We start from the raw sequence: 56,864 nt of genomic DNA, 5'->3' as shown, positions 1-56,864 counted from the left end.
ACAATCCCAAAAACCTGAAATTCGTCGAGGTCGACGCAGCCCAGGCGCCCCGGGCGCTCGACGATGTCGATGCGGCGGTCATCAACACCAACTATGCGACACAGGCCGGTCTCGATCCGGTCAAGGATCCGATCCTGCGCGAGGATCCGAAAGGGCCATACGTCAATCTGATTGCGGTTCGCTCCGCCGACAAGGACAAGCCGTGGGTCAAGATCCTGGTCGACAGCTACCACACGCCCGAGATCAAGGAATTCGTCCAGACCAAGTTCAAGGGCGCGGTGCTGCCCGGCTGGTAGTTGCCGCTCCAATTGCTGAGGGATGATGATGCGTATTCTGATGACGGCGGTTGCCGCGGTAACGCTCCTGGTCGGCACCGCGAGGGCCGAGACGGTCCGCGTTGGCGTCACGGCCGGACCACACGCCGAGATCCTCGAAGTCGTCAAGAAGGTGGCTGCGGGCCATGGGTTCGACATCAGGGTGGTCGAATTCACGGACTACGTGATCCCGAACCAGGCGCTCGCGCTCGGGGATCTCGCGGCCAATTCGTTCCAGCACGAGCCTTATTTGAAGAACCAGATATCGAAGACCGGCTGGAAGATCGTCAAGGTCGCCAACACGATTGCGTCGCCGCAGGGTGTCTACTCGTTGAAATACAAGAAGCTGGCCGATCTTCCGGATGGCGGGCGGGTGGCGATCGCCAACGATCCTTCCAATGGCGCGCGCGGCCTGATGATCCTTGCGCTGCACGGCGTGATCAAGCTCAGGGACCCCAACAACGTCGCGTCGACCATTGCCGACATCACTGACAATCCGAAGCATCTGCGCTTCGTCGAGCTTGATGCCGCGCAGTTGCCGCGTTCCCTGCAAGATGTCGATCTGGTCTCGATCAACAACAATTATGCGGTTCAGGCCGGGCTCAATCCCGCCGCCGATGCAATTGCCCGCGAGGCGGCCGATGGCCCGTGGGTCAACATCGTTGCCGTGCGCGAGGCGGACAAGGACAAGCCCTGGGTCAAGCAGCTGATCGATGCCTACCATTCCGAGGAGGTCAAGGCATTCCTCGAGAAACGCTTCAAGGGCACCTACATCGCAACCTGGTGACGGGAGTTGATCGCCCATCGCCAGGAGGTTTCCAGGCCGATCTATTCGGCGGCTTCGGTGCGCGCTGCCGTCGAGGCGCGGCGGAAGCCGACGCCGGGATGCGTGGCGTCAAGATAGGGTCCGCGTCCGGGGAACAGCTTCTCGCGGAGCGTGCCTTCGCGATAGGCTGTCTTGTAGACTCCGCGTGACTGCAATTCCGGCACGACGAGGTCGACGAATGACGTCAGTGATTCCGGCGCGACGAGGCGGAACAGGTTGAAGCCGTCGACGTCGGTTTCGTCGGCCCAGGCGATCAGCTCATCGGCCACGTCCTGGGGTGAGCCGACCACGAATGGCGAGCGTGCGCCGATCCGGCTCAGCGTCGCGAGATCACCGACCTTGACCGGCCGCTCGCTCCGCAACGTGAAATTCTCGACCATCGACTGGATCGCGTTGCTCTCGACATATTGTACCGCCTGATCGGGACGATAGTTCGAGAAGTCGATGCCGGTCCAGCCCGAGAGCAGAGCCAGCTGGCCGGCTTGATCGACATACCCTGCGTACTCCTCGAGCAGATCGTTGGCCTCCGCGCGCGTCGGGGCAACGATCACGGTCGCGCCGGCGAACAGGCGGATATCATAGAGATCTCGTCCGAACGCCTTGGCCGCTTCCCTGATCTCGCGTACGGCACGGGCCAGAATGGGCCTGGTCTGGCCGTTGAGGAAGATCGCCTCCGCGTGCCTCGCCGCGAAGGCGCGGCCGCGCTTCGAGGTTCCCGCCTGATACAGCAACGGTGTGCGTTGTGGCGAGGGTTCGGCGAGGTGGATGCCGTCGACCTGGTAATGAAGTCCCTGGTGCCGCACATTGTGGATCCTTGCCGGATCCGTGAACACGCGCGCTGTCCGGTCACGGCGAACGGCGCCGTCCTCCCAGCTGCCTTCCCATAGCTTATAGCTCGCAATGAGAAACTCCTCGGCCGCCTCGTAGCGTTCATCATGCGCGCGGTTGGCCTCAAGGCCCATTCCGCGGGCGCCGCTGTCGAGATAGCCGGTGACGATGTTCCAGCCGATCCGCCCGCGAGTGAGATGATCGAGCGTCGAGAAGCGGCGGGCGAACTGGTAGGGATGCTCGTAGGTGAGGTTGGATGTGATGCCGAAGCCGAGATGCTTCGTTGCGTAAGCCATGGCGGAGACGAGCAGGGTCGGCTCGGCGTTCGGCAATTGAACGGCGTGACGCAGCGCAGTGTCAGGACTGCTGCCGTAGACGTCATAGATACCAAAGACGTCGGCGAGGAAGATGCCGTCGAGCAGGCCGCGTTCGGCGGTTCTGGCGTAGTCGACCCAATGGTCGAGCGAGTTGTAGTTGAGTGAAGTGTCGCGCGGATGCGACCAGAGACCGGCCCAGTTGTGGCTCGGCGCCATCATGTTGAACGCGTTGAAGCGAAGTTCCTTTGGTCTGGTCATTGCGCAATTTCGCTAATTGAGGACTGAGAGGTGATTTATCACGTCAGCTGCGCGGTTTTATTTTCTATATGGAAAGGCAGGATCAAAATCGTGCTTTGTCTTCGATCCGGCGCAGCAGAGATTCGTTTGTTCGACGTCGTCGTGCTGTTCGAAATGACGGTATGCACGACATTGCGTACTGATTTGCAGGCGCGATCGGCAGATGACTCATCAGCTCCACTGAGCCGTTCAAACCGGCGGAGCAGTGAAACAAATGTTACGCGACAGGCGCCGCGGCTGAAAAATTAGCGACGCCATCAGACGCGCCGCCAGCACGCTCATCGCTATTTTCTCCGATGTCTCGACAGTCGCGGACGCTGCTGCGCATCATTCTTTGCCTTTTGATGCTGGGTCCACGGATTTCAGGAGAATTTCGAGATGCCGATCGAAACCAAGAATGTCGAGACGCTCGCCTTGCATGGCGGATCGTACCGGTCTGACCCGGCGACCGGCGCCGTCGCCGTTCCGATCTACCAAACGACGTCCTTTCAATTCGAGAATACCGATCACGCATCGCGGCTGTTCGCCCTGGAGGCGATCGGACAGATCTACACCAGGATCAAGAATCCGACGGCTGACGCGTTCGAGGAGCGCCTGGCCGCGCTGGAAGGCGGCGTTGGCGCGCTGGCCGTGGCGTCGGGCCAGTCGGCGACGGCCTACGCGATCTTCAACATCGCGCAAGCCGGCGACAATATCGTCTCATCGACCGATCTGTACGGCGGCACCTGGACGCTGCTGTCGCAGACGCTGAAGCAGTTCGGCATCGAGGTTCGCTTCGTCGATCCGGCCGATCCGGAAAACTTCCGCCGGGCGACCGATGCGAAGACCCGGGCCTATTTCGCCGAGACGCTGCCGAACCCCAAGCTCAACGTCTTCCCGATCAGGGAAGTCGCGGATATCGGCCGTTCGCTCGGCGTGCCGCTGATTCTCGACAACACCGCCGTCCCGCTCATTGCGCGCCCGTTCGAGCACGGCGCAGCGATCGTCGTCTATTCCGCGACAAAGTATATCGGCGGCCACGGCACGTCGATTGGCGGAGCGATCATCGACGGCGGCAATTTCGACTGGGCGGCGCACGCCGAGCGCTTCCCGCTGCTGACGCAGCCGGACGATGCCTATCACGGCGCGATCTGGACCGAGGCAGCCAAGCCGCTGGGTCCGATTGCCTACATCCTGCGCGCGCGCGTGAAGCTGCTGCGCGATCTCGGTGCCGCGGTCGCTCCCCAGAACGCATTTCAGTTCATCCAGGGACTTGAGACCTTGCCCCTGCGGCTGCGTCAGCACAACGAGAACGCGATCAAGGTCGCGAATTTCCTGGCACGACATCCCGCCGTTTCGCACGTGATCTTCCCCGGACTGCAGAGCGGGGAGGACCGGCGCCGCGCCGATCTCTATCTGAAGGGCGGCTATGGCGGGCTGGTCGGCTTCGAGCTGAAGGGGGGCGTCGAGACCGGCCGTCGTTTCATCGATGCGCTGAAACTGTTCTATCACGTCGCCAATATCGGCGATGCGCGCTCGCTGGCGATCCACCCGGCGTCGACCACCCATCAGCAGCTGAGCGCCGCGGAACAGCTCGCGGCAGGCGTGACGCCCGGCTACATCAGGCTTTCGGTCGGCATCGAACATCCCGACGACATCCTCGCCGACCTCACCCAGGCATTGGCCGAGGCTGAGGCGGGAAGCAGCGGCCGCAAGGCGGCCTGATCGATTCCTGAAGACGGAGTTGAAACCGAGACCATGAAGACATTGTTGCGCCTGGCGCAGGCGGCTGGCGTGCTGCTTGCCATGACTGCGGCCGCCGTTGCGGACGAACCTCTCAAGATCGCGACCAGCGCCGGCCCGGTCGGTCAGCTGGCTGGCTTTGCCGCCAAGCTCGCCAGGGATAAGGGGCAGGACGTCAAGATCGTCGAGCTGTCGGACTGGGTCGCGTTGAACGAGGCGGTGAACAGCGGCGACGTCGACGCCAACCTGTTCCAGCACGCCACCTATCTCGCGATCCAGAACAAGCAGCGCGGCTTCGACCTGGTCCAGGTCGACAAGGTCGGCGTGATCGCGCCCGTCGGGCTGTTCTCGAAGAAGATCAAGTCGCTCGAGGAGATCAAGTCCGGCGACAGCGTTGCGATCCCGAACGAGCCGCTCAACGGCGCGCGTGGCTTGATCCTGCTCGAACGCGCCGGACTGATCAAGCTGGCGCCGGGCAAGGGTTTTTCGGTCAATCGGTTTGATATCATCGAAAATCCCAAGAACCTGAAGATCGTCGAGCTCGATCCGGCGCAGACCTACCGGTCGCTCGATGACGTCACGCTTGCGCTCGTCAACATCACCTATCTGATACCGGCCGGCGGTGATCCAAAATCGGCGCTGGTGATCGACCGCACGGTCGATGACGGTCTCGTGCTGCGCTTTACCGCGCGGCCGGACAAGAAGGACGATCCGCGCCTGAAGGCCTTCATCCAGGTCTTCAATTCACCCGAGGTCAAGCACTTCATCGAGGAGAAGCTGCCGGCGTTCATTCCGGCCGGCTTCGGCAGCTAGAGCTTTCCCGAGCGAAGTGGACGCCGGTTCGCGGCAGGAAAGCGCGTCAAAACTGGAATCTGGAGCTCCGTTCCGATTCCATCGGAACGGGGTTCTAGACGCGCGCGAGGGATGCGAGTCGCCGCCTCTCGTCGGAGTGAACCAGCAGAGCGGCAAGCTCGGCGCATTGGTTGCGGATGTCGGGAATTGCGCTGATTTCCCAGAACGCGGCGCGCGTGAGCGGGCCGACGGCATACAGGCGGCGCGATGGGACGCCGTCGTGACCGATGATCGCGCAATTGCGATCGGTTTCGATGCCGATGCGGAGCGGATCGACGCGCGCCAGGCCAAGCTCGAGCAGGCTGCGCACCGCGGGATTGGCGGTTGCGCGCGGATCCTTGACAATGCCGGTGCAGTCGACGATGGCGCCGACATGCATGCGACGGAGCCTGCTCTCGCCGCGCCGCCGGTAACTGACGATCGCGCCTGTCCGGTCGGGCTCGGCCGAGATCAGCTTTGCGGCCATCGGGGTGAGCCGGCCTCCATAGATCGCTTCAGTGATCCGGACCTCCACTTGCGGCGCCATCCGATGCCGATGCACGTCCCACCAGGCGCGTGCGTGCTCGAGGAACCGGCGCTTGGACGAAAGCGGGAGCTCTCGCCACAGTCGCTGGGTATGGGGGCGAAGCCCATCGATCACGCTGCGCCAATCGCCGCCCGCTGCGATGTGCCGGTCGATGCGGCCGCGAAGCCAGCGAAGCAGGCTGCCGATTCCGGAGCCGAAGGGGACGTCCGCCTCCTCGATGTGCACGGCGTCGACCCGGCGGTGCGGTTTCGCGAGAAGGCCTCGGCGCGACATCGCAACGATCGGCCCGCGATGTCCGTCGCGCAGCAACGACAGCACGTAATCGACCATCGTCAGGCCCGTGCCGAGGATCAGGACGGTCGCGTCGTCGGCGATCGCAGCGGCAGACGGTGCTGCCCAGGGATCGGCATGTCCCGGACTGTTCGCGCGTGGATCGTGTCCGGTTGCGAGAACGACGATGTCGCCGATCAGCTGCCGGCCGTCGTCGAGGCTGGCGGTGACGTCGCCTCGCCGTTCGCGGATCGCGATGCATCTGCCGTGCACGATCGACAGGCGTTGGATGTTGGCCTGATCGGACGCCTGTTGCTCGAGCAGACTGGCAATGTAGTCACCAAAGATGCGCCGCGGCACGAAGCAATAGGGATCAGGGCAGAGCGGCGCGTCCGCCCCGCGCGAGATCAGCCAGTGCCAGAAATGGTCCGGCTGGTCGGGCAGCGCACTCATATTCGCGACCCGTACATTGAGCAGATGATCCGGATTGCCGGTATGATAGGCGATGCCGCGCCCGATGTCGGGACGCTGCTCGATCAGGCTGACACGGACATCGTCCGTCGGTTGACGCAGTAGCTGGTGCGCCAGCAGGACGCCGCTTGCGCCGCCGCCGACGATGATGACGTGACGCGCTCGAGGAGCTGTCATGCTATCGCTCTGTGCGTGATCCTGCCGCACGACATGTGCGGCGTGGGCAGACTGACGTCGGCGTGGCGATGGATCACATCTGCTGCGGTCTCGCCTGGGCATGCGTCGCGCCAACGAGCGGTCAGCCGTGAGGACCAAACAGAAAGAGTTCGTGCATGTCCTTGCCGTCGGGGTTGGCGGCGCGGGCCAGCCGCCGCTGCCATCTCTTCAGCCGGCGGGCCGCGCGACGAAGGACGTGGAGCCAAGAGGATGTCCGCACCCAGAGCCTCCTTCGCATTCCGAGCCGTTCGATGAACGATAACACGCTCCTGTTCGGGACGCGCGCGAAACTCGGCGGCGCCGCGAACTTTGCAATCAGACGCGCATGGCGAGGCGATTTGCAGCAGAGAGATGCTCTCGCGACGCGGCGCCAGGAAAATTCATTCCGGGCAATGTTGCCCGATCGCCGGGCTTATGGAATTGTCCGACCGGATGGTCAATAAATAGCGGTTCGGAGGCGGGGCTGTGGTCCCGGAACCTTGCGACTATTGACTGACATCTCTGGACGATGGCCGAACGGCCGCCTGGTGAAACGGACAAGACATGGCCCGATCGCGCGCCAAGGACTATGACGACAAGCGCCTCTCGATGCTGCATCGCTCGGCCGAGCTGTTTGCCGCATCGGGATATGTCGGCACGTCGATGAACACCATCGCCGATGCCTGCGGGGTTTCGAAGGCGCTGCTCTATCACTATTATCCCGACAAGGAAGCGATCCTGTTCGATATCCTGTCGTCGCACCTCGCGAAGCTGGTGGCGGCGGTCCGCAAGGCGAGCGCACAGGCCGGCGATCCGGTCGCGCGCTTCAGGACGATCGTTGCGACCCTGCTCGAGCTCTACCGGCATGCCGACGCCGAACATCAGGTCCAGATCTCAAGTCTCAAGCTGTTGCCGAAGGACAAGCAGCAGCCGCTGCTCGCAAGCGAGCGGATCCTGGTCGGGATCATGTCGGACGCACTCGCCGCCGCCGTGCCGGCGGCGAAGCACAAGCGCCTGCTCAAGCCGCTGACGATGAGCGTCTTCGGCATGCTGAACTGGCATTACATGTGGTTTCGCGAGGGCGGGCCGATGACCCGCGCCGAATATGCCGGTTTCGTCGCGCAGCTCGTGCTGGCCGGCGCCGACGATGCCGCGGCCGGCGCCACCCGGCCGCGCGGCAGGGCGAAATCGGCCGGCCGCGGCCGACAGGCCGAGTTGCTCTGACGCGCCTCTTAACCCCGCATCGCGTTCATGGTCAGCAGCTCGTAGGTCGCCGCGGTTTCGCCGGTGCCGGTCGTGATCTCGACGTCCCAGCGTACCTCGCCATATTGCTTGTTGCGCGGCATCTTCTCCTTCGCCGTCAGCCGCACCTGGATCTGTTCGCCGGGCTGGACGGGTTTGACGAAGCGCAGCGAGTCGAGGCCGTAATTCGCCAGCACCGGCCCGTAGTCGGGATCGACGAACAGGCCGGCCGCAAACGACAGCAGCAGATAGCCATGCGCGACGCGGCCCGGGAAGAAGGGATGCCCCTTGGTCGCTTCCTCGTCCATATGGGCGTAGAAGGTGTCGCCCGTGAAATGCGCGAAGTGCTCGATGTCGTCGAGCGTGACCTGCCGCGACTTCGAGACCAGCGTGCGGCCGATCTCGAGATCGTCATAGTGATAGCGGAACGGATGCAGGTCGCCTTCGAGCATCGGGCTGCCCTTGAACCAGCGGCCGGTGACGCCGCTCAGCATCGCCGGCGATCCCTGCAATGCGGTGCGCTGCATGTAGTGCTGGAGGCTGCGGACGCCGCCCAGTTCCTCGCCGCCGCCGGCCCGGCCGGGGCCGCCGTGAACCATCTGCGGCATCGGCGAACCGTGTCCGGTGTGCTCGCTCGCGCAGTCGCGGTCGATGATCGCGACGCGGCCGTGAAAACTGCCGATGCCAAATGTCAGTTCGGTCGCAGCCGGGATGTCGTGCGTGTAGATGGATGCGACGAGGCTCCCGCCGCCGCGATTGGTCAGCGCGATCGCTTGCTCCAGACCGTCGTAACCCATAACGGTGCTGACAGGGCCGAACGCCTCGATCGCGTGGACTGCGGATGCGGCGAGCGGCTTGGCGCAATGCAGCAGCAGCGGCGGAACGAAGGCGCCGCGCTTCGCATCGGCATCGAGCAGCGCGAAGTTGCCGGGATCGCCGGCCACCAGTTCGGCTTCGGCGCGAAGCTTCGCGACATGGGCAAGCACATCGCTGCGCTGGCCGAGCCCGACAAGCGGCCCCATCCTGACCTTGTCGTTTTCGGGATTGCCGATCGTGACCTTGGCCAGACGGTCGCGCAGCGCCGTGATCACGGCATCGAGCTGTGCCGACGGCACCAGCGCGCGACGGATCGCGGTGCATTTCTGGCCGGCCTTGACCGTCATCTCCTTCGCCACTTCCTTGACGAAGAGGTCGAACTCCGGACTTCCCGGCACGGCGTCCGGAGCGAGGATTGCGGCGTTCAGCGAATCCCGTTCGGCGATGAACCTGACCGCTTCGCGCGCGATGACCGGATGCCGCTGCAGTTTTTGCGACGTGTCGGCCGAGCCTGTGAAGGACACGACGTCCTGGCAGGTCAGATGGTCGAACAAGTCGCCGGTCGATCCGACGATGAATTGCAGCACGCCTTCGGGCAGCGCGCCGGATTCGGTGATGATCCGAACCAGCTCGTGGGCGACATAGGAGGTGACCGTCGCGGGCTTGGTCACGACGGGCACGCCGGCCAGCAGCGCCGGCGCCAGCTTCTCCAGCATGCCCCAGCACGGGAAGTTGAATGCGTTGATGTGCACTGCGACGCCGTGCAGCGGCGTCACGATATGCTGACCGGCGAATGCGCCAGCCTTGGAGAGCCCTTCGACCTTGCCATCGAGCAGGAATTTGCTGTTCGGGAGCTCGCGGCGGCCCTTGCCGGCATAGGCGAACAACGTGCCGATGCCGCCGTCGACGTCGATCATTGCGTCGGTGCGGGTTGCGCCTGCGTGGAATGACAGTTTGTAGAGCCGGTCCTTGTGCTGGGTCAGATAGTCGGCCAGCGCCTTCAGTAGGCCCGCGCGCTGATGGAACGTCAGCTTTCTGAGATGTTTGCCGCCGATCGCGCGGCCATAGGCGAGGATCTCGCGCATGTCGAGATCGCTCCTGGTGGTGACCGCCACCACATCGCCGGTGACGGCACTGTGAATCTCGGCTGCCGGTTCGCCCGGGCCGGACCATTTTCCGCGCACGAAGCTGTCGAGCTTCATGACGTTGCCCGCCGTCCGTGCACCACTGGATTGAGGCTGTGTCATCGCAATTGGACCTTCTGACTTGTGATCAATGATGCGTCTCGCCTTGACGGCGGAATGTTCAATCCGAACGTTCAAGCTTTGGCTCGTCCGACAAAGCGCGTCGCGCGCTTTTCAAGAAAGGCGTTGAGCGTCACGACGCGATATCCGGTGCGGATATCGGTCAACACCAAATCGCTGACCATGATGACCTCCCGTTGCGGCTTCTGGTGGCCGAAGGTTGCGTGACGTGCGCTTGGATTACTATTGACCGTCCGGTCAGTCAATTATAATCCGCGTAACGGCTTGGGATGACGACACCGGGCAATATCGAGCGAGCACGATTTCGGTCTCGGTTGCGATTTCAGATCCGGCAATAGCGTCAGGATGATCCGGCGAGCATCGCCTGTCTGCAGCAAAAGTGCCGACGCGTAAGCATGGTCCCGTGCACTCGAGCGGTGTCATGCTGCCACAAATCGGCCCCATATCACCGGCGACCCCCCGCCGCCATGAGGATTGGCCGATGACGATGCAGTCGCCGGATATCGCCGGGTTTCGGTTCTCGACCGCGGATTTCGGCGAGCGCGACCGCTTGCCGATCTTTCGCGAGCAGATCGGGCGGATGATCGTGAAGCTCGATCCGGAGCCACTGAGCGTCGGCGCGTTCCATGCCGAAGCCAAGTGCGCGAGCTGCCTGGGCTCGGGATCGTGTCCTGGGCGTGCAGCAACCTCAAGATCGCACGGCCGCGCGAGCTGTTCGACGGCAATGACGACCTTGTGCTGACGATCATCACGAGCGGCAACGCCCGCGCGTCGCAGCGCGGCCGCGACATCGAGCTGGGCACGGGGCAGGCCGTGCTGGAGTCGAGCGCGGAGGGGGCAACATGGTGGTCCCGGTCTCGCCGAGCCGTTTCGTCGGTCTCAGGCTCCCGCGCAAGGCGCTGGCACTGCTGGTCCGCGATCCCGAGGACATGCTGAACCGGTCGTTGCCCGCGAACACCGAGGCGATGCGTCTGCTGGCGCTCTACATCAGGGAGCTTGACGACAGCTACCAGCTCGCGACGCCCAAGCTGCGCGGCGCCGTCGTCCGGCATCTGGTCGATCTCGGGCGACGTCGCAAACAGCGCTCTCCGCCAGCCTGTGTGCTGTCGCGCACACAACATCGCCGCCCAATCACGTCCGCTGCGGGCGATTTCAGACGTCAATGCACGACAACGTGTTTCACATTGTTGCCCGATGTCGCATATGTCCAATCCCCCGTCGCCTCAGTCCGAGCCTGCCGATCGTCTCGCGCTTAAAAGGCAGCCCCCGGTGATCGTTGCAATCGGCGGATTCGTCGACTGCGATGCATTGAGGCGACTTGAGACCATCGAGGAGAATGTGATGAAGTTTGCACTTCGAGGATATTTTCTTGCGCTCGGCGCGAGCCTGGCCTTGTCCGGCGCCGCCATGGCACAGGATATCAGTGTTGCCGTGGTCGGGCCGATGACCGGCTCCGAGGCGAGCTTCGGCCAGCAGTTCAAGAACGGTGCTGATCTCGCGATTGCCGATATCAATGCGGCGGGTGGCGTGCTTGGCAAGAAGCTGAAGCTGGAGGTCGGCGACGATGCCTGCGATCCGAAGCAGGCGGTGTCGGTTGCTGAGAAGATGGCAGGCGCGAGGATTCCGTTCGTCGTTGGGCATTTCTGCTCATCGACCTCGATCCCTGCGTCGGACGCCTATGCAGAGGGCAATGTGCTGCAGATCACGCCGGGCTCGACCAATCCGCAATTCACCGAGCGCGGGTTGTGGAACACGTTCCGTGTCTGCGGCCGGGATGACCAGCAGGGCACGGTTGCGGCCGCCTACATTATCAAGAACTACAAGACCAAGAACGTCGCGATCATCCACGACAAGACGACCTACGGCAAAGGCCTTGCCGACGAAACGAAGAACGCCATCAACGCCGCGGGCGTGAAGGAAAAGCTCTATGAGGCCTATACCAAGGGCGACAAGGATTTTGCCGCTCTGGTATCCCGCTTCAAGAAGGAGTCGATCGATTTCGTCTATGTCGCCGGCTATTATGCCGAGGCTGCGTTGATCCTGCGCCAGATGCGCGAGCAGGGCGTCAATGCTGTGCTGATGGGCGGCGACGCCCTGGTCGACAAGCAGTTCGCCGCGATCGCAGGTCCGCTTGCCGAAGGCTCGCTGTTCACCTTCTCGCCCGACCCGCGCAAGAAGGCGACCGCGGCCGCGACCTTGAATAAGTTCAAGGACAAGGGCATCGATCCCGACGGCTACACGCTCTACAGCTATGCCGCGTTCCAGATCTGGAGCCAGGCCGCGGCCCGCGCCCAGACCACGGACGCAAAAAAGGTCGCTGCGGCCATCAAGGCCGGAAGCTGGGATACCGTGCTCGGCAAGATCAGCTACACGCCGAAGGGTGACATCACCCTGATCGACTACGTCGTGTACCGCCGCGACAAGGACGGCAACTACGCCGAACTGCCGGCCGGCCAATGATCGCCAGAGCGTTTTCGAGCGAAGCGGATACCGGTTCGCGTGAAGAAAACGCGTCAAAGCAAAATCAAGAGCCTCTGTTCCGATGCAATCGGAACGGAGGCAACCCTGGCTAGGCTGAATCGTTTCCCGCTGCGCCCGTGACCGGCGCATCCGGTCACACGTTCCGGGCAAAGCGTGCAGCGCCGGGGATCGGCGTGAGCCATGCGACGGCGCGATCGGTATAGATCTCGGCTTGCGGCTGCAATCCCTCCATGCTGTCGAGCGTACCGGCTTTCACCACGACCTTGCCGGGCATCAATGCGGTCTTCGCCAGCAGCGGGGACCCGCAGTGCCCGCAGAAATGACGATGGACCGGATGGCCGCTGTCGCCCTTGTCGACGAACACCACCGTCTCGCCCGACTGCTGGTAGTCGGCTTCGCGGATCACGAGGTTGAATGAAAACAGGCTGCCGCTTTGCCGCTGGCAATGTGTGCAATGACATATAGCGATGCTCCGCGGTTCGCGCTTGAGCGTGTAACGGACCGCGCCGCACAGGCAGCCGCCGTTCCGTTCCTGCGTGCTGGTTTCTCCCATTCGATGACGCCGTCGCCGCGACAAGGACGCCGCCTCAGGCGTCGCCAATCACGGCTTCGATGAATGTGGTGGCCGACTCCCTCAACTGCTTGCGGCTGTATCCGGCGCGCTCCATCACGGCGAGCCCGCGCGTGAACGTCACGATGACGCGCGCCAGCCGGTTTGCATCGGCCGTGCTGCGCCTGTTCGGCGCCGCGCTGATGGCTTTGCCGACCAGTTGCTCGAGCCGGGTGAGCACGTCCAGCACGCGCTGACGCACATCCGCGCTCGAAATGGCAGCGTCCAGCGCGGTGCGCGTCGTCAGGCAGCCCCGCTGCGGCGTGCCGTTCGTCATGTTGACGATGATCATGTCAAAGAAGTCCCTCAGTCTCGCCGAGGTATCGCCCTGCGCCAGCGCGCTGCCGGCCGCGTCCAGGAATTGCGCGGCATACTGATCGAAGGCGCGCAGGAAGATCGCTTCCTTGTCGCCATAGGCGTTGTAGAGGCTGCCGCGCTGGACGCCGGTCGCGGCCGCGAGATCCTGCATGGTCGCATCGTGCAGGCCCTTGCGCCAGAACACGTCTAGCGCGGTTGCGATCATCTCGTCCTCGTCGAACTGACGCACGCCCACCATTCGATCCACTCCATCGGGTCATTGTTGACACAATCGTCAATATTGACAATGATGTCAAGAATGAAGCCGAGGAGATCCGGATGATTACCGCAATCACGACGTTCAAGCTGCCGAAGCCGATCACGCGCGAGGAAGCCCGCAGCATCTTCCTGAGTACCGCGCCGATCTATCGCGGCATTCAGGGGCTGTTCCGAAAGACCTATTTGCTGTCCGAGGGCGGGATGACGGCCGGCGGTATCTATTTCTGGAACTCGAGAGTGGAGGCGGAAGCGCTGTACACCGATGCGTGGCGCGCCCGCGCACGGGAGAAATATGGCGCCGATCCGATCGTCACCTATTTCGAGAGTCCTGTGGTGGTCGACAACCTTGCCCAGCAGATTGTTGCCGACGATTAGCAACGAAGCGGCGGTGGCGGATGCGCATCACAGCGCATTGAGCGCCTTGCGCGACGGAGCGAGCGGCAGCCATTCCGGAATCTGCCGCCTGGCGAGCCAGTACGGACGCCAGATCGCGCGCCAGGTCGGGCGGTCGAGAGGCGCGGTGCCCCATCTGCGTTGCTCGACCTCCATCCACAACAGGCCGTGGCTATGCAGCCATTGGCGCGCTGCCCACCAGACCTCGCGCGGCATCTCGGCGTTCCGGATACCGGTGAGCTCGGCGATACCTGGCAACGGACCCTCAAAACGCGCCGCAACTCTCAGGGTGGCGACGCGTTGCCCGCTCCGCCTGACGCTCCACAGCCGCGAGCGATTGTGGGCGAGGCTGGGACCGTAGGTGCGCAGGCAATTCTGCATCGCTTCCGCCTCCTCCGAAATATCCGTGGTCGAGCTCAGCGGGATGAAGTCGTAACCGTCAACGCGGCCCGGCCGCAGCCACATATCCGCGATCTTCTCCGAGCCGAGGCTGACATGCAGCGCGATCATCGTGCGCCACGCATCGGCGGCCGCGAGCGCCGAGCCGATCTGCATGCTCGGCGTCCACCTCCGGTCGATCAGCGTATGTCCCAGCGTCGCCGGCTGCGTGGAGAACCACGCCCACAGGCCGATGAGCCGCAATCGCGCAGGATCGGTGCGCGGCGGCGCCCGGACCAGCTCGCGCGCGATCCAGACCGCCGGTCCATGTGCGAGCTCGGCAACCGCCGCGACGGATTTCAGCCAGATCGGCGCGAGCTTCGGTGACGGCGGCAGGTGGTTCGCGATCTGCCGGCGAAACAGCTCGTCATCGGGCAGTCCCGTGATCGGAGCGGTGAATGCTTCCGGCGGCAATCTGCGCAGCCACAGCGGAATGCCCGCCGCGGCCGCGGCGTCCGCGAGCGAGCGGCCGTCGATGACGCATGCGCGTGCGCGCGCCGAAGCGATCCCGGCTCGCGGGACCGCCAGCGCGAACAACAGCGCAGGAAAGCTCGCGGCAAGGTCCGCAAGACGCGTGTGCCGCATGGCCAGCGCGCGGACCCTTCCCTGAACGTGTGGATGATACCTCCGCAGCTGATGTTCGAGCAGCACGGAGCGTGTGGCCTCGCGACGAGAGGTCACCTGAAGCGTCGAGGTCATGACAAAAGTTCCGCAAGCGCGGAGCCGAAGGCCCGCGGCAGATTCGATTGCGTGTGGGTGTTGCGATTTCACCCGGGATCCGATTCCGGGACGCGCGTCAAATATCGCGCGGCGAACCCGGGAAGCGCACAGACCTGAACATCGTCGCCTCCTGCGTTGAAGTTGCGGAGCGCTCCCATAGCCTATTTCCCGCCGATAGGCAACGTGAAGCTGTGCATTGCATTTTAGCGATGTGGTGCCTGCGCGATGAGAGACCACACCGCGGCGTCGGCCGCCAAGGTCCCTTCACGATCCTGGTCAACGACGCTAGTCTGATGAGGCGCTAACAAGAAACGCAGGCGGGAGGCCATAATGACCCAACAACAATCCTCCGATCCAGGCTCCCCGGCACTGCCACGTCGCAGGCTCGGCCGCACCGGGCTCGATGTCTCCATTCTCGGCTTCGGCACGGCACCGCTCGGCGACCTGTTCGCGCGGCTCGACGACACTGCTGCGATCGCAGCAGCGGAGCGGGCGTTTGCGCTGGGCGTCAACCTGCTGGATTCCTCGCCGCTCTACGGCCATGGCCTCGCCGAACACCGCAGCGGCACCGCGCTGCGCCGCGTGGCGCGCGACGACGTCGTCGTCTGCACCAAGGTCGGGCGCTGGATGGACCCGTTCCACGGCCGCGGCGACGGCTCCAATTTCGCCGGCGGCGCGCCGCATCGCGCGGTGTTCGACTATTCCTATGACGGCACCATGCGCTCGGTGGAGCAGTCGCTGCTGCGGCTCGGCACCGATCGCATCGATTTGCTGCTGATCCACGACGTCGACGTCTGGACCCACGGAGCTGACGCGATCGAGACGCGGTTTCGCGAGGCGATGGAGGGCGCGTATGTCGCGCTCGACAAGTTGCGTTCCGAGCGCCTGGTCAAGGGCATCGGGATCGGCGTCAACGAGGCCGAGATGTGCGTGCGCTTCGCCAAGGCCGGAACGTTCGACACTGTGCTGCTTGCCGGCCGCTACTCGCTGCTCGAGCAACCCGCACTCGCCGAATTCCTGCCGCTGGCGCAAGCAAAGGGCATCGGCATGATGCTCGGTGGCGTCTTCAACTCCGGCATCCTGGCGACCGGCGCGGTTGCCGGCGCCAAGTACAATTACAAGGATGCGCCGCCGGACGTGATGCGGAAGGTGGCGGCGATTGATCGCGTCTGCCGCGCCCACAACGTGGCGCTGCCGACCGCGGCGCTGCATTTCGCGCTCGGCCATCCGGCGGTGGCAAGCCTCGTGCTCGGCGCGCAGACGCCGCAGGAGGTCGAGCGCAACGTCGCCGCGTTGTCGTCGCCCGTGCCTGCCGCGCTGTGGCGCGACCTGAAGAATGAGGGGCTGCTCGACCAGCATGCGCCGGTGCCGGCATGATGCGGATCGACGCCCATCACCATGTCTGGACCCTGGCGCGCGCGGATTACGGCTGGCTGACGCCCGAGCGCGGGCCGATCTACCGCGACTTCGGCCTGGCCGATCTCGCGCCGCATCTCGCCGCGGCTGGGATTGAAGGCACCATCCTGGTGCAGGCCGCACCGACTGAAGCGGAGACCGTATTCCTACTCGATATCGCCAAAGGGACCGAGCAGGTGCGCGGCGTGGTCGGCTGGGTCGACTTCGACGCTGCCGATGCCGCGGCGCGGATCGACGCGTTTGCCGGGCGCGAGCTCCTGGTCGGTCTGCGGCCGATGGTGCAGGACATCGCCGATGACGACTGGCTGCTGCGCCCCGAACTGGCGGCGCCGCTCGAGGCCATGGCGCGGCATGACCTGGTCTTCGACGCGCTGGTGCTGCCGCGCCATTTGCCGCGGCTCATTCAGGTGGTCGATCGCCATCCGGACCTGCAATTCGTGCTCGACCATTTCGGCAAGCCGCACCTTGCGACCGGCGACATCGCGGCCTGGAAGGACGACATCGCAAGCCTCGCCACACGATCCAACGTGGTCTGCAAACTCTCGGGTCTTGCGACCGACGCGGCACCGAACTGGCAGGTTGCCGATCTCAGCGAGGCCGTCGATCATGCACTGGCATGTTTCGGGCCGCAGCGGATGCTGTGGGGCAGCGACTGGCCCGTCGTCAACCTCGCCGGCGGCTATGCGTACTGGTTCGCAGCCGCGGAGTGCCTACTTGCTGATTTGTCAAGTGAAGCAAGAGCTGCGATTTTCGGCGGCAATTCGGCGCGGGTTTATTTGTCAAGCCGCGGACGGCCAACATCCCGGAAATAGATTGCAGCCCGCGCCCAATTTGATCCACAGCGCGCCTTGATGAATCAATCCGGGATGGTTCATAAGCGACCTCCGCGCCATCGGTGATCCGGCGGCGCAACGGAATTTCAGAGAGACAGGCGTGGCAAAGATTCATCATCAGATTGCGCAGGAGCTGGGGGTTCGCGACGAACAGGTCGAGGCGGCGGTGACGCTGCTCGACGGCGGCGCCACGGTGCCGTTCATCGCGCGATACCGCAAGGAGCTCACCGGCGCGCTTGATGATGCCCAGCTGCGCACGCTGGAAGAGCGGCTGACGTATTTGCGCGAGCTCGAGGAGCGCCGTACCGCGGTGCTCAATTCGATCCGCGAGCAGGGCAAGCTCGACGCCGCGCTCGAGGCTCAGATCATGGCCGCCGACAGCAAGGGCCGGCTCGAGGACATCTATCTGCCGTACAAGCCGAAGCGTCGCACCAAGGCCGAGATCGCCAAGGAGGCCGGCCTCGAGCCGCTCGCCGATCAGCTTCTGACGCAGCCCGAGAGCGATCCGAACGAGGCCGCGACGCCCTTCGTCAATGCCGAGAAGCAGGTCGCCGACGTCGCCGCGGCGCTCGACGGCGCGCGCGCGATCCTGGTCGAGCGCTTCGCCGAGGATGCCGACCTGATCGGCGCGCTGCGTGAGGAGATGTGGTCGAACGGCATCATGGCCTCGACCGTCCGCACCGGGAAGAAGACCGAAGGCGAGAAGTTCAAGGACTATTTCGATTTCTCCGAGCCGCTGCCGAAGTTGCCGTCGCATCGCATCCTGGCGCTGTTCCGCGGCGAGAAGGAAGAGATCCTCGACCTCGCCATCAAGCCGGAGGCGCAGGAGCCGGTCGTAGGCCAGCCCGGCCTCTACGAGCTCAAGATCATGAACCGCTTTGCGATCTCCAACCAGGGCCGCAAGGGCGACAAATGGCTGACCGAGACGGTGCGCTGGGCCTGGCGCACCAAAATCCAGATCCACCTCAACATCGATTTGCGGCTGCGGCTGTGGACGGCGGCCGAGACCGAGGCGGTGCGCGTGTTCGCCTCGAATCTGCGCGACCTCTTGCTCGCGGCGCCGGCCGGCGCGCGCGCCACCATGGGGCTCGATCCCGGGTATCGCACCGGCGTCAAGGTCGCGGTGATCGATGCGACCGGCAAGGTGGTGGCGCATACGGCGATTTTCCCGCACGAGCCGCAGCGGCGCTGGGATGAGGCGCTCGCCATTCTCGGCAAGCTCGCGATCGAGCATGGCGTCGAGCTGATTGCGATCGGCAACGGCACCGCCTCGCGCGAGACCGACAAGCTCGCCGCCGAGCTCGTGAAGCGGCTGCCCGAGCGCAAGATGACCAAGATCGTGGTCTCCGAAGCCGGCGCATCGGTCTACTCGGCCTCGGCCTTCGCCTCGAACGAATTGCCCGACCTCGACGTCACCATTCGCGGCGCGGTCTCGATCGCGCGGCGCCTGCAGGATCCCTTGGCCGAGCTGGTCAAGATCGATCCGAAGGCGATTGGCGTCGGCCAATACCAGCACGATCTCGGCGAGGCCAAGCTCGCCCGCTCGCTCGATGCCGTGGTGGAAGACTGCGTGAACGCGGTCGGCGTCGATGCCAATACCGCCTCGGTGCCGCTGCTCGCGCGGGTGTCGGGCATCGGCCAGGGACTGGCGCAAAGTATCGTGCAGCACCGCGATGCCAACGGCCCGTTCAAGTCGCGCAAGGCGCTGAAGGAGGTGCCGCGGCTCGGCCCGAAGGCGTTCGAGCAGTGCGCCGGCTTCCTGCGTATCAGCAATGGCGAGGATCCGCTCGATTCATCCGGCGTGCATCCGGAAGCCTATCCGGTAGTGCGCCGCATCCTCGAGGCGACCAAGAGCGACATCAAGGCGCTGATCGGCAATGCCGACGTGGTGCGGGGTCTCAAGCCGCAATCCTTCGTCGACGATACGTTCGGATTGCCGACCGTCACCGACATTCTGCGCGAGCTGGAAAAGCCCGGCCGCGATCCGCGTCCGGCGTTCAAGGCGGCGGTGTTCAAGGAAGGCGTCGAGGAGGTCAAGGACCTAAAGAAGGGCATGATCCTCGAGGGCACCGTGACCAACGTCGCCGCATTCGGCGCCTTCGTCGATATCGGCGTGCACCAGGATGGGCTGGTGCACATCTCGGCGATGTCGCGGAATTTCATCAAGGACCCGCGCGAGGTGGTGAAGCCCGGCGACATCGTCAAGGTCAAGGTGCTGGACGTCGAGGTCGCGCGCAAGCGCATCGCGCTGACGCTGCGGCTTGACGACGAGATCGGGCCGAAGAAGGACAATGCGGCGCCGTCGCGCGATTTCTCCCGCGGCTCCGGCAAGATGACGTCGTCGGCTCCGCGCCGGCCGCAGGAGCAGTCCGGCGGCGGCGCGCTCGCCGACGCGCTGCGCCGCGCGGCCGAGAAGAACGGACGCGGCAAGCCGACCTGAGCCGCGGAGGAGGGCGGCGAGCCGAGTTCGCCGCCTTGTTCGAAATCGACCACCTGACGCTTCTGGCTGAGTTGCCTAAGCTGTCCCCGTCATCCTGAGGTGCAAGCTCTTGCGAGCCTCGAAGGATGCACGGCCCCATTTCTGGCCGATTCATCCTTCGAGGCCCGCTCCGCGGGCACCTCAGGATGACGGGGCCGAAGGGGGCCGTCCCGGCTACAGCTCTCCGGCAGCAAACCTCGCCAGCGCATCCGCGACGCCCTTGCCGTAGGCCGGGTCGGCCTTGCTGCAATTCGCGACGTGCCGTTCCTGGATGTGCTTCGACGCGTTGCCGACCTGACGGGCGGTGTTGTCGAACAGGGCCTGCTTTTGCGCGGCATTCATCTTGCGGAACAGGTCGCCCGGCTGCTGCCAGTGGTCGTCATCCACGCGATGATCCCAATGCGCGGCCGCGCCTGACAATTCGAGTGGCGGCTCGTTCAGCTGCGGCTGATCGGTCCACTCGCCATGGCTGTTCGGCCAGTAGGTCAGCGTGGCGCCCAGATTGCCGTCGGTGCGCATCGCACCGTCGCGGTGATAGCTGTGGAATGGGCATTTCGGCGCGTTGACCGGGATCTGGTGGTGGTTGACGCCGAGCCGGTAGCGCTGCGCGTCGCCATAGGAGAACAGGCGGGCCTGCAGCATCTTGTCAGGTGAATAGCCGATGCCGGGCACGACATTCGCCGGCGTGAACGCCGCCTGCTCGACCTCGGCGAAGAAGTTCTCCGGATTGCGGTTGAGCTCGAAATACCCGACCTCGATCAGCGGATAATCCGCCTTGGGCCACACCTTGGTCAGATCGAACGGATTGAACGGGAATGCCTTGGCCTGTGCATCCGTCATCACTTGGATAAACAGCGTCCAGCGCGGGAAGTCGCCGCGCTCGATGCTCTGGAACAGGTCGCGCTGGTGGCTCTCGCGGTCCTTGCCGACCAGCGCCTCGGCCTCGGCATCGGTCAGGTTCTGAACGCCCTGCCGGGTGCGGAAATGGAATTTCACCCAGACGCGCTCATTGTCGGCATTGATCATGCTGTAGGTGTGGCTGCCGAAGCCGTGCTGGTGACGGAAGCTTTTCGGGATGCCGCGCTCGCTCATGACGATGGTGACCTGGTGCAGCGCTTCCGGCAGCAGCGTCCAGAAATCCCAGTTCATGTCGGGGTCGCGCACCCCCGTGCGCGGATGCCGCTTGATGGCGTGGTTGAGGTCGATGAAGCGCAAGGGGTCGCGGAAGAAGAACACCGGCGTGTTGTTGCCGACCACGTCCCAATTGCCTTCATCGGTGTAGAATTTCAGCGCGAAACCGCGAATGTCGCGCTCGGCGTCCGCCGCGCCGCGCTCGCCGGCGACCGTCGAGAACCGCGCGAACATCGGCGTCTGCTTGCCGATCTCCGAGAACATGCTGGCCTTGGTGTAGCGCGTGATGTCGTGGGTGACGGTGAAGGTGCCGTGCGCGCCGGCGCCCTTGGCATGCATCCGCCGCTCCGGGATCACCTCGCGGTGAAAATGCGCCAGCTTCTCGATCAGCCAGACATCCTGCAGCAATGCGGGTCCGCGCGGCCCCGCCGTCAGGATGTTCACATTATCGGCAACGGGGGCGCCGGAGGCGTGGGTCAGAAACGGTCTTTTGGTCTCGTCGCTCATCGAAAGCTCCTTGCTGAAGGTCAGCACTTCGCCGTCCCGGCGCCCGCAGGGAGGCCAGGCGAAAGGTGATTGCATCGCGGGTTGGATGACGGCCGCGGGGAGGGCAGAGTCCGGTGATTGACAAATTGTGAAGCGGGTCTGCGATCCCTCGACGCCGTCGTTGTTCTCCGACAGCTGCAGGATTAAGAACCGCGGCCGATCGATTCAACGAGCGCTATCCGCCGATTCCAGCCAAATGTCCGTCGATCCCGGCCAACGCAATCGTGGCCGCCGGTCCGGGCAACTGCCGCTCGGCATGCCGGCGCGCGAATTCTAAATCCGGTGTCAGAATCTGGCGCATTTGTCAGTTGAAGTCGGGCATCGGCTTGCGTCTTCTGATCATGCTCGCGTGCGGCGATACGAATTCGCCGCGGTCCCAATCAGGGAGGGTTTTATGAAGAACAGGCTTCTCACGTGTCTCACGGCAGCGACGCTCGCTGTCAGCGTTGCGCTTGCACCCGCTGCCCTCGCCAGAGGCGGCGGTGGTGGCGGCGGACATGGCGGCGGCGGCGGCGGCTTCGGTGGCGGCCACGGCGGCGCTATGGGTGCCATGGGTGGTGGCATGCACGGTGGCGGCTTTGGCGGCGGCATGCATGGCGGTGGTTTCGGCGGCGGAATGCGTGGTGGTGGCGCGGCGTTCGCCGCCATGGGCGGCGGCGGGCATTTCGCAGGCGGGCGCGTTGGTGGTCCCCGCTTCGTCGGTGCACCGGCAATCGGCCCGCGCTTTGCCGGCGCCGGATTCCGCGGTTCGCGCTTCTTCCATCATGGCGGCTTCTTACGCCATCACCGCTTCCATCGCTTCGCGTTCATCGGTGCGCCCTATCTCTATGCCGGCTATGACTACGGCTGCTACCGCAGGGTATGGACGGCTTACGGTCTGCAATGGGTCAATGTGTGCGGGGACTATTGGTGATCGCCCAACCAACCGCACCGTTGTCGCGGTCGTCGCCAGACGTTCCATCCTGCCCCGGAATGGGATAGTCTGGCGGCGATCGTCGCGGGGCTGCCGCTCGGAGAGTTTGAGAACTCGGAGAGTTCGACACAGCTCGGAGAGTTCAGGAATATGACCGGTGCTCACCGCCGCATTCTCGTCGTCGAGGACGACCCGGAAACCGCGGATCAGCTCGTCGAGGAGCTCACCACCAGCGGTTATGATGTGGATCTGGCGGCGAACGGCCGCGAGGCGCTGAGCCAGGGTGCGGCGCGCGACTATGCCGTGATCACCATCGATCGCATGCTGCCCGACATCGACGGCATCACGGTGATGCGTCAGATGCGCGACGGCGGCATCGCAGTGCCGTTCCTGATCATCAGCGCGCTCGGCGAAGTCGACGACCGGGTGCGTGGCTTGCGCGCCGGCGGCGACGACTATCTTGTCAAGCCGTTCTCCTTTGTCGAACTGCTGGCGCGGCTGGAGGCCCTTGGCCGCCGCAGCGAGACCGTTGCAAAGGAGACCATCCTGCGGGTCGGCGATCTCGCGATCGATCTGATTTCGCGGACGGCGAGCCGCCGCGGCCGCAGGATTCCGCTGCTGCCGAAGGAATTCCAGCTGCTCGAATACCTGGCGCGCAATGAGGGCCGCGTGGTGTCGCGCGCCATGCTGCTGCGGCATGTGTGGGACCTGCACTTCGATCCCTCGACCAACATCATCGACGTCTATGTCGGACGTTTGCGCCGCAAGGTCGACGACCAGCAAGCCTATCCGCTGATCCACACGATCCGCGGCATCGGGTACTGCCTCCGTGCTCCTGGCTAAGACCCTCAAGTCGTCGACGTTCCGCCTGGCGTTGATCGCCATCGGTGTCTTCGGCCTGATCGTCTCCGCGATCTTCGCCTATGTCTACTGGTCGACGTTGTCCTATGTGCGCGACAGATCCGACCGCGCGATCAGGACCGAGCAGGCGAGCCTCGATGATGCCTATGCGCGGTCCGGCCGCGATGGCCTGACCGCGTTGATCGCGCAACGCGTCGCGGACAAGGGCTTTGCCGATCATGTGTATTTGTTGGTCGGTCCCGGATCGACCGTGCTGGCGGGAAATCTCAGACAGTGGCCGGCGGGCGCTGCCGAGAAGGGATGGGCTGAATTTCGTGCCTCCCTGCCACAGCTTTCCTCGGGCCCCTCCCTGCTGCGAGGCGTGACGGAAACCCTGTCAAACGGCGATCGGCTGCTGGTCGGCCATGACATCAGCGATCTCGACGGCTTCATGGCGCAGATCAGGGCCGCCGGCATTGCCGTCGTCGTGCTGATCATCGGGCTTGCGGCTGCTGCCAGCATCGGCGTCACGCGGCGAACCGTCGGCCGGATCGAGTCGATCAATGCGACCAGTCGCGCTATCATGCTCTCCGGCCTCGACCAGCGTATCCCGCTTCGCGGCAGCCATGACGAATGGGATCGCGTCGCCGAGAATCTCAATCTGATGCTGGACCGGATCCAGACCTTGATGGGAGACGTCAAGCAGGTCAGCGAAAATATCGCCCACGACCTGCGCACGCCGCTGACCCGGATGCGCGGCCGGCTCGAGAAGGCCTATCACGCCCCGCGGAGCGGCGAGGGGGATGCTGCGTTGATCGGCGACACCATCGCCGATCTCGACGCGGTGCTCGGGATGTTCGCGTCGATCACGCGGATTTCCGAGATCGAGACGCGAGCCCGCAAGGGTGCGTTTCGCACCGTCAATCTCGTCGAGATCGCCGCCGAGGTGGTCGAGCTCTACGATGCCGCGGCTGAGGAGGTTACCACCCGGCTCGACCTTGCCGGCGATCGGGCGGTGCTGGTTACCGGGGACCGCGACCTGCTGTTCGATGCGATTGCCAATCTCGTCGACAACGCCATCAAGCATGGCCGCGCGGGTGGGCGGGTGACGGTGACCTGCGACAACGATGAGCGAGGCGCGGTGATTTCGATCGCCGATGACGGCCCCGGGATACCCGCCGAGCAGCACGACCGCGTCTTCAAGCGGTTCTACCGGCTCGAGCAGAGCCGCTACACGCCGGGCAACGGCCTCGGCCTCAGCCTGGTCGCGGCGGTCGCGAGCCTGCACGGCGCACGGATCGAATTGCGCGACAATGCGCCGGGATTGTTGTGCAGGCTGGTCTTTCCCGCCGCGGAAACGTAGGGATGGCCGAGGGCGTCTGTGGTTCTACCCCTGGGTGCCGATGCACGGCTCACACCTCAGTCAACACACGTCGTCGTCGTGGCGAAAGCCTAGGACCCATTACCCCGAATGACAATTGTGATGCTGCGCTGGGGCCACGATCTCGTTTACATTCAGATTCGGTGGTTATGGGTTTCGCCAGGACGACGATGTGGTAAGAGCAGGTCAAAACCTCCCCGCCATCTCCACCAGCCGCCGGTGCGCCGCCTCGCGGGCGGCGCGGATCGGCTCGGTGGGCCCGGTGGTAGGGCCGATCGGTACGAAGCGCACGTCGCTGATGCCGATGAAGCGCAGCGCCTCGCGCAGATAGGGCGTTGCCATGTCGATGCGGCCGCGGTTCATGCCGGTGACGAAGTCGCTGCCGCTTGCGAGGATCACGATCGTCGGGCGGTCCTTGAGCAGCGGCAGGTAGCCCTGCGCCGGATCGAAGCGGAAGGCCAGCCCCGGCTGGATGATGACGTCGAGCCATTGCTTGAGCTTGTAGGGAATGCCGAAATTCCACATCGGCGTCGAGATCAGCACGCGATCGGCCAGCGACAGCCGCAGCGCGAGGCGCTCGGCGATTACGAAGGCGTCGTGCTGCGAATTGGTGAAGCTCTTGCCGCCGATCCGGGCGTATTTGGCCTCGAGCAGATACCCATCGAATTCCGGTAGCGGCTCGCGCCAGAGGTTCATCGCGTCTATCTCCCAGTCCGGTCGCGCCCGACGGAAGCGATCGAGAAAGGCACGTGCGCCGGCCGCCGATTCCGAGTCGGGGCGCGGTGAGCAGTTAAGGTGCAGCAGCTTCGGCACCGCGCCTCCCTAGCCAAGTGCCTTGATCACGGTGTCGGCGTTGGTCACGACGGAGACGTTCTGGAGCGCGAAATTGATCGCGGCGTTGTGCCAGTCGGCATTCATGGTCGAGCAGCAATCCTCCGGCACGATCATGAAATAGCCTTTGTCGGCGCCGGTGCGCGCGGTGTGCTCGACCGACATGTTGGTCCAGGCTCCGGTATTGATGATCATGTCGCGGCCGGTCGCCTTCAGGATGGTCTCGAGCCGGGTGCCCTCCCAGGCGCTCATCCGCATCTTCTCGACCACGAAGTCGCCCGGGCGCGGTTCGAGCCCCGAGACCGGTGCCGCGCCCCAGCTGCCGCGCACCATCGCCTTGCTGTCGACCAACCCCTCGAACAGCGGCGCATTGAGCGTGACGCCGGGCGCGCCCGGCTCGACGACGAACCAGACATGGATGATGGAGACGCCGCGCGCTCGCGCAGCCTCGGCCACGCGGCGCACATTCTCGACGACATGCTGCTGGCGGGCGTGTGCGGGCGCACCGGACTCGGCGAACGCGCCGCCGTCCATGATGACGTCATTCTGCATGTCCTGGATGATCATCGCGCAGCGTTGCGGATCGAGCTGCATCTCGCCGGCGGCGAGATTCGGCGCAGGCGTCGACGAGGCGGCGCCGGCGCCGCCGCGCTTGCCGCTCATATAGGGCTCGTGGCGCGGGCCGACCTTGGTCGGGATCGCATAGACCGAATGGGCCGCGGTCAGATAGAGCGTGCGGAAGTCGGCGCCGCCCCAGGCGAGGTTGGCGACGAGCTCGGGCAGGCGGACCTTGCCGAGCAGGTCGCCGGCGGGCGAATAGACCCAGACGCCGCCGGGCGCGGTGACCCAGACATTGCCGCGCTGGTCGCACTTCATGCCGTCGGGCAGGCCGGGCTCGAGCTCGGAGCGGATGCCGGAGGCGAACACGCGCGGATTGCCGAGCGAGCCGTCGGCATTGACGTCGAAGGCGCGGATCAGCGCCTGCACGGTGTCGTTGACATAGAGGATGCGCTCGTCGGGCGAGAAGCACAGCCCGTTCGGCTGCTCGAACAGGTAGCGGTCGACCAGCAGTTTCGGCGCGCCGCCGCCGGGCGGCACGCGGTAGACGCCCTGGAAGCCGAGCTGGCGCGGCCGTTCGACGCCATAGACCGGCATGCGGCCGTACCAAGGATCGGAGAAATAGATCGCGCCGGAGGAATGCACACAGACATCGTTCGGACTGTTGAGCTCCTGGTTCTCGTAATGCGAAGCCAGCACCTCGCGCCGCCCGTCGGGCCGCTCGCGGATCAGCGAAGACGTCGCGTGCTCGCAGACGATCAGATTGAGCTCCGCGTCATAGGTCATGCCGTTGCATTTGTTCGATGGCCGCCTGACCTCGACGACACCGCGCCGCGCATCCCAGCGCCGGCGCACATCGCCCGGCATGTCGGAGAACAGCAGGAAATGATCGGCCGGATGCCAGATCGGTCCCTCCGTGAAATCGAAGCCGGTCCCAACCTGGCCGACCGGCGCGTAGGGATCGATCAGGTCTTCGAACTCGCTGCGCAGCGTGACATGCGTCATCGCCTCGATCCTCTACGCCGGGAACCAGTTGCGCTGCGGCAGGCTCTGCACGACAGGCCCGGGTACCTGGTCATGCAGGCGGCCGACCACCATGCCGCCCTCGATCTTGGCCGGGCGATCGTGCACAGGAAGCAGATAGCGGGAGCTCGAGAGCAGCTTCTTGATCGCTGCCTTCTCGGCGCGCTTGCTGGTGCCGTGGTTGCCCGTGGTGCGCGGCTCGGCGTCGTGGATCTCGTTAAAGGGATTCACGATCTGGTCGTTGAAATCATAGATCACGTCGCCGCAGATCGTCGCAATCCCGTCGGCGGTGTGGACATGGATGTTCATCGAGCCTTCGGTATGGGCGTTGGCAGCGTCGCAATAGACGCCCGGCATCAGCTCGACCGGGCCGGTGATTTCGAGGTCGAGAAAGCGCAGCGCGCTCTTGGTGTGCAGGCGGTCGATCAGGTGCTTGATGTCCGGCGCCGGATACTGCGGGTGCATCAGGCCCGAGACGGAGTATTCCAGCTCCTTGCGGTTCAGCACGACGGTCGTGTTCATCGGGAACAGGTCGTCCTTGCCGGCATGGTCGATGTGCAGGTGGGTGTGACAGACGAAGCGGACGTCGCCCATCCGCACGCCGTGGCGGGCGAGCTGGTTCTCGATCATGTTTTCGTGGAACTGGAGCCCGCGCATGCCGAGCATCTCCATGATCTGGTTGGAGCGATAGCCGGTGTCGACCAGCACGGGATAGGGGCCGCCGAGGATCAGGAAGCCGAGCGTCAGCACGCGGCGGGTGCGGCCGCAATTGTGCCCGAGCACGAGGAAGCTCGATTCCAGCTCGATATCGCCATAGTCCAGAATCTTGATCTCTAGCGGCATCTGTCTCCCTCCCAATTCGTGTTCGTTGTTATGTTCGACCCCGCGGTGCGGCTATGGCTGTAGCCGATAGACCCGCGCCGCCGTCGTGCTGAAGATCGCATCGCGCTGTTCGGGGCTCAGCCGTTCGGCTGCCGCCTTGAAAGCGGCGACGAGATCGCGATAGCTGGTCCACAGCTTCTCGATCGGAAAGTTCGAGCCGAACAGGCAGCGGTCGGCGCCGAAGATCGCGACGGTATCGGTCACCACGCCGGCGATATGCGCGGCATCGTTGCGATGGATGAAGGTGCCGAGCCCGGACAGCTTCGACACCACATTCGGACATCGCGCGAGCCGCGTCATCCCGCTGCGCCAGGTGGCGCGGCCCTGCGGCGACAGGTCCTCCAGCATGCCGGCATGCTGCAGGATGAAGGTCACGTCAGGGCAAGCCTCCACGAGGCCGGCCGCATCGGCCATCTGCGGCGCGAACACCTGCAGGTCAAAACTCCAGCCGTAGTCGGCGAGGTGGCCGACATTGCGCCGGATCACGGGATCATTGCAGAGATCGGCACGCGCGGCGAAGCGGTACAGCGGGTTCTCGTGCCAGTGCAGCTGCATGCGCACGCCGTGCACCAGCGGATAGCGCTTCAATCGATCGAGTTGCGGGCGGACGTCGGCGACGGAGAAATCGGCATAGGCGACGAGGGCGTGCGGCCAGCCGTGCTGGTCCGCGGTCTGCTGCACCCAGGCGGCTTCGTCCTCGAATTGGCCGTTCGGCCAGTTGGTCTGGACATAGACCGAGCGGTTGACGCCGGTGCCCTTGAGGTCGCCGAGATACTCCTCGATCGGATAGTCGCGGCGGATCGGCTCATAGGGGCCGAAGATGCGCGGCTGCATCGGGCCGGACAGCCAGGCGAGATCGGCCTGCCGCCAGATGTGATGATGTCCGTCGACAATGCCAGTCACGCGGCTCTCCTTGTTCCAAGCGACAGCAGATGCGCGACAACAGCCGCGCTGGATCCGCCGTCCACGAGATCGTCGACAAAGCGCTGGATCGCGATCAGCGCCTCGGTTTGCGGCGTGAAGCCGGGCGAGGTTGCGAGCGGCGTCAGCCAGCTGACGCGCCAGGCCCGCCGCGACAGTTTTGCCACGGCATCGCGCAGCGCAGCCGGATCGCCGCGTTCCAGGCCGTCGGAGACGATCACGACCGCGGCGCCGCGGGCATATCCGCCGAATCGCGGCACGGCGAGGAACGCCTGCAGCGCATCGCCGATCCTTGTGCCGCCGTCCCAGTCGCTGACCAGGAAGGAGGCCGCGTTCAGCGCCTGCTCGCGCCGCTTCAGCCGCAGCGCCGGCGTGACTCGGGTCAGTCTTGTGCCGAAGGTGAAGACCTCGACATTGCCGGCCGCCTGCACCAGCACATGCGCGAGCTTCATGTTCTCCTCGGTGCGCGCCTTCATCGAGCCGGAGACGTCGATCAGGAACAGGATCTTGCGCGGGCGTTGGCGGCGTCGCGTCCGCCCGAGCCGCAGCACCTCGCCGTCATTGCGGACGCTGTCGCGCAGCGTGCGGCGCAGATCGGCGAACGGACCACTGCGTGCGCGACGGCGCCGGTGGCCGCGCCGTCGCGGCAGCCGCCGTGCCGCTTCGCGCGACAGTTTTCGCAGCGGATCGCTGGTCGCGGTCTGGGCAAAGCGGCGCTCGACCAATGCCTCGGCGCGCGCCGCGGCGAGGCCGGACTCATTGGCCTCGTCGGCAAGCGGCGGCTCGTCCTCGCCGCGGCCTTCCTCCTGCAGGCGAACGGCCTCTTCGTCCTCACCCTCGGCCTGCTCGATCGCCTCGGCGCCGCGGAAGTGGATGTCGAACAGCCGGTCATACGTCGCCCGGCGCTGGGGCGGCGGCGCCAATGTCGCGAGCCCGGCCAGGCGGATGTGCTCCAGGCTGCGCGGACCGAGCAGCTCGATTGCCGCGAGGAAGCTCGTCGTCTGCTCCGGCGCAACCGAAAAGCCGTTGGCGCGCAGCAGCGCGACGAACGAAACAAATATCCGCGCGGCGCGCGGCAGCTGCAGGTCGTCGTTCACGCGGCCGCCTCCGCGATGATCGCATCGAGCCGGGGCGAAATGAAATGCAGATCCTCCTCGTCCTTCAGCGCGACGCCGATCGAGCGTTTGAACGCGTCCGGCCAGCGCGCGCCGCCCTTGTTGAGCAGGGTCGCGGCCTCGGCCCAGTCGACCGCCTCGGCGATCCCGGGCGCCTTGCTCAGCGGCTCGCGGCGCAGCCGGCCGACGGCGGCGACCACCGCGCGGGCGGTGGCCTCGGCGACGCTGGACGCCCGCATCATCACGATGCGCGCCTCGCGCTCGGCATTCGGATAATCGATCCAGTGATAGACGCAGCGCCGCCGCAGCGCCTCGTGCAGATCGCGCGTCCGGTTCGACGTCAGCACCACGACCGGATGCTCTGCAGCGCGCACCGTGCCGCGCTCGGGGATCGAGATCTGGAAGTCGGAGAGGAATTCGAGCAGGAAGGCCTCGAACTCCTGATCGGCGCGGTCGATTTCGTCGATCAGAAGCACCGTCGCGTCGGGCGCGCGCAGCGCGGCCAGCATCGGGCGCTCGATCAGGAAGGCGTCGCCATAGATATCGATGCTCTCCTCGCCGGCCTGCCGGATCGCCAGCATCTGGCGCGGATAGTTCCACTCGTAGAGGGCAGCGGCGGCGTCGATGCCTTCGTAGCATTGCAGGCGGATCAGCCTGCGGCCGAGCACGGCGGCGATCGCTTTTGCAGCTTCGGTCTTGCCGACACCCGGCGCGCCCTCGAGTAACAGCGGCTTGCCCAGCGCAAGCGAGAGATAGGAGGCGGTCGCGATGCCGTCGTCGGCGAGATAATAGGCCGCGCGCAGCGCCTTCTCCAGCGCCTCTGGGCTGTCGATGCCGACGATGTTGCTGCGGACCGGCATGGAGAAACCTCAGCGCCGTGGCTGCGGACGCGCGCCGCCTTGCGCCCTGATGGCGCGCAACACCTTTTCCGGCGTGATCGGGAGATCGTCGATCCGCACCCCGACCGCGTTGAAGATTGCGTTGGCGACCGCAGGCAGCACGGGATTGGCGCACATCTCGCCCGGTCCCTTGGCGCCGAACGGACCGTCGGGCGCCGGGCGTTCCAGCACCGCGATGTCGTGCGGGCAGATGTCGCCCGGACCCGGCATCAGATATTCGACGAAGTCGCGCGGACCGTGCACCGGCTCCGGATAATAAGGCTCCGGCGTCTCGTAGAGCGCGTGGCTGACGCCCATCCAGGCGCCGCCAACTAGCTGCTGCTCGACCAGCCGTGGATTGAGCGCGCGGCCGAGTTCATAGGCGGAGTCCATCCGGACCATGTCGACCTCGCCGGTCTCGTCGTCGACCTCGACCTCGGCGACCAGGCAGGCATGCGCGTAGCATGTCGCCGGCGACATCTCGCCGGTCTCGGGGTCGACGTCGGACAGCGGCACCAGGAAGATACCGCGGCCGGAGATCGTCTTGCCCTGCTTGAACTGCGCGGCGATGGCGACGTCCTTGGTGGAGATCGAGCGATGCGGCGCGCCCTTGACGTGGATATTGCCGCGGCCGTCGGTCTCGAGGTCGGCGGCATTCACCTCCAGTTCCTCGGCGGCGGCCTCCATCATCACACCGCGTGCCTCGCGCGCAGCCGCCATTACGGCGTTGCCGACGCGATGCGTGCCGCGCGAGGCGAACGAGCCCATGCAGTGCGGGCCGGTGTCGGAATCCGCGGTGTCGACATAGACGTCCTCGACCGGCACGCCGAGCGTCTCGGCGCAGATCTGCCGCGTCACCGACTTCATGCCCTGGCCGAGGTCGATCGAGGACAGCGCCACGGTGAACTTGCCGCTCGGGTTGGAATGCACCAGCGCCTGGCTGGGATCGCCGCCGAGGTTCATGCCGATGGGATAGTTGACCGACGCGATGCCGCGTCCGCGATGCCGGGTCATGGTCAGCGCCTCCTGGTGCCGAAGACGGAAGAGAAGCGGGTGGCGCCGTGCGACGGCGCGCCCGGCCGCGGCGGCGGAGACGACGGTGGCGGCGAAGAGGGCGGCGGTGGCGGCGGCTCGCGGGTCGCGGCCGGCGCGCGGTCATACGTCGTGCGCTGCTGGGATGGTGAGGCCGGCGGTGCATGCGGCTCGCGCGGGGTCGGCGTCACGGCGGCTCGCGCGCCGCCACCATCCTTGCGCGACGACATCCGCTTGAAGTCTTCGCGGAGCGGCCACTTGGCCTTCTCCGCTGCGACCTGCACGCATTCGATCAGCGCGGTGTTCTTGGCCTCGCGGCGGTGCGCCTTCATGTCGCCGTCGCGATACGCATTGAGGATCCGGAACTCCATCGGGTCCATGCCGACGAGATGGGCGAGCTTGTCCATCTGGCATTCGATGGCGAAATCCATCGCGGTGACGCCGAAGCCGCGCATCGCGGTCGCCGGCGTGCGATTGGTGAAGACGCAGTAGACGTCGCCATGAACGTTCGGGATCGTGTAGGGGCCGGGCAGATGGGCGGCGCATTTCACCGCTGCATAGCTCGACAGCCGCGTATAGGCGCCGCTGTCGAAGTAGGCGCGCACCTTGCGGGCGACGATGCGGCCGTCGCGCATCACGCCGTCCTTGATGTAGATGCGCTCGGCGCCGCGCGGCGGCCCGTACTGCATCTCCTCCTCGCGCCCGAACACATAGCGCACCGGGCGACCGGTCAGCATCGCGCCGAGGATGCAGAGCGGCTCGGTCAGCGTATCGACCTTGCCGCCGAACCCGCCGCCCACGGTGCCGCCGATGAAGTGGAAGGTATTGGAAGGCACGTCGAGGATCTTCGCGCAGGTGTCCACCGAGAAGAACAGCGCCTGCGTCGAGGTGTAGACGATGTAGCGGCCGTTGGTGTCGGGAGCTGCGATCGAGCCGTTGGTTTCGGTCGGCGCGTGCTCGATCGGCGACATCTGGTAGCGCTGTTCCAGCACATGGTCGGCCGTCGCGAGTGCGCGGTCGGCATCGCCGAAGCGCAGCTGCTGGTGATCATAGGTCTCGTGATAGGTGAAGGTGTTCTTGGGATAGACCTCGTTGACCACGGGCGCGCCCGCCTTCAGCGCCTCCTCGACGTCGAACACCGCCGGCAGCGGCTCATAGTCGATCTTGACCTTTGCGATGGCCTCATAGGCCTCGCGCGGGCTGTCGGCGACGATCGCGACGATGGGTTCGCCCTTGTAGCGCACCTTGTCGACCGCGAGCGAGGGCTCGTCGTCCTTGCCGAAATTGATCAGGCTGAGCAGCGTGTTCAGGTTGCGCGGCACGTCGGAGGCGCGGATCGCACGCCGGACCCCCTGCGACCGCTCGGCCTCCGAGGTGTCGATGCGGCGGAGTCTTGCATGGGGATGCGCGCTGCGCACCACCTTCAGATGCAGCATGCCCTGCAGCTTGTGGTCATCGAAATAGGGCGAGGTGCCGGTGACATGGCCGAGCATATCCTGGCGCTGCGTGCCTTTGCCGATCTCCTTCAGATTGTCGTCGCGCTCGTCGGCGAAGATGTCCTTGCGCAATTCCAGCATGGCACTATTCCCTTACGCACGCGCCCGGCCGCCGGAAGCGGCTGATAGCACGGCGTTGATGATCGGCTCGTAGCCGGTGCAGCGGCAGATGTTGCCGGAGATCGCCTCGACCACTTCGGCGCGGCTCGGCTGCGGATTGCGGTCGAGCAGCGCCTTCGCGGCCATCAGCATGCCGGGCGTGCAGTAGCCGCACTGCGCGGCGAAATTGTCGGCGAAGGCGCGCTGCAGCGGGTGCAGATTGGGGCCGTCCTTGACGCCGTCGAGCGTCTCGACCGAGCGGCCGGCGACCGTTTCGGCGAGCGTCAGGCAGGAGAGATGCAGCTCGCCGTCGATCAGCACGCTGCAGGTGCCGCAGCCGCCCTGGCCGCAGCCGAACTTCGGCGTCATGTCGCCGATCAGTTCGCGGAGCGCGACCAGAAGGTTGGTGCCGCCGTCGACGAAGATCGCGACGTCACGGCCGTTATGCTGGAATTGAAGGGCAGTCTTGGCCATCACGAATTATTCCTGACCGGACAACAGACGGCGGAGATGCACGCCGACGATCTCGCGGCGATACCAGGCGCTGGCGAGCGCATTGTCGCCGGGTGACGTTCCCTCAACGGCTGCCGCAGCAGCTGCGCTGATGGTGGAGGCGTCGAGCGCGCGGCCTTCGAGCGCGCGCTCGACGGCACGGGCGCGGATCGGCGTCGGCGCCATCGAGCCAAGCGCGACGCGGGCGCCGACGATGCGGCTGCCGTTAACGGGCAGGTGCGCCGCGAGCGTGATCACCGCGCCGCCGTTGGGCTTGATGCGCGCGATCTTGCGGTAGCGGAAGGCCTCAATGCTGCCGGGCCTGGCAAAGGAGATCGCCAGCACCAGCGATCCGGCCTGCCGGTCGCGCGATTGCAGGAACTCCTCGATCGGAATCTCGCGCCCGCCGAGGCCGCCCTGGACGGACACCGTGGCATCAAGCGCGAGCATCGCGACCGTGAAGTCGCCATACGGCACCGGCGCGAACAGATTGCCCCCGACGGTGCCCATGTTGCGCACCGCCGGCCCGCCGATCGAGCGCGCCGGGGCGTGCAGGAAGGCGAGGTCGCGTTCGGCCAGGACGCGGGCGAAGGTGACGCCGGCGCCGAGCGTGATGCGCGAGCCGGTGGCATCGATCCGTGTCATCGCTTGGTCGCTGGCGCGCACGATGGTCGAGATCGAGATGTCGCCCTCGTTCAGCGCCCGCATCACCAGCGTGCCGCCGCCGAGATAGCGGGCGCTGCGATCCGAGGACAGCGCCGCCGCGGCGTCATGGGTGCTGGTGAAGGTCTTCACCGTGACTGGCATGATGGTGCTCTCCGCTTACGCGGCCTCCTTCAGATGCCGGCGGATGGCGTTGAAGCCGGCCTGGTAGATGTCTTCCGAAACCATCCGCGTGATGCGCTCGCTGTCCTCGGTTCGCGTCGTGAAGCGCGACTCCCAGTGCCAGAAGGTGCGGTCACCATCGGTGACCGGCAGCAGACGGACATGCGCCACGTAGTTGAACATCGGGATCGGCGTATCGAGCAGGCAGTAGCTGAACGATTGCTCAAGATCGGACAGCGCCAGCAGTTGCTCGCGCAGCTCGGCGCCGTCCTTCAGCTTGAAGCGCCTGACGCAGCCGATCTTGTCGGACGGCTGGGCGCGCTCGATGCCGCTGCTCGCGACCGCCGGATGCCAGCGGTCATGACCGTTGAAATCGCGCAGCACGGCCCACACCGCATCGGTCGGCGCATCCAGGATCGTGCTTTTGACGATATGCGGCACGGTCTATCCTCCGAACGCCCGCTTCAACGCGTCGAAGCCGCCCTGGAACACGCCGCCGCCGATATTGTTGACGAGCTCCGTCTCGCGCTCCGGCGCGCAGTCGAATTCGGCGGTCCATTCCAGGAAGGTCTGGTCGCCGTCGGTGACTGGCGTGAGCCGCAGCGTCGCGACGTAGTTCTCGACGCCCATCGGCGATTCCAGGATCGAATAGGTGCAGAACATGTCGTAGTCGGACAGCCCGAGCAGCTTCTCGCGGATGCGATCGCCGTTGCGCAGCCGGAAATCCCTGACGCAGCCGATCTTGTCGGAGGGCTCGCCGCCCTCGATCCGGCTTTCGGCGATCGCGGGATGCCAGTTCGGCAGCCCGTTGAAATCGCGGACGCGGGCCCAGACCCGGTCGTTGCGGGCGTTGACGACGGTGGAAACGTAAACCCGTGCCATGGCGTGAGCTCAGTCCTTCTTGCGCGGCGTGCGCTCAGGTCGCGCCGGCTCGCCGCCGCCCTCGGGCGCCGGCGGCTTTTCCTCGGCGCCGCTCTTGCGCGCGGAGTCCTTGATGCCTTGCATGTCTCGGGCTTCGCGGATCAGGCCGGGCATCTTGGCGAGGCTGCCGCCCTCGACGCCGATATCCGAGAGGATCGAGTCGATCAGCGGCGCCTGCACGCGGTAGCGCAGCGCCGAGTCGATCACTTCGTCAGTGGCGCTGCGTCCGGTGCCGTTGCCATGCCCGTTGCCGTTGAGGCCGTCGACCTGGAGGATGCGGATGCCCTCGATCTTCTCCATCGGCTTGACGCTCTCGCGCACGATGCCCTCGATCCGGTCGAGCAGCTTGCGGCGGAACAGCGAGTAGCGCGCCTGATCGGTCAGCACGTTCTCGGCCTCGTTAAGCAGACGCTGCGCCTCGGCCTCGACCGTGGCACGGACCCGTTCGGCCCCGGCTGCGATCCTGGTTTCCTCGGCCTGCTTTTCGGCGAGCAGCACCTCGACGGTCTTGCGCCGCTTTGCGATCTCGCTTTCGCGCGCGGTGACGACGCGTTCGGCCGCTTCGGTGGCGTGGATCCGGGCGTCCTCGGCCGCGGCTCGTGCCGCGGATTCTTCCAGTGATTTCTGATGCAGCGCGATGGCCTTTTCCATCAGCGCGGTCTCGACATCCTTCTCGCGGTTGACCTCGAGCTTGCGTAGCTCGCGCTCGCGGCCGATGCGGGCCTCGTCGAGGCCACGGTCGGAGGCGATGCGGGCGCGTTCGACCTCCTCGCGGGCGACGATCTCGGCCTCCTGCAGCGACTGGTTGCGAGCGACCTCGAGCTGTTCGATCGCACGGCGCCGCTCGATCCGGGCCGCCTCCAGCGCCTGCTCGCGGGAGACGTCGGTGGTGTCGATGTCCTTGCGCGCCACAATTTCGGCCTGCCGGACCTGCCGGTCGGCATCGATCCGCTCGGAGCGCTTGGCGGCGAGCGCGATCACGCGCTCCTCGTCGGCGAGCTCGATCGCCTTCTTCTGGTCGATGTTGAGCACTTCGCGGGTCCTGGAGGAGGCGATCCGCTCACTCTCCAACGTCAGCTCGACATCGATGCGCTGCCGCTCGATGGCGTCGCGGCGCTTCAGCTCGGCGGCCTCGATCGCCTCGGTGCGCGCGATCTCGAGCCCGCGGGTTTCGCGCTCGGCGCGGATGCGCTGCGCGGCGACCGACTTCTCCTGCGAGATCCGCGCCGCCTCGATCGCCTCGCGGGAGGCGATATCGGCTTCCTCGATCGCGCGGGTGCGGGCGATCTCGAGCGCCCGGACGTGCTCTTCCTGGGCGATCCGCGACGCTTCGGTGGCTTCGCGGGCACTGATCCCGGCGATCTCGACCGCCTGGTTGCGCTCGATCTCGAGCTTGCGTGTGGTGTGGTCGGCGGCGATGCGCTCGGCGGCCAGCATCTTCTCGCGCGCGATGCGGGCGGCCTCGACCGCCTTCTGCGCCTCGATCTCGGCTTCCTGGATGGTGCGAACCTGCTGGATTTCCAGCGCGCGGGTGCGCTCGTCCGAGGAGATGCGCTCGACATTGACCGTCATGGTCTGGGCGATGCGCGCCTTCTCGGTGGCCTCGCGCGCGGCGATCTCGGCCTCGTCGACCGCGCGGGTGCGCTCGATCTCGCGGCGCCGGGTCTCCTCCTCATTGGCGATGCGGGCATCGGTGACGACGCGGTCCTGCTGGATCCGGGCCTTCTCGATCGCCTCGCGAGCGGCGATCTCGGCTTCCTCGACCGTGCGCATCCGCTCGATCTCGCGCTGGCGCACCTCGCGCTCGGAGGCGATGCGGGTGGTGTCGACCGAGCGCTGGTTGGCGATCCGGACCTTCTCGATCTCCTCGCGCGCCAGCAGCTCCTTCTCTTCGACCGCCCGCGTCCGCTCGATCTCCTTGTGCCGGGTCTCGCGCTCCGAGGCGATGCGTGCTTCGGTGATCGCCTGCTCGTTGGCGATGCGCGCTTTCTCGATGGCTTCGCGCGCCGCAATCTGGGCCTGCTCCGACTCTGTCTCGCGCAGCGCGCGCTCGCGGGCGACCTCAGTGCGCTGCAGGGCACGGCGCATCTCGATGTCGCGTTCCTGCTCGAGACGGGCGGTCTCGCTTTCGCGCTCGATCTCCAGCGCCTGCCGCTCGGCCTCGAGATTGCGGGAGCGGATCTTGATCATCGAGTCCTGCTCGATGTCGTTGCGCAGCTTGCGCTTGGCCTCGATGTCCTCCATCAGGCGGGTCAAGCCTTCGGCGTCGAAGCGGTTCGAGGGATTGAAATATTCGAGGTCGGTCTGATCGAGATCGGTGATCGCGACCGACTCCAGTTCGAGGCCATTCTGCGCCAGTGCTTCGGCGGCATTGGCCTTGACGCGCGCCACATAGTCGCCGCGCTGCTCGTGCATCTGCTCCATCGTCATCTCGGAGGCGACTGAGCGGATCGCGGAGATGAATTTGCCGGAGAGCAGGGTGTGGAGCTGCTCGGGCTCCATGGTGCGGCGGCCGAGCGTGGCGGCAGCGATCGAGACCGCTTCGCGGGTCGGCTGAACCCGGACGTAGAAATCGGCCTCGATGTCGACGCGCATGCGGTCGCGGGTGATCACCGCGTCCTGCCTGGAGCGCACGATCCCCATCGGCAGCACGTTCATGTTGACCGGCGTGTAGTCGTGGATGAACGGCAGCACGAAGGCGCCGCCATTGATCACCACGCGCTCGCCGAGGAAACCGGTGCGGACGAAGGAGACCTCCTTCGACGAGCGGTGATACAGCCAGTTCACGACATAGACGATGATGACGATCGCGACGATTGCGACGATGAGCCAGAGGATCAATTCACCGACCAGCATCCCCGACATCTCTTCCTCCCTTGGTCACGGCGGCTAGCGCGCGCCGATCGCCTTGAATTTGCGAACCTGATCCGTGAGCGCCCGCTCGACCGGCAGGCGTTCCATCGAGGAGGCGCCGTAGAAGCCGTGGCAGTTGCGGGTCTGCTTCATGATGAAATCGGCATCGGCGGGGTCCGCGATCGGACCGCCATGCGCGAGCACGATGATGTTCGAATTGACGCTGAGCGCGGCCTCGGCCCAGGCCTCGATGCGGGCAGGGCAGTCGGCGAGCTTTGGCGCGGTCTGCGCGCCGATTGTGCCGCCGGTGGTGAGGCCCATATGGCAGACGATGATGTCGGCGCCGGCGATCGCCATCGCGGCAGCCTCCTGCTCGCTGAACACATAGGGCGTGGTCAGCATGTTCTTCTCATGCGCCTTCGCGATCATGTCGATCTCGAGCGCATAGGACATTCCGGTCTCTTCGAGATTGGCGCGGAAGGTGCCGTCGATCAGGCCGACGGTCGGGAAGTTCTGCACGCCGGCAAAGCCGATCGCCTTGAGCTGGTCGAGGAACACATCCATGTCGCGGAACGGATCGGTGCCGTTGACGCCGGCGAGCACCGGCGTCCTGGTCACGACCGGCAGCACCTCGCCGGCCATCTCGACGACGATGGCGTTGGCATCGCCATAGGGCATCAGGCCGGCGAGCGAGCCGCGGCCGGCCATGCGGTAGCGGCCGGAATTGTAGATCACGATCAGGTCGACGCCGCCGGCCTCCTCGCATTTCGCCGACAGTCCGGTGCCGGCGCCGCCGCCGACGATCGGCTCGCCGCGTGCGATCATGGCGTGAAACTTCTTCAACAGCGCTGCGCGTTCAAACCTGGCCATGGGTCACCTCGCCACTCTCCGCCGACCACCGGCGCGTCCGAGCAAGGGGCGGAACGCGCTGACGATGGCGGCGCTGAACTCGGGATCGTTGATATTGCGCTTGATGTGGATGATCTGCCGGTTGCCGGTCTGGCGCACGGTGCGCTCCAGCGCGCGGAACAACGCTGCATCGGCCTCCGGGTCCCAGAACGGCTGGCCGGGTGCATCGAGCGCGGAGACGCCGCCCTCGGCCAGGAAGAAGCGCACCGGCCCGTCCATCTGGTTGAGCCGTTCGCCGATCCAGCGGCCCATGCGCTCGTTCTCTTCCGGCGTGGTCCGCATCAAGGTGACCTGCGGATTGTGGATGTGGAATTTGCGCTGCCGATAGCGCTCCGGGATCGTGTCGGGTGCGCCGAAGTTCACCATGTCCAGCGCGCCGACCGAGCCGACATAGGGCACGCGGCTGCGGACGATGGCGCCGAAGCGATCCTCGGTCGCCGGGAACACGCCGCCCATCAGGAGGTCGCAGACCTCGGTCGTGGTGAGGTCGATCACGCCGGCGAGTTGGCCGGACTCGACCAGCTTCTCCATCGAGCGGCCGCCGACGCCGGTGGCGTGGAAGACGAGGCACTCGAAATCCTCGCGCAGGTCCGCCGCGATCTTCTGCACGGCCGGGGTGGTGACGCCGAACATGGTGATGCCGATCGCCGGAAGGTTCGCGCCTGCGCTGCGCTGCTTGCCGGCCTGCTCATCGAGCCGCGCCTTAACCATGCCGACCAGCGCATGAGCGCCGTTGCCGAGCACCGTGCGCGAAATCGAGTTGAGACCCTGCACGTCGGTCACCGAATACATCATGGTGATGTCGGCGGGACCGACATAGGGACCGACGTCGCCGGACGCGACCGAGGAGATGATCAGCTTCGGCACGCCGACCGGCAGCGCGCGCATGCCGGGCGCGACCAGCGACGCGCCGCCGGAGCCGCCGGCGGAGATGATCCCGGCGATATTGCCCTGGCGACGCAGCCATCGCTCGAACGCCTCCGCCATCGCCGTCACCGAGGCGCCGCGATCGGCGCCGAACACGCCGGAGCCGCCGCGGCCGTGGTTCAGTGCGATCTCCTGCGCGGTGACATCGCAGCTCGCCGCTTTGCCGCTGGTCGAGACGTCGACCAGTCGCGTGCGCAGGCCGCTGCCGGCGATGATATCGCGGATGAAGCGCAGCTCGGCACCCTTGGTGTCGAGCGTGCCGACGATGAGGACGACCGGTGGCCCGGACGTTCGGGAGGTCGTCGGTTCGCGTCGCTGCCGGGTTGCCTCCTCGAGCCGAGTGACTCCGGTGGACTGCGTCCGTGCGGCGGCCTCGATGCGGGCGAAAGGCACCGGCTGCGACCAGCGGGTCGGCAGCACGGGATTGGAGACGTAGATGCGGGTCGGCCCCTTGCGTTCCGGCTGCGGGGCACCGGCCGCTTCGGCCTTCGCCGGTGCTGGCTCGGCGTCGGTCTCGTCGGCGCCATGGGTGCCGACGCCGAGCAACCGCTGCTGCAACTCGCGGTCGGTTGCAAGGCGGGCGGAATCGATGATCCGGTTGATCCGGCCATTGACCATGATGGCGACGTTGCGCGACACCGCCGTCGCCACACCGATGTTCTGCTCGATGACCAGCACGGAGATGTCGCCCTCATCGCCGAGCCGCAGCAGCATGTCCTCGACCTGGGCGACGATCACGGGCGCAAGGCCTTCGGTCGGCTCGTCCATGATCAAGAGATGCGGATTGGTCAGCAGCGCACGCGCGATCGCGAGCATCTGCTGCTCGCCGCCGGACAGCTGGTTGCCGCCGTTGGTCTTGCGCTCGGCGAGGCGCGGGAAGGTGTCGTAGATTCGCTCGATGGTCCAGGCGCCGCGCCGCAGGCCGCCGGCAAGCGCAAGGTGCTCGTCGACGGTCAGCGACCGCCACAGGCGGCGGCCCTGCGGCACATAACCGACGCCGAGCCGGGCGATCCGTGCCGGATTGAGCCGCGTGACCTCTTCGCCGCGAATCCGGATCGAACCGCCGCTGGCACGCACGAGGCCCATGATCGCCTTGCACAGCGTGGTCTTGCCCATGCCGTTGCGGCCGACTACCGAGAACACGCCGGACTCGAGCGTGAGATCGACGCCCTGCAGCGCATGCGAATGGCCGTAATAGACGTCGAGGCCCTTCACCTCGAGCGCGGGCATTGCGCGGCGGTCATTCATGGCCGCCTCCGAGATAAAGCTCCTGCACCTCGGGATCGGATTCGATCTCGCGCGGCAGGCCTTCCTTGAAGATGCGGCCGTTGTGCATCATCGTCACGCTCTCGACGACGCGCAGTGCGACGTCCATGTCGTGCTCGATGATGATGTAGCCGATATGCGCCGGCAACGAAGTCAGGATCTCGATCAGCTCGCGCCGCTCGGTCGGCGACAGCCCCGCCGCCGGCTCGTCGAACAGGATGAAGCGCGGCGCGCCGGCCAGCGCCAGCGCGATCTCGAGCTGCCGCTGCTGGCCATGTGCGAGCTCGGCGACGCGCTGGTCCTTCACGCCGCTGAGGTGAACCGCCTGGACCAGCGTTTCGGTCGCGTGCATCAGCGCATCATTCTGCCCCGGGCGCAGGAACGAGAACCGGCCACGCGAGACGCCACGGCAGGCGAGGTAGACGTTGTCCTGCACCGTGAGGCCGGGGAACAGCGCCGAGATCTGGTAGGTACGGCGTAAGCCCCGGCGGATCCGCTCATAGGGCGGGAACTGGGTGATGTCCTCGCCGAAGAAGCGGATCGTGCCGGAGGAGGGCGGGAAGTCACCGGTGATGCAGTTGAACAGCGTGGTCTTGCCGGCGCCGTTCGAGCCGAGCACCGCGCGCCTTTCGCCCGGCCGCACAGTGATGGTGACGTCGGTCAGCGCCGCCAGCGCGCCGAACAGCCTTGTCACGCCGCGCAGTTCCAGCGCCGCGCCGGCGCCGACCACGGACAGCCGCTGCGCGACGCTATCCATGGCGGCCTCCGCCTGAACGTTGCGTCGAGGATGCATTGCGCTGCCGCCAGCGTTCCCACAGGCCGATCACGCCATCCGACGACCAGAACACGATGGCGAGGAAGCCGAGCCCGATCAGCAGCCGGAAGCGGTTGCCGTCTAGCCCGAACTTGATCAGCACGTCGAGCGCGAAGGTCCGCAGCAGCACGAAGATCAGCGCGCCGATGAAGGGTCCGATCGGCCGCGTGATGCCGCCGACCACGGCGATGATCAGGACGTCGATGCAGGCTCCGACGCTGACCGAGCCGGGCGAGATCTGCCGGTAGTTCCAGACCTGCAGCACGCCGCCGAGCGCGGCGATGAAGGCGGCGAAGGCGTAGGCCGCGATGCGGTGCGCATTGGGGTTGAAGCCGAGCGCCGCCATGCGGCGGGAATTGTCGCGGACGCCCTGCAGCGCGAGGCCGAACGGCGCGCGCGAGACATACTGGACGGCGAAGTAGCAGATCGCGGCGACGCCGAGCGTGACATAGTAGAAGGCGATATCGGCGCGCCAGTCGACGCCCCAGAAATGCGGCGTCGCGACGGTGTTGATGCCGGTGTGGCCGTTGAAGATCGCCCAATTCTGGTTGGTGAAGTAGTAGAACGCCGTGCCGATCGCGAGCGTGATCATGATGGTGTAGATGCCCTCGGTGCGCACCGCGAGCGCGCCGCCGAGCGTGCCGAACAGCGTCGCCAGCGCCAGCGCCATCGGGGTTGCCAGCCACCACGGCCAGCCGAGGCTGATATTGGCGTTGCCGCTGATGCCGAAGACCGCGACCATGTAGCCGGCGAAGCCCGCGATGGTGAGCTGCATCAGGCTGACCATGCCGCCATAGCCGGCGAGGAACATCAGGCTGAGCGCGATGATGCCGAGGATCAGCGTGGTGGCGAAGATCTCGATCAGAAAGAAGCCGTTGGCGATCAGCGGCATGATCACGAGGATCAGCGCGACCAGCCAGGCCGCCGGGTTCTGGAATTCCGGCCAGGCACGGATGAAGGCGCGGCGGGTCGCGTTGGCGGACGGGTCGGGGCGGAACTGGGTGCTCTGCAGCAGCGACATCTGTCATCGCCTCGCGAGCAGGCCCTGCGGCCGCAGCGCCAGCACCAGCACCATGATCAGGAAGGTGACGACGATGGCGTAGGTCGGGATGTAGACCGAGCCGAGTTGCTCGGCGAGGCCGATGATGACGGCGCCGAGCGCCGCTCCCGGGATCGAGCCCATGCCGCCGACGATCACGACGACGAGCGAGGCGAGCAGGAACCGCGTATCCTCGCCCGGCGACAGCGACTGGAAGGTGCCGCCGACCACGCCGGCGATGCCGGCAAGGCCCGCGCCGAGCGCGAACACCAGCACGAACACCAGCTGGATCCGCACGCCGGTGGCGGCCAGGATGTCGCGGTCGTCGACGCCGGCGCGCACGATCATGCCGATCCGCGTACGGTTGAGCGCCAGCCACATCGCGATTCCGATCACGACGGACGCAGCGAAGATCACCAGCCGCACCAGCGGGTATTGCAGATAGACCGGTTCGCCCGTTGATTTGATCGCGGTCAGCAGCGGCAGCTGGATCGGGCCGATCAGCCAGCTCGGGGTCTGGATCTGGTAGAAGTCGCCGCCGAACACCCAGAGCATCAGATCGGCGAACACGATCGACAGCCCGATCGTCACCATGGTCTGCCTGAGGTCCTGACCCTCCATGCGTCGGAACACGACGAGCTGCAGGATCACGCCGACCAGCGCCACCGCGATGAAGGCGATGATGAAGCTGAGGAGCCACGACCCGGTCCAGCTGCTGATCGCGTAGCCGACATAGCCGCCGAACAGATAGAGCGAGCCGTGCGCGAGGTTGACATTGCGCATCAGGCCGAAGATCAGCGTGAAGCCGCTAGCCACCAGGAAGTAGAGCCCGCCGAGCGTGATGCCGTTCAGCACCGCGTTCAGGAACACGCGCTTGCGGCCGATCGCGGCCTCCAGCCCCGGCGGCCAGATCGCGAACACCAGCCACGCGAGCATCGCGACCGCGATGATCACGATCAGTGCCCAGGCCGGATGGCGTTCGATGAACCTGGCCATCTCCGTCGCGTTCCCTCACTGGTCGCGACCGTCTGCCGGGCCGCGTGTCCAGTATCCTACCGAGGGCGTAAGCTCAGGATTTGATCGACAGTATCTTTTATCGTGCGCTCCGGAACTCCTTCACGGCCGCAACACCTTGGCGGCGCGGCGATAGTCGGTCGGGGCCATGCCGACATTGGCGGCGAAGAAGCGGGTGAAGCCGCTCTGCGAGGAGAAGCCGAGGTCGAAGCCGATATCGGCGATCGGCGTCTCGGTCGCCACCAGCGCATCGAGCGCCTGCTCCATGATCAGCGTGTTCATGTAGAGGTGAGGGGTGACGCCGGTCTGGGTGCGGAACAGCCGGTAGAAATGCGGCCGCGACAGCCCGGCCTCGCGCGCGATCGCATCGAGCTCGATCTCGGCGCCGGGGCTTTCCGACATCAGCTTGATCGATTTGCGCACCCTGAAATCGGTCACCGCGGCCGCCGCGCGCGCATCCTGCGCGGCCTGCCAGCTCTCCTCGTAGCAGGAGTCGATCAGCTGCCGGAGTTCGCAATCGAGGCTGCGCAGCGACGGCGCGCCGCACACTAGTGCTGCGGTGCGGCGGATCAGCCGGTCGAGCGCTTTGGTGCGCGGAAAGAAGGTGCGGCCGAACCGCAGGCCCTGTGCCGTCGCGGGCTGCGGCGCGAACCATTCGGCGTTGACATAAAGCACGAAGAAGATCGCGCCGTGGTCCATGTCGGTCGGCAGAAAGTTGTGCGGTTCCCACGGGTTGACCGCGACGACGGTGTCGTCCTTGAGCAGCAGCCGCTGCTCCGAGACGTCGATCTGCGCCGGCGTTCCGCCGACATGAAAGATCAGATGCCCCTCGCGGTGCGCATGCACGTTGAAGGGACGGTTCAACTGATAGACCGTCGCGCGACCGAACCGGCCGTGGAAGACGGCAAGCGCCCTGCTCATGCCTCCCCTCCCGCGGGATGTTCTTGCCTTTTCGACAAGGGTTCATCATCCGCCCGCGGAAAGCAAGGGCGAGCAGGGCTCTTGATGCAACCGCGCACCATGCCGCGGCCGTTCAGCCTGCACTGCAACAAATACGTCAGTACTTCTTGCACTCCGGGACCGTGCGGCTCGGCAGGCCGATCTTGGCGAACACCGCCGGATCGTAGCCCAGCGTCTGGTTGACGTTCGGGATCACCTTGACGACCTTGCTGAACAGCGCGCCCTTGCCGTCATCGACCACCTCGGTGACGAAATTGGTGCCGATCGCCTGGCGGTTGGAGTCGAGCTTGATCTTGCCGTTCGGCGCGTCGATCTCGATCTTCGCCAGCGCGTCCTTGAGCTTGGCCTGGTTGTTGGAGAGATCGCCATTGACCTGGCGCAGCGCCAGGATCAACGCCATCGTCGAGCCGTAATAGTTGGTCGCGAGCAGCGAAGGGCTCGGGAAGCGTTTGGCCGGCGGGAAGGCATCCTGATAAGCCTTGACGAATTTCTGCCAGCCCGGATCCTCCCAGGTATCGGCCTGGCCGCTGGCGGCGATGGTGCCGATCAGAGCGTTCTTGGCGTTGCCCTTCGACGACAGGATGGTCTGGTCGATCATGATCGAGCCGCCCATCAGATGCGCCTTGCCGCCGGCCTGCTGATACTGGTTGAGGAAGTTGACGGCATCGGCGCCGCCGAGGCCGAGATAGATCGCGTCGACGTCGTCAGGCAGCGCGGCGATCACGGAGGCAAAGTCCTTGGTGCCGAGCGGCACCCATTGTCGGTTGGTGACCTGGCCGCCGGCGCCGCAGAACTCGAGCACCAGGCCAAATACCTGGGTGTAGATGAAGGAGTAGTCCTCGCCGACGGTCGCGATCTTGCGATAGCCCTTGGTCTCATAGGCGTATTTGCCGAGGCCGACCTGCCACTGCGCGCCGTCCATGTTGTAGCGGAAGAAGTTCGGCGCCGGATCGACATAGGTCGTTTCCTGCGCGCCGGAGGCGGCGTTGACGAAGGTCAGCTCCGGATGGGTCTTGGCGAAGTTCTTGACCGCGATGCCTTCGTCGCCGGACAGCGGCGACAGCAGGATTTGCACCTTGTCCTGCTCGATCAGCTTGCGCACCGCGCGCACCGCGGAGTCGGGCGTCGCGTCGGTCGAGGCGACGACGAATTCGAGCTCCTTGTCGCCGATCTTCTTGCCGAGCACGTTGAGCGCCGTCTGGAAGCCGCGCATGCCGTCCTCGCCGAGCACCGTGTAGGTGCCCTCGAGCGTCGCGGTGACGCCGACCTTGATCTTCTCCTGAGCGAACGCCGTGCCCGAAAGCAACAGGCTGCTCAACGCAATCAGTCCCAAACTGCCTTTCAACATCGCGCTCCTCCCTCTGCGTTGTCGCCGGCGTCCACTTGGCGTGCGAAGGCTGATGGGCGTCCGGTTGTTGCCGGCAAAGCTAGCCGAAGGCGGGCGCGGCGCGGATGTCGTCGGCGCCAATTGGCTTAACGGGCAGTCTCATTTTGATTGTTGCGCCGCAGCGCGGCTCGCGGCGCAATGCCGCGGAGCGTGTTCGGTGTCATCACCGCGCATGCGAGTGATCCAGTATTCGAGAGACGGTCCTGCTTGAGCCGAGAGGTCACGGTGCACTGGATGCTCGCACGCGCGGGCATGACACCGGAGAGAATGCCGTCCATGCTCTCTCCGCACGTCGTCCCGGCGAAAGCCGGCAACTGTTATGTTGGTTTGGTCTGCAGGTACGGCTTTCGGTCTCGCATCATGGCATTGAGGACCGTCAACAGCTTCCTGGCGACGGCGATGAGGGCGAGTTTGGCTGGTTTTCCGGCCTGTCGCAGTCGTGCATAGAAGGCCTTGAACGGATCAGCCCTGCGAATTGCGTTGAGGGCCGCCATATAAAGGGCGTCACGAACGCGCTTTCGGCCGCCCGCAATTTTGCGCTTGCCGCGGAAGGCGCCGCTGTCGACGTTGAAGGGAGCAAGGCCAGCAAGCGCTGCGAGTTGTTTCGGTCCGACCCGCCCGAGTTCCGGCATCTGGGCGATGAGCTGCATGCAGGCCACCGGACCCACGCCGGGCAGCGAACGCATTAACTTCGCATCGTCCGCGATCTCCGCTTCGGCTTTAATCAAGGCGCCGATGTCGGCCTCGATCTCGGCGATCTCGCTGTCGAGGACCTCGATGAGGCGGCCAATGCGTTCGGCCATTGCACGATCGTCGGCCTCGCTGCGCCGGTTCTTCTCCTGGGCGCGCATGAGGACCAGCTGATGACGCGTGTGGCGGATTGTCCGCAAGATGCGGTTGCCGGAACCGATGGTGGCGCGCATCGGAGAGTCGATAACTGCGACGAACGTCGAAGTTCCCTTGCGTTTGCCCAACATTGTCCATCATGAGTCTATCAACTTCGCGTGTGGTGCCTGTTGAATGCGGAGACAGGGGATCGCCGGAACCTGAGGTGCAGAGACTCGGGTCGCGTCAACAGGCAGGCGGAGCGGAACAATCAAGCAAATCGTGGTGCGACGATGCCTGCCGCCTTTGCCGGGGCGGGCAGGGCGGAGGTATTTCATCGCTGCAGCGCGGCGCGTTCTGCGTTCGGCGTGCGTCGCTGTCGTCGGTTGCTCGCTGTGCGAGCAGGCTCACGCGCTCGACTTCTTTGGCCTGTTCGGTTCCGACGATCCGCCGCCGGTCAGCGCCACGACGCTGTCCTATCGGCTGGAGATCGAAGCCAAGACGCCGGAGGGCAAGAACGATAGCGACGCCGAACAGGCATTGCGCGATGCCGCCGGCACCTATCGCCTTCGACAGGAACCGCCGCCGGACGGGGAAGGTCTCGCGCGCCGGCTGCAGGCGGATATCAATCCGCTGCTCGATGCCCTTTGGGGGCTTGGCCGCTACAACGCCCAGATCGATGTGACGTTAGATGGAGTTCCAATCTCCCTCGACGAGATCGGGCTTGCCGCGGCCGCGCGCCGGGCCGACAGCTTTCGCAATCGGACCGTTGTGCCCGTCAAGGTCATCGCGCGACTTGGTCCGTTGTTCAAGCTGCGTGCCGTTGATGTAGACTATCCGCGCGACCAAGCGCCGCAGGGATTGCCGCGCCGCGCGTTTGCGCTGAAGTCCGGCGATCCCGCGATCTCTGCCGACCTGCGCGCCGCGCAGGTGAAGCTCGTCGACTGGTTCCGCAGCAACGGACATCCGCTCGCGAAGGTCGCCGACGTCAACGCCACCGTCGATCATGGCGCCGCCGCGATGGACCTTCGGCTTCGGGTCGAAGCGGGCCCCAAGGCCGGCATCGGCGCCGTGACGATCTCGGGCGGAGACGTCGATCCGAGAGTAGTGGCCACGCACGTCTACCTGAGGGAAGGCGAGCCTTATTCGCCAGAGCGGCTCGCCTTGGCGAAAACCTCGATCGCAAAGATCCCGGCCATCGGGGGAATTCGCGTCCGCGAGGCGGACCAGCTCGATGAGAATGGCAATCTGCCGGTCTTCATCGATTTGACGGAAAGGCCCAGGCACGCGGTGGGCCTCTCGGCGAAATATTCCACCGTCGATGGTCCCGGCATTGCTGGCTACTACGAGGATCGGAACATATTCGGCCGCGGCGAGCGCCTGAGGCTCGAAGCGTCCGCCTCGCTTTTGCAACGGATCGACGGCACGTCCTTCACCGGCTTCAATAATCTGAGCGGCTCGGATTTCGGCGCACGCTTTACCGGCACCTTCATCAAGCCGGGCTTGTTCGGTACGGCCAACGATCTACTGATCGAGGCCACTGCGTTCCGCGAGCGTGTCGGCAACAACGACCTCGGCGGTTACACTGACGACACGGTGCGCGGCACATTCGGCGTGATCCATCGCTTTTCGGAGGCGGCTTCGCTGCAGGCCGGTCTCCAGGTCGAGCAATCGAAATCGCAGGACGTGCTGGGGCGGGTCGATGCGACATTGATCGGCTTCACGGCGACCGGCCGCTACGACACGACAGACAATCCGCTCGACCCCACGCGCGGTGTGCGCCTCTCGGCGACCGTCAATGCCTATCCGAAGCTGATGGGTTCCACGATCGATCTGTTCGAAGCGCGGGTTGCGGGCTCGGCCTATTATGCGCTCGACGAGCAGGCCGACTACGTGCTGGCGGGTCGGTTGGCCGCAGGCTCGCTTGCGGGCGCGCCGCTCGACCAGATTCCGGACGCACATCGCTTCTTCGCTGGCGGCGGCGGATCCGTACGCGGTTACGGCTTCAACACCATTTCGCCGATGATGTTCGGTCAAATCACCGGTGGTCGCAGCCTGATCGAGGGCTCCGCCGAGGTGCGGGTCAGGATCACTCCCACCATCGGCCTCGTGCCATTCTTCGACTTTGGCACCGCCTCCCGATCGTCCCTGCCAGGCTTCGACGACTATGTGGGCTACGGCGCGGGACTTGGGTTGCGCTATCTCACGCCGGTCGGCCCGATCCGCCTTGACGTTGCGACACCGCTGAACCCTCGCCCCGGCGACAGCCGTTACGCGATCTATGTCAGCATTGGGCAAGCCTTCTGATGCGCATCCGACGGCTGTTCATTATCGGTTCCGCCGTCGCGGCCTTGGGTCTCATCGCTGCCGCGGTGCTTGGTGTCGTTCTCTACGGAATGGTGGGCGGGAGCGGCGAGAACCAGCAGGATGTGCTGGCCAGTCTCGTCTCGCGGACGCTCTCGACGCCGGCGACCCAGGTCCATGTCGGCGCCGTCGATGGTGTGCTGTCCTCGGATGCAACGGTCCGCGACGTTAGCATCACCGACAAGGACGGTGTCTGGCTGACGCTCGACAAGGCGCGCCTCGTCTGGCGACGCAGCGCATTGTTGCTGGGGCGGCTGGAAATCGACCGTCTCGAGATCGGCACGCTTGAGATCAGGCGAAAGCCGCTTCCGTCCGACCAGCCTGCCGCCGAGTCCGATCAGCCGATGCTGCCTGACCTTCCGGTGAAGGTGCAGGTGAAGGCTTTCGACCTGCGGGCCCTGACGCTGGGACAGTCGATTCTGGGTGAAGCTTTGAGTGTCGCGGCGACCGGCAATACCGAACTCGGCTCGCCCTCGGAAGGGCTCGTCTTCAACCTCGATGCCACCCGCAAGGATTTTCCGGGCCACTTCAAGGCCGCTCTCGCCTACGTTCCGCAGGGAAATGCGCTTACCCTCGACGTCACGCTCGACGAGCCAGCCCACGGACTCATGTCGAAGCTCGGCCATCTGCCGGGCGAGCCGCCCGTCACATTCGCACTGGGAGGCAAGGGCACGCTCGACAGCTTTCGCGGTGCCCTGAAGTTGCAGGCCGGCCCCACGATCGATGCGACCGGCACGATTGCGCTTGACCGAAACGGCGCGGCCCGAGTGCTCGCAACGCGCCTTGCCAGTCACCTCGAACCGTTGTTGCCGGCGATCGCCGCGCCGGTCTTCGCGGGCGAAACCCATCTCGACAGTACGACGCATTTTGGTGACGACGGCAGCGTCGCCCTGGACGGGCTGACGCTGACGAGCCGTCTCGCACGGCTCGACGCGAAAGGTCTGCTCCGAGCCGACAAGGTCCTGGATTTTGCGGCTTCGATCCGCGCCTTGCCAAGCAACGGCGACGTGACCGAGACTGACCAAGGCTCGATCCGCAGCCTCGTCTTCGACAGCCGCGTCAACGGCCCAATCAAGGCTCCTACAGCATCGGTCAAGCTCGCGCTGTCGGGTGCTCATCTGCCGGACGGAGACGTCGAGACGCTTGATGCTTCGATCACGGCCGTTCCTCGTGCCGAGGCCAGCGATCCCGCAACGCGTATCATTCTTGACGCGAACCTGCGCGCTTCCGGCATCGCGCCACGCGACGCGAGTTTGGCGGCCGCGATCGGCAACACCGCGTCGCTCGTGCTCCATGGCGATACGGACCTGGGCGGCCGCGCCAGGATCGAGCGTCTCGAGATCGGCACATCAACGGTTCAGGCCACCTATACAGGCGATGTCAGCGCCGATCGCCTGAATGGCCGGGCAACCGGAACCGTGCCCGACCTCGGCGCCTTTGCCGACCTTGGCGGGTTGAAGCTCAAGGGTTCGGTGGCGTTCGGCCTCGATCTCGACACGGATTTACAGCGTGGCAGCTTCGATATCAGAATGTCAGGTGCCGGCGAGAAGCTTGCGACGGGACTTGCGGCGCTCGATGGGCTCGCGGGGGCGCGGCTCGCACTGGCAGCGCACATCTCTGCTGACGGACGCGACACTTACACGGTCCGCGACGCGTCGATCGATGGTGCCCATGTTGCGGTTCGCGCCAAAGGAACAGTGACGCGCGACTCGAGCGACCTGTCGGCGCGTGTGGACCTGCCGGATCTCTCGGCGGCCGATGCTCGCCTCACCGGTGCGGGAGCTCTCGACGTCGGCCTGACCGGCGGGCTCGCACATCCCGGGGTTTCGTTCGCGGCCTCGGTGGATCGCGCCACCGCGATGCGGCGTCCGATTCCGCATCTCGAGCTCGCCGCGACGGTCAACGACATCAACGGAGTCTGTGCTGTCGAGGCCAAGCTCGACGGCTCCGTCGACGGCAAGCCAGCGCGCGGGATTGTTCAGCTGAGTCGTCGATCGTCGGAGCCCGACGATCGCGCAGCTCCCGCCGCTGCCGGTTGGCATGCAAAGACCATCGACATCGCGATCGGATCGGTATCCCTGAAGGGGGCAGCAACGATCGACGCCCAGAGATTCGCCAGCGGGCAGATTCGCTTCGCAGCCGGGGCGCTCGCCGATCTCTCGCCGCTTGCCCTTACAGAGCTCGCCGGTTCGGCCTCACTCGACCTTGCCGCTTCGGCCGATGGCGGCCAACAGTCGATCCGGCTTGCCGGCAAGGGCGCGGGAATCCGTGCCGCGGGTGCGGCCGTCCGCAGTTTCGATCTGCGCGCCGATGGCGCCGATCTCTACAGCCATCCGGTGCTCAATGCTGATGCGCAGGTCAATGGTGCCGAGTTCGGCGGTCAGACAGTCTCAAACGTCACGCTGGCGGCCGCGGGCAATGCCGATGCGAGCACGATCGGCCTGTCCGCCAAGGCTGCCGGATTCGATCTCGATGCCGCGGGTGCACTGACCACCAGGGAGCGGGTGCGGTTCGATCTCAACCGCTTCACCGCGCGCCGTGGCGCCAAAGCGATTGCGCTGCAGGGCCCCGCGGGCTTCACGCTCGACGATGGCACGGTGTTGATCGAGCATCTGGCGCTCGGGATTGGACGTGGCCGCTTCACGATGGACGGCAAAGCCGGTCAGGTGCTCGACCTTAAGGCCATGGCCAGCGCGATCCCGCTCGGCGAGGCCGATGTCGCGATACCCGGTCTGGGCCTGAGCGGGACCCTCGACGCGTCAGCGGCCATTGCGGGCTCCATGAGCGCGCCGACCGGCCAGTACAAGGTCGCGGTCAAGCAGCTCACCGCGCCGCAGACCAGAAGCGCCGGCCTGCCGCCGATCGACGTTGCCGCGGACGGACGGCTCGATGGCAGCCGCGCGAGCCTGAACACCACAATTGCCGCGGGAAGAGCCGGCGCGATCACGGCGTCGGGCACGGTGCCGTTCGACGCCACGGGTCCGATCGCGCTGACCGCGAAGGGCCGCCTCGATGCCGCCGTCGCCAATGCCGCGCTTTCCGCCTCCGGCCGTACCGTGTCCGGCAGCGTTACGCTCGATGCCCGTGTCGGCGGCACGCGTACCAGGCCCCAGATCGGCGGTGTCGCCACCATGAGCGGAGGTACCTTCCGTGACAGCATGCTCGGTACGCGCCTTGATGCCGTCGAGGCGAAAATCACCGCCGAAGGAGAGCGCATCGTCGTGGAGCGCCTGGCCGCGGTGACGCCCAACGGCGGTAAGTTGTCCGGCTCCGGTGAGGTAAGGGTCGCCCCGGATGCAGGTTTTCCAGGCACGATCTCGATTCGCGGTCAGCAGGCGACGCTTGCTTCCAGCGCGCTGGCGACCGCGCAGGCCAATCTCGCTATCGACGTCACAGGCGCCCTGGCGCGCGATCCGCGGATCGTCGGTCGCGTCGACTTGACTCGCGTCAACGTCGATATTCCGGATCGCCTGCCGTCGACGCTGAAGCCGATCGACGGCATCAACCATGTGAACGCCTCGGGGCAGGCCGCTGCACGGCTCGCAGCTGCGCGCAAGGCCGAGACGCCGAAAGGCAACAAGAAGCGTCCGGCGCTCTTCAACGCCGCGCTCGACGTGACAGTTTCGGCGCCGAACCACGTCTTCATCCATGGCCGCGGGGTAACCGCAGAACTCGGCGGCTCCGTTCATGTCGGCGGCACGAGCAACGCGCCGGTTCCGAAGGGGGCTTTCTCGCTCTATCAGGGCAAGCTGGTGGTGCTCGGAAAGACGCTGACCTTCACCAAGGGCAATCTCTCCTTCAATGGCGATCTCGCGCCCGAGCTCGATTTCGCGGCAGAGATACAGGCCTCTGACATCACCGCGCAGGTCGGAATCTCGGGCCCGGCGGCCGCGCCGGTCTTCGCCTTCCATTCGCAGCCCGAGTTGCCGCAGGACGAGATCCTGTCGCGCATTCTCTTTCAGAAGGGTTCGGGCAGCCTGACGACCTCGCAGGCCGTGCAGCTCGCCGGGGCCGCCGCTCAGTTCGCAAGCGGTGGCGAGGGAACGGTGGACCGCATGCGCCGCTCGCTCGGGGTCGACAATCTGGACGTCGGCGCCGGAGCGGGCGGTCCGATGGTCGGCGCCTCGCGCGCGATCGGCGACAGGCTGAGCGTGGGCGTGCGGACGGGCGCGAGCGCCAGCCAGTCAGGAGTGTCGGCCAATGTCGACGTGACGCGCCATATCCGCGTCGAGTCGGATGTCGATGCGAAGGGCTCGACATCCGTCGGAGTCGGCACGCGATTCGAATGGTAAGGGCGACCGAGATCGCGCCTCACTTCGTGGTGTAGCCGCCGTTGGCGAGGATGGTCTGGCCGGTCATCCACCAGCCGTCCGACACCAGCAGGCGGATCCACGGCACGATGTCCTTGATGTCGGTGAGCCCGGTCCTGGAGAAGCCCGACAGCGACGCCGCCGATTTGTGATAGGCGACCGCGTCCGCGCCTTCGGCCGGATAGAAGAACGGCGTGTCCATCGGTCCGGGTCCGATCGCGGTGACCGAGATGCCGCGCGCGCCGAACTCTTTCGATGCCGCGCGGGTGAAATGCTCGACCGGCGCCTTGGTCCCGGCATAGGCCGCATAGAACGGCGCGTAGGCGCCGAGCAGCGAGGTCACCAGCGTGCAGATCTTGCCGTTGTCGTTGACGTGGCGGCCGGCCTCCTTGAGGAAGAAGAACGCGGACTTGGCGTTGACCGCGCTCATCGCGTCATATTCGGCTTCCGAGATCTCGATCATCGGTTTCTTCAACACCTTGCCGACGGTGTTGATCGCGATGTCGGGGCGGCCGATCGCGGCGACCGCCTCGGCGAACAGTTTTTCCATCGCGCCCGATGTCGTGAGGTTGGCCTGGAAGGCGACCGCCTTGCTGCCTGCGGCCTGCAGCGCCGCCACCGTCGCGTCGGCATCGGCCTTGGTGGCCGCGCTGTTGTAGTGGATCGCGATCGCAGCGATTCCGGTCTGATCGCAGCCGCTCGGCGATCTGACGCTGATGAATGTCGCAGGCCCCGGATATCTCGCACGCCACGGCACGCCGCGAACGCCCGACGATCTCGGCGCGCATTGGGCGGTCAACTACGCCTCGCCCTCCACCGGCCGCATCGAGGAGTGGGAGTGGAGCGAGCAGGGCGCGTCGCGCGGCATCGCGCTGCGCGGCCGCGTCACCGTCAACAGCGCCGAGGCCTATATCGCCTGCTGCCTCGCCGGCCTTGGCCTGATCCAGATTCCCGCCTACGACGTGAAGCGGCACCTCGATGCCGGAGAGCTCGTCGAGCTGATGCCGCGGCACCGCGCCGCGCCGATGCCGATGACCTTGCTCTATCCGCACCGTCAGCATCTATCGCGGCGGCTGCAGGTGTTTGCCGACTGGCTGACGGATTTGCTGAAACAGAAGCTGCTCGCGGCGGGGTAGGGCGCAGGCTGGTGTTCCCGGTCGGTGGGACGTATAATCCCTGTGCTCGTGACGGTAATCTGATGACCACTTTGGTAAGCAAACTCGGCCCCGCAATCGCAGTGTTGGCGCTGTGCCTGAGCGGCCAGCAGCAGGCCAGTGCCCAGGCCGGCCCGGTGCGCTACTGGACGCCGGGCTCGCTGTTCGGCTTCGGCGGCAGCCTCGCCGACGGCCAGAAGGCGGATACCTACGGAAACTTTCCGAGCTTTGACGCCGCCGGCGCGCAAGGCGGCGATTTTTCGTATCTGAACGGCCGGCCCGACGGCTGGTTCGCCGGCAGCGAAGGCGGTCGCGTCGGCTGGAACGCGCTCGGCCAATCGGCGGCGTTCGGCTCGCTGGAATATCAGGGCGCGCAGTTCGGCTACAATTTCAGGGGCGTCGGCAATACGCCCGTGACCTTCTTCGCCGGCTTCGACACGCTGAAATACAATCCGCCCGGGGCCGGCGGACCGCTGGCGCCGTTCAGCGGCAATCCCGGCGTCAACGCCGGCTATTCTGCGCGCGCGGGACTCGAGTTCCGGCCGACTTCGAATCTCAGCCTGTCCTTCGGCGCGAGCTTCACCCAGCAAGGGGCGGAGCGGATGGACAGCGACATCCATTCGCAGCTGCTGCCCGGCCAGTCTCCGGTTCTGTTCGGCGGCCGCTAAGGCGCGATCAGATTAGGCTGAATCGTCATCGCGCTTTAGCTCTTTGTTTGAGCATGATCTTTTCGGAAAACCGCTTCGCACTTTTTCCGGATCAAGCTTTAGGTGGTGTGGACTCTAAGGATTCCCTTTTAGGAGCAAATCAGATTCAAGGCTGCTTTTGGGGAGGCCGCCTTGGGTGTGATGGACCGTTTGGTATTGAGCGACGCGGCGTGGGAGCGGATGGCGCCGTTGATCATAGGGCGGCCCGATCAGAAGGGCTCGACCGGGCGCGACAACCGAATGTTCGTTGAAGGAGTGCTGTGGATCGTGCGTACGGGGTCTCCCTGGCGCGATCTCCCGGAGGTCTTCGGCGATTGGAACAGCGTGTTCCGGCGCTTCAGCCGATGGAGCATCAAGGGTGTTTGGTGGCGGATCTTCGAGGCGATGTCCGGTGATCCGGACTTCGAATATCTGATCGTCGATTCCACCATCGTTCGGGCGCATCAGCACGCCGCCGGCGCCAAAAAAGGGGGTCTGAAGATCAGGCGATCGGCCGCTCGCGCGGGGGCCTGAGCACCAAGATACATCTGGCCGTTCGAGGCTTGGGATGTCCGGTGCGGTTCA

Annotated in this window: 47 protein-coding genes and 4 pseudogenes (1 of these 51 running past the window's edge); 21 read left to right on the top strand and 30 right to left on the bottom strand. The window is 65.7% G+C overall.

Going from position 1 to position 56,864, the window contains the following annotated elements; genetic code table 11:
- Nucleotides 1–296 carry the end of a MetQ/NlpA family ABC transporter substrate-binding protein gene (locus ACZBJS_RS13105; protein WP_057017483.1) on the top strand. It extends 499 nt beyond the left edge of the window, so only the last 296 of its 795 coding nucleotides appear in the window; its start codon lies off the left edge, out of view; the stop codon is at nt 294–296.
- Nucleotides 297–324: 28 nt separating this feature from the next.
- Complete coding sequence (locus ACZBJS_RS13100) at nt 325–1,101, top strand: MetQ/NlpA family ABC transporter substrate-binding protein (protein ID WP_253590577.1); 777 nt, start codon at nt 325–327, stop codon at nt 1,099–1,101.
- Between the two features lie 41 nt (nt 1,102–1,142).
- Here the strand turns inward: ACZBJS_RS13100 and ACZBJS_RS13095 are convergent, their stop codons facing one another.
- Nucleotides 1,143–2,543: an LLM class flavin-dependent oxidoreductase gene (locus ACZBJS_RS13095; protein WP_316393972.1), complete on the bottom strand. Its 1,401-nt coding sequence runs from the start codon at nt 2,541–2,543 to the stop codon at nt 1,143–1,145.
- 417 nt (nt 2,544–2,960) lie between these two features.
- On the opposite strand from ACZBJS_RS13095, the gene ACZBJS_RS13090 reads away from it, so the two are divergent.
- Nucleotides 2,961–4,286 (top strand): O-acetylhomoserine aminocarboxypropyltransferase/cysteine synthase family protein, encoded by a 1,326-nt coding sequence (locus ACZBJS_RS13090; RefSeq protein ID WP_141340384.1) that lies wholly within the window; start codon nt 2,961–2,963, stop codon nt 4,284–4,286.
- A gap of 33 nt (nt 4,287–4,319) precedes the next feature.
- Nucleotides 4,320–5,117, top strand: coding sequence for a MetQ/NlpA family ABC transporter substrate-binding protein (locus ACZBJS_RS13085; protein ID WP_141340385.1), 798 nt, complete (start codon nt 4,320–4,322; stop codon nt 5,115–5,117).
- Nucleotides 5,118–5,211: 94 nt separating this feature from the next.
- On the opposite strand, the gene ACZBJS_RS13080 is transcribed toward ACZBJS_RS13085, so the two are convergent.
- Complete coding sequence (locus ACZBJS_RS13080) at nt 5,212–6,600, bottom strand: FAD/NAD(P)-binding protein (protein WP_463438785.1); 1,389 nt, start codon at nt 6,598–6,600, stop codon at nt 5,212–5,214.
- 582 nt (nt 6,601–7,182) lie between these two features.
- Between ACZBJS_RS13080 and ACZBJS_RS13075 the strand changes: the two genes are divergently transcribed.
- Entirely contained in the window at nt 7,183–7,842 is a 660-nt protein-coding gene (locus ACZBJS_RS13075; protein WP_168855358.1) for a TetR/AcrR family transcriptional regulator, read from the top strand.
- A gap of 8 nt (nt 7,843–7,850) precedes the next feature.
- On the opposite strand, the gene paaZ is transcribed toward ACZBJS_RS13075, so the two are convergent.
- Nucleotides 7,851–9,878: a phenylacetic acid degradation bifunctional protein PaaZ gene (paaZ, locus tag ACZBJS_RS13070; protein WP_316394124.1), complete on the bottom strand. Its 2,028-nt coding sequence runs from the start codon at nt 9,876–9,878 to the stop codon at nt 7,851–7,853.
- Nucleotides 9,879–10,422: 544 nt separating this feature from the next.
- Here paaZ and ACZBJS_RS13065 point away from each other — a divergent pair.
- The 4 genes from ACZBJS_RS13065 to ACZBJS_RS13050 all read left to right on the top strand — a co-directional run bounded on the left by ACZBJS_RS13065 (nt 10,423) and on the right by ACZBJS_RS13050 (nt 12,401).
- Complete coding sequence (locus tag ACZBJS_RS13065) at nt 10,423–10,683, top strand: hypothetical protein (protein WP_316393978.1); 261 nt, start codon at nt 10,423–10,425, stop codon at nt 10,681–10,683.
- Nucleotides 10,581–10,877 carry a hypothetical protein gene (locus tag ACZBJS_RS13060; protein ID WP_463438784.1) on the top strand — a complete coding sequence of 99 codons (297 nt, stop codon included), beginning with the start codon at nt 10,581–10,583 and terminating at the stop codon, nt 10,875–10,877. Before ACZBJS_RS13065 ends, ACZBJS_RS13060 begins: the two co-directional genes overlap by 103 nt.
- Nucleotides 10,784–11,197, top strand: a complete 414-nt coding sequence (locus ACZBJS_RS13055) for a hypothetical protein (RefSeq protein WP_316393979.1) — start codon at nt 10,784–10,786, stop codon at nt 11,195–11,197. Before ACZBJS_RS13060 ends, ACZBJS_RS13055 begins: the two co-directional genes overlap by 94 nt.
- A gap of 85 nt (nt 11,198–11,282) precedes the next feature.
- On the top strand, nt 11,283–12,401 hold the full coding sequence (locus ACZBJS_RS13050; RefSeq protein ID WP_463438783.1) for a branched-chain amino acid ABC transporter substrate-binding protein: 1,119 nt from the start codon (nt 11,283–11,285) through the stop codon (nt 12,399–12,401).
- A gap of 154 nt (nt 12,402–12,555) precedes the next feature.
- On the opposite strand, the gene ACZBJS_RS13045 is transcribed toward ACZBJS_RS13050, so the two are convergent.
- Both ACZBJS_RS13045 and ACZBJS_RS13040 read right to left on the bottom strand, forming a co-directional pair.
- On the bottom strand, nt 12,556–12,975 hold the full coding sequence (locus ACZBJS_RS13045) for a GFA family protein (protein WP_463438782.1): 420 nt from the start codon (nt 12,973–12,975) through the stop codon (nt 12,556–12,558).
- A 34-nt stretch (nt 12,976–13,009) separates the two neighbouring features.
- Nucleotides 13,010–13,588 (bottom strand): TetR/AcrR family transcriptional regulator, encoded by a 579-nt coding sequence (locus tag ACZBJS_RS13040; RefSeq protein WP_316393983.1) that lies wholly within the window; start codon nt 13,586–13,588, stop codon nt 13,010–13,012.
- Between the two features lie 80 nt (nt 13,589–13,668).
- Between ACZBJS_RS13040 and ACZBJS_RS13035 the strand changes: the two genes are divergently transcribed.
- Nucleotides 13,669–13,983: a monooxygenase gene (locus tag ACZBJS_RS13035; protein ID WP_316393984.1), complete on the top strand. Its 315-nt coding sequence runs from the start codon at nt 13,669–13,671 to the stop codon at nt 13,981–13,983.
- Nucleotides 13,984–14,010: 27 nt separating this feature from the next.
- Here the strand turns inward: ACZBJS_RS13035 and ACZBJS_RS13030 are convergent, their stop codons facing one another.
- Nucleotides 14,011–15,024, bottom strand: a complete 1,014-nt coding sequence (locus tag ACZBJS_RS13030; RefSeq protein ID WP_463438781.1) for a hypothetical protein — start codon at nt 15,022–15,024, stop codon at nt 14,011–14,013.
- Nucleotides 15,025–15,489: 465 nt separating this feature from the next.
- On the opposite strand from ACZBJS_RS13030, the gene ACZBJS_RS13025 reads away from it, so the two are divergent.
- From ACZBJS_RS13025 to ACZBJS_RS13015, 3 genes are all read left to right on the top strand, one after another.
- Nucleotides 15,490–16,536 (top strand): aldo/keto reductase, encoded by a 1,047-nt coding sequence (locus ACZBJS_RS13025; RefSeq protein ID WP_316393987.1) that lies wholly within the window; start codon nt 15,490–15,492, stop codon nt 16,534–16,536.
- The gene (locus ACZBJS_RS13020; RefSeq protein WP_316393988.1) at nt 16,533–17,387 is read left to right on the top strand and encodes an amidohydrolase family protein; all 855 of its coding nucleotides are present in this window, start codon (nt 16,533–16,535) and stop codon (nt 17,385–17,387) included. Before ACZBJS_RS13025 ends, ACZBJS_RS13020 begins: the two co-directional genes overlap by 4 nt.
- A gap of 121 nt (nt 17,388–17,508) precedes the next feature.
- The gene (locus tag ACZBJS_RS13015) at nt 17,509–19,848 is read left to right on the top strand and encodes a Tex family protein (RefSeq protein ID WP_141340393.1); all 2,340 of its coding nucleotides are present in this window, start codon (nt 17,509–17,511) and stop codon (nt 19,846–19,848) included.
- A gap of 213 nt (nt 19,849–20,061) precedes the next feature.
- Here the strand turns inward: ACZBJS_RS13015 and ACZBJS_RS13010 are convergent, their stop codons facing one another.
- Nucleotides 20,062–21,525 (bottom strand): catalase, encoded by a 1,464-nt coding sequence (locus ACZBJS_RS13010; RefSeq protein WP_253589226.1) that lies wholly within the window; start codon nt 21,523–21,525, stop codon nt 20,062–20,064.
- A 433-nt stretch (nt 21,526–21,958) separates the two neighbouring features.
- On the opposite strand from ACZBJS_RS13010, the gene ACZBJS_RS13005 reads away from it, so the two are divergent.
- From ACZBJS_RS13005 to ACZBJS_RS12995, 3 genes are all read left to right on the top strand, one after another.
- Entirely contained in the window at nt 21,959–22,477 is a 519-nt protein-coding gene (locus tag ACZBJS_RS13005; RefSeq protein ID WP_076826967.1) for a hypothetical protein, read from the top strand.
- A gap of 150 nt (nt 22,478–22,627) precedes the next feature.
- Nucleotides 22,628–23,320, top strand: a complete 693-nt coding sequence (locus tag ACZBJS_RS13000) for a response regulator transcription factor (RefSeq protein ID WP_168855370.1) — start codon at nt 22,628–22,630, stop codon at nt 23,318–23,320.
- Nucleotides 23,307–24,680: a sensor histidine kinase gene (locus tag ACZBJS_RS12995; protein WP_316393989.1), complete on the top strand. Its 1,374-nt coding sequence runs from the start codon at nt 23,307–23,309 to the stop codon at nt 24,678–24,680. The genes ACZBJS_RS13000 and ACZBJS_RS12995 overlap by 14 nt, the downstream gene beginning before the upstream one ends.
- Before the next feature lie 204 nt (nt 24,681–24,884).
- On the opposite strand, the gene ACZBJS_RS12990 is transcribed toward ACZBJS_RS12995, so the two are convergent.
- The 22 genes and pseudogenes from ACZBJS_RS12990 to ACZBJS_RS12885 form a co-directional block, all read right to left on the bottom strand.
- Nucleotides 24,885–25,511: an FMN-dependent NADH-azoreductase gene (locus ACZBJS_RS12990; protein WP_316393991.1), complete on the bottom strand. Its 627-nt coding sequence runs from the start codon at nt 25,509–25,511 to the stop codon at nt 24,885–24,887.
- A 9-nt stretch (nt 25,512–25,520) separates the two neighbouring features.
- Nucleotides 25,521–27,092, bottom strand: a complete 1,572-nt coding sequence (locus ACZBJS_RS12985; RefSeq protein WP_316393993.1) for an isochorismatase family protein — start codon at nt 27,090–27,092, stop codon at nt 25,521–25,523.
- A 12-nt stretch (nt 27,093–27,104) separates the two neighbouring features.
- The gene (locus ACZBJS_RS12980; protein ID WP_316393995.1) at nt 27,105–27,953 is read right to left on the bottom strand and encodes an MBL fold metallo-hydrolase; all 849 of its coding nucleotides are present in this window, start codon (nt 27,951–27,953) and stop codon (nt 27,105–27,107) included.
- 51 nt (nt 27,954–28,004) lie between these two features.
- Entirely contained in the window at nt 28,005–28,895 is an 891-nt protein-coding gene (locus ACZBJS_RS12975) for an amidohydrolase family protein (RefSeq protein ID WP_316393997.1), read from the bottom strand.
- Nucleotides 28,892–30,010, bottom strand: a complete 1,119-nt coding sequence (locus ACZBJS_RS12970) for a vWA domain-containing protein (RefSeq protein WP_316393999.1) — start codon at nt 30,008–30,010, stop codon at nt 28,892–28,894. The genes ACZBJS_RS12975 and ACZBJS_RS12970 overlap by 4 nt, the downstream gene beginning before the upstream one ends.
- Entirely contained in the window at nt 30,007–30,888 is an 882-nt protein-coding gene (locus tag ACZBJS_RS12965) for an AAA family ATPase (protein WP_028338483.1), read from the bottom strand. Before ACZBJS_RS12965 ends, ACZBJS_RS12970 begins: the two co-directional genes overlap by 4 nt.
- 9 nt (nt 30,889–30,897) lie before the next feature.
- On the bottom strand, nt 30,898–31,920 hold the full coding sequence (locus tag ACZBJS_RS12960; protein ID WP_021075858.1) for a xanthine dehydrogenase family protein molybdopterin-binding subunit: 1,023 nt from the start codon (nt 31,918–31,920) through the stop codon (nt 30,898–30,900).
- Between the two features lie 2 nt (nt 31,921–31,922).
- The gene (locus tag ACZBJS_RS12955) at nt 31,923–33,515 is read right to left on the bottom strand and encodes a xanthine dehydrogenase family protein molybdopterin-binding subunit (protein ID WP_316394006.1); all 1,593 of its coding nucleotides are present in this window, start codon (nt 33,513–33,515) and stop codon (nt 31,923–31,925) included.
- A gap of 12 nt (nt 33,516–33,527) precedes the next feature.
- Nucleotides 33,528–34,007: a (2Fe-2S)-binding protein gene (locus ACZBJS_RS12950; RefSeq protein WP_141343042.1), complete on the bottom strand. Its 480-nt coding sequence runs from the start codon at nt 34,005–34,007 to the stop codon at nt 33,528–33,530.
- A gap of 6 nt (nt 34,008–34,013) precedes the next feature.
- Nucleotides 34,014–34,832 carry an FAD binding domain-containing protein gene (locus ACZBJS_RS12945; RefSeq protein WP_141343041.1) on the bottom strand — a complete coding sequence of 273 codons (819 nt, stop codon included), beginning with the start codon at nt 34,830–34,832 and terminating at the stop codon, nt 34,014–34,016.
- 15 nt (nt 34,833–34,847) lie between these two features.
- Nucleotides 34,848–35,291, bottom strand: coding sequence for an SRPBCC family protein (locus tag ACZBJS_RS12940; protein ID WP_141343040.1), 444 nt, complete (start codon nt 35,289–35,291; stop codon nt 34,848–34,850).
- Between the two features lie 3 nt (nt 35,292–35,294).
- Entirely contained in the window at nt 35,295–35,732 is a 438-nt protein-coding gene (locus ACZBJS_RS12935; RefSeq protein ID WP_028338488.1) for an SRPBCC family protein, read from the bottom strand.
- A gap of 9 nt (nt 35,733–35,741) precedes the next feature.
- Entirely contained in the window at nt 35,742–38,636 is a 2,895-nt protein-coding gene (locus ACZBJS_RS12930) for a flotillin family protein (RefSeq protein WP_141343039.1), read from the bottom strand.
- A gap of 24 nt (nt 38,637–38,660) precedes the next feature.
- Nucleotides 38,661–39,494, bottom strand: a complete 834-nt coding sequence (locus ACZBJS_RS12925) for a phosphoenolpyruvate hydrolase family protein (RefSeq protein ID WP_141343038.1) — start codon at nt 39,492–39,494, stop codon at nt 38,661–38,663.
- A gap of 3 nt (nt 39,495–39,497) precedes the next feature.
- Nucleotides 39,498–41,708 carry an ABC transporter permease gene (locus ACZBJS_RS12920; protein ID WP_316394009.1) on the bottom strand — a complete coding sequence of 737 codons (2,211 nt, stop codon included), beginning with the start codon at nt 41,706–41,708 and terminating at the stop codon, nt 39,498–39,500.
- Nucleotides 41,701–42,483: an ABC transporter ATP-binding protein gene (locus ACZBJS_RS12915; protein ID WP_016847809.1), complete on the bottom strand. Its 783-nt coding sequence runs from the start codon at nt 42,481–42,483 to the stop codon at nt 41,701–41,703. The genes ACZBJS_RS12920 and ACZBJS_RS12915 overlap by 8 nt, the downstream gene beginning before the upstream one ends.
- Complete coding sequence (locus ACZBJS_RS12910) at nt 42,476–43,561, bottom strand: branched-chain amino acid ABC transporter permease (protein ID WP_463438780.1); 1,086 nt, start codon at nt 43,559–43,561, stop codon at nt 42,476–42,478. Before ACZBJS_RS12910 ends, ACZBJS_RS12915 begins: the two co-directional genes overlap by 8 nt.
- A 3-nt stretch (nt 43,562–43,564) precedes the next feature.
- Nucleotides 43,565–44,575, bottom strand: coding sequence for a branched-chain amino acid ABC transporter permease (locus ACZBJS_RS12905; RefSeq protein WP_316394018.1), 1,011 nt, complete (start codon nt 44,573–44,575; stop codon nt 43,565–43,567).
- Between the two features lie 120 nt (nt 44,576–44,695).
- Nucleotides 44,696–45,514, bottom strand: a complete 819-nt coding sequence (locus ACZBJS_RS12900) for a helix-turn-helix transcriptional regulator (protein ID WP_463438779.1) — start codon at nt 45,512–45,514, stop codon at nt 44,696–44,698.
- 136 nt (nt 45,515–45,650) lie between these two features.
- Nucleotides 45,651–46,901 carry an ABC transporter substrate-binding protein gene (locus ACZBJS_RS12895; protein WP_028333311.1) on the bottom strand — a complete coding sequence of 417 codons (1,251 nt, stop codon included), beginning with the start codon at nt 46,899–46,901 and terminating at the stop codon, nt 45,651–45,653.
- A gap of 125 nt (nt 46,902–47,026) precedes the next feature.
- Complete coding sequence (locus ACZBJS_RS12890) at nt 47,027–47,218, bottom strand: hypothetical protein (RefSeq protein ID WP_316394020.1); 192 nt, start codon at nt 47,216–47,218, stop codon at nt 47,027–47,029.
- A gap of 39 nt (nt 47,219–47,257) precedes the next feature.
- Nucleotides 47,258–47,809: pseudogene (locus tag ACZBJS_RS12885) on the bottom strand (transposase); the annotation flags it as partial.
- A gap of 238 nt (nt 47,810–48,047) precedes the next feature.
- On the opposite strand from ACZBJS_RS12885, the gene ACZBJS_RS12880 reads away from it, so the two are divergent.
- Together ACZBJS_RS12880 and ACZBJS_RS12875 are read left to right on the top strand one after the other, a co-directional pair.
- Nucleotides 48,048–50,072 (top strand): autotransporter assembly complex protein TamA, encoded by a 2,025-nt coding sequence (locus ACZBJS_RS12880; RefSeq protein WP_463438778.1) that lies wholly within the window; start codon nt 48,048–48,050, stop codon nt 50,070–50,072.
- Nucleotides 50,072–54,421, top strand: a complete 4,350-nt coding sequence (locus tag ACZBJS_RS12875) for a translocation/assembly module TamB domain-containing protein (protein WP_463438777.1) — start codon at nt 50,072–50,074, stop codon at nt 54,419–54,421. Before ACZBJS_RS12880 ends, ACZBJS_RS12875 begins: the two co-directional genes overlap by 1 nt.
- 19 nt (nt 54,422–54,440) lie before the next feature.
- Here ACZBJS_RS12875 and ACZBJS_RS12870 read toward each other — a convergent pair.
- Nucleotides 54,441–55,121: pseudogene (locus ACZBJS_RS12870) on the bottom strand (SDR family oxidoreductase); the annotation flags it as partial.
- On the opposite strand from ACZBJS_RS12870, the pseudogene ACZBJS_RS12865 reads away from it, so the two are divergent.
- From ACZBJS_RS12865 to ACZBJS_RS12855, 3 genes and pseudogenes are all read left to right on the top strand, one after another.
- Nucleotides 55,113–55,575, top strand: a pseudogene (locus ACZBJS_RS12865) (LysR substrate-binding domain-containing protein); the annotation flags it as partial. The pseudogenes ACZBJS_RS12870 and ACZBJS_RS12865 sit on opposite strands and share 9 nt — an antisense overlap.
- A gap of 62 nt (nt 55,576–55,637) precedes the next feature.
- A complete protein-coding gene (locus ACZBJS_RS12860) occupies nt 55,638–56,261 on the top strand; it encodes a hypothetical protein (protein WP_168855389.1) in 624 nt (207 codons plus the stop codon).
- Between the two features lie 171 nt (nt 56,262–56,432).
- Nucleotides 56,433–56,864: pseudogene (locus ACZBJS_RS12855) on the top strand (IS5 family transposase); the annotation flags it as partial.

Source organism: Bradyrhizobium sp. KZN70725, assembly GCF_055264925.1.
The sequence above is the reverse complement of the archived record's forward strand: the minus strand, read 5'-3'. Positions and strand labels throughout refer to the sequence as shown.

Excerpts from the sequence above, each read along its gene's own strand:
- ACZBJS_RS12910 (WP_463438780.1), bottom strand. The coding sequence starts at position 43,561 with ATGTCGCTGCTGCAGAGCACCCAGTTCCGCCCCGACCCGTCCGCCAAC.
- ACZBJS_RS12930 (WP_141343039.1), bottom strand. The coding sequence starts at position 38,636 with ATGTCGGGGATGCTGGTCGGTGAATTGATCCTCTGGCTCATCGTCGCA.
- ACZBJS_RS13050 (WP_463438783.1), top strand. The coding sequence starts at position 11,283 with ATGAAGTTTGCACTTCGAGGATATTTTCTTGCGCTCGGCGCGAGCCTG.
- ACZBJS_RS13005 (WP_076826967.1), top strand. The coding sequence starts at position 21,959 with ATGAAGAACAGGCTTCTCACGTGTCTCACGGCAGCGACGCTCGCTGTC.
- ACZBJS_RS13035 (WP_316393984.1), top strand. The coding sequence starts at position 13,669 with ATGATTACCGCAATCACGACGTTCAAGCTGCCGAAGCCGATCACGCGC.
- ACZBJS_RS12950 (WP_141343042.1), bottom strand. The coding sequence starts at position 34,007 with ATGGCCAAGACTGCCCTTCAATTCCAGCATAACGGCCGTGACGTCGCG.
- ACZBJS_RS13085 (WP_141340385.1), top strand. The coding sequence starts at position 4,320 with ATGAAGACATTGTTGCGCCTGGCGCAGGCGGCTGGCGTGCTGCTTGCC.
- ACZBJS_RS12890 (WP_316394020.1), bottom strand. The coding sequence starts at position 47,218 with ATGGACGGCATTCTCTCCGGTGTCATGCCCGCGCGTGCGAGCATCCAG.
- ACZBJS_RS12985 (WP_316393993.1), bottom strand. The coding sequence starts at position 27,092 with ATGACGCATGTCACGCTGCGCAGCGAGTTCGAAGACCTGATCGATCCC.
- ACZBJS_RS13025 (WP_316393987.1), top strand. The coding sequence starts at position 15,490 with ATGACCCAACAACAATCCTCCGATCCAGGCTCCCCGGCACTGCCACGT.
- ACZBJS_RS12955 (WP_316394006.1), bottom strand. The coding sequence starts at position 33,515 with ATGCTGGAATTGCGCAAGGACATCTTCGCCGACGAGCGCGACGACAAT.
- ACZBJS_RS13020 (WP_316393988.1), top strand. The coding sequence starts at position 16,533 with ATGATGCGGATCGACGCCCATCACCATGTCTGGACCCTGGCGCGCGCG.
- ACZBJS_RS13045 (WP_463438782.1), bottom strand. The coding sequence starts at position 12,975 with ATGGGAGAAACCAGCACGCAGGAACGGAACGGCGGCTGCCTGTGCGGC.
- ACZBJS_RS13080 (WP_463438785.1), bottom strand. The coding sequence starts at position 6,600 with ATGACAGCTCCTCGAGCGCGTCACGTCATCATCGTCGGCGGCGGCGCA.
- ACZBJS_RS13040 (WP_316393983.1), bottom strand. The coding sequence starts at position 13,588 with ATGGTGGGCGTGCGTCAGTTCGACGAGGACGAGATGATCGCAACCGCG.
- ACZBJS_RS12920 (WP_316394009.1), bottom strand. The coding sequence starts at position 41,708 with ATGAATGACCGCCGCGCAATGCCCGCGCTCGAGGTGAAGGGCCTCGAC.
- ACZBJS_RS12900 (WP_463438779.1), bottom strand. The coding sequence starts at position 45,514 with ATGAGCAGGGCGCTTGCCGTCTTCCACGGCCGGTTCGGTCGCGCGACG.
- ACZBJS_RS12915 (WP_016847809.1), bottom strand. The coding sequence starts at position 42,483 with ATGGATAGCGTCGCGCAGCGGCTGTCCGTGGTCGGCGCCGGCGCGGCG.
- ACZBJS_RS13010 (WP_253589226.1), bottom strand. The coding sequence starts at position 21,525 with ATGAGCGACGAGACCAAAAGACCGTTTCTGACCCACGCCTCCGGCGCC.
- ACZBJS_RS12960 (WP_021075858.1), bottom strand. The coding sequence starts at position 31,920 with ATGACCCGGCATCGCGGACGCGGCATCGCGTCGGTCAACTATCCCATC.
- ACZBJS_RS13090 (WP_141340384.1), top strand. The coding sequence starts at position 2,961 with ATGCCGATCGAAACCAAGAATGTCGAGACGCTCGCCTTGCATGGCGGA.
- ACZBJS_RS12875 (WP_463438777.1), top strand. The coding sequence starts at position 50,072 with ATGCGCATCCGACGGCTGTTCATTATCGGTTCCGCCGTCGCGGCCTTG.
- ACZBJS_RS13030 (WP_463438781.1), bottom strand. The coding sequence starts at position 15,024 with ATGCGGCACACGCGTCTTGCGGACCTTGCCGCGAGCTTTCCTGCGCTG.
- ACZBJS_RS13000 (WP_168855370.1), top strand. The coding sequence starts at position 22,628 with ATGACCGGTGCTCACCGCCGCATTCTCGTCGTCGAGGACGACCCGGAA.
- ACZBJS_RS13075 (WP_168855358.1), top strand. The coding sequence starts at position 7,183 with ATGGCCCGATCGCGCGCCAAGGACTATGACGACAAGCGCCTCTCGATG.
- ACZBJS_RS12935 (WP_028338488.1), bottom strand. The coding sequence starts at position 35,732 with ATGGCACGGGTTTACGTTTCCACCGTCGTCAACGCCCGCAACGACCGG.
- ACZBJS_RS13065 (WP_316393978.1), top strand. The coding sequence starts at position 10,423 with ATGACGATGCAGTCGCCGGATATCGCCGGGTTTCGGTTCTCGACCGCG.
- ACZBJS_RS13095 (WP_316393972.1), bottom strand. The coding sequence starts at position 2,543 with ATGACCAGACCAAAGGAACTTCGCTTCAACGCGTTCAACATGATGGCG.
- ACZBJS_RS13055 (WP_316393979.1), top strand. The coding sequence starts at position 10,784 with ATGGTGGTCCCGGTCTCGCCGAGCCGTTTCGTCGGTCTCAGGCTCCCG.
- ACZBJS_RS12945 (WP_141343041.1), bottom strand. The coding sequence starts at position 34,832 with ATGCCAGTCACGGTGAAGACCTTCACCAGCACCCATGACGCCGCGGCG.
- ACZBJS_RS12860 (WP_168855389.1), top strand. The coding sequence starts at position 55,638 with ATGACCACTTTGGTAAGCAAACTCGGCCCCGCAATCGCAGTGTTGGCG.
- paaZ (WP_316394124.1), bottom strand. The coding sequence starts at position 9,878 with ATGAAGCTCGACAGCTTCGTGCGCGGAAAATGGTCCGGCCCGGGCGAA.
- ACZBJS_RS12925 (WP_141343038.1), bottom strand. The coding sequence starts at position 39,494 with ATGGCCAGGTTTGAACGCGCAGCGCTGTTGAAGAAGTTTCACGCCATG.
- ACZBJS_RS12980 (WP_316393995.1), bottom strand. The coding sequence starts at position 27,953 with ATGCCGCTAGAGATCAAGATTCTGGACTATGGCGATATCGAGCTGGAA.
- ACZBJS_RS13100 (WP_253590577.1), top strand. The coding sequence starts at position 325 with ATGCGTATTCTGATGACGGCGGTTGCCGCGGTAACGCTCCTGGTCGGC.
- ACZBJS_RS12895 (WP_028333311.1), bottom strand. The coding sequence starts at position 46,901 with ATGTTGAAAGGCAGTTTGGGACTGATTGCGTTGAGCAGCCTGTTGCTT.
- ACZBJS_RS12965 (WP_028338483.1), bottom strand. The coding sequence starts at position 30,888 with ATGCCGGTCCGCAGCAACATCGTCGGCATCGACAGCCCAGAGGCGCTG.
- ACZBJS_RS12905 (WP_316394018.1), bottom strand. The coding sequence starts at position 44,575 with ATGGCCAGGTTCATCGAACGCCATCCGGCCTGGGCACTGATCGTGATC.